The sequence below is a fragment of the Bacteroides caecigallinarum genome, assembly GCF_016901995.1.
In the GTDB taxonomy this organism is placed as follows: Bacteria; Bacteroidota; Bacteroidia; order Bacteroidales; family Bacteroidaceae; genus Phocaeicola; species Phocaeicola cellulolyticus.
The window spans coordinates 1-46,780 of the sequence record NZ_JACJLE010000032.1; the positions used below are offsets into that span (position 1 = coordinate 1).

A 46,780-nucleotide genomic window follows, 5' to 3' on the forward strand; every position below is an offset into this window, starting at 1 on the left:
CAATAAAACTTTAAATTCATAATTTGTATTAATTGCAGCTTCATCTATTTCAAATCCAACTCTACAAGTTCCAGGATTATCTTGATCATAATCATGCAATTCATTAGTATCTGTTTTATTATTTCCCCAAATCATTAACTTATAATCTACTTTAGGAGTGATATTAACTGTTAAAGACATTTCATGACCATTTTTAAACAATACTATACCGTTTCCATCAATCCTAGCATCTGTTTGAGAAACCATTTGCCATCTTATTTTTGCATGCTTGCTATTTGTTAAGACACTATCAATAACAATTAAGTCGTTATTACGATTTAAAATTATTTTTCTAATAGCTTTATTTAAGTTATTTGAGAAAAGAGAAGACAAATCTAATTTTGCACCTTTTTCTTCTGCTGTCTCGAATGTCTGAATTATTTGGGGAGCTCCATTTACATTTGGCTTGTCATCATTTATTATTAAAGTAGAATGTCCTCTATTCCCTAAACGAAATACATCCCAACGCTGCCCTGTTTGTGAATAATTCCACAAATCAACACCTTTGCTCTCTAGAGTTGAATATGATTGAAGCCCTAATTCATGAGCCCACCTAACCTGATTTTTCTCAAATAAAAATGATCCTGCATCCATATGTCCATGTGAAACATTTGCAGCACCGCCTACAATTCCCAAATAAACATCATCTTTACTATTCCATCCACCCCTATATATATAAATAGGTTTAACCCCTTCACTAATCCAATAATTACGTTTAGGACTAGACATATTATTTAGATCTATATTTTTTGAAAGAATCAACACATTTGGCAATAATCTATCTACATCATTTTTCAAATATTTGTCCAGATTCAGCAAATGAGAATATTCATGAAATAATAATGATTCATCTTTTAATTTGGAAGCAAACCAAAACATTGCAGACTCTAAATTAACCCCCGTTCCAGAATCTCCATAATTATAACAAAATCCTGTAGGAGTCATCATAAGTAACATAAAATAGGGTGAATGCATAAAATTAATATTATTACACATTCCATAGTCATTAGATAAAGCAGTTAGAAGCGCCTCTATCATAGTTACTTGGAAACCAGTTCCACCACCCCAATAAGTATATCCTTCAGGATAGGCTCCATCTGGTTCAAAGACTTTCATTCCATAATTATTAATAGATTCCAAACTTTTATTTATTGTTTCCTGGGCCATTTGCGGTTGATCCTCATAAATAGCCAAGGCACCTATTATTAATCCAGAATTACAAAATTGGTTCCAATTTGATTCTGAATTATAAAACCAACTATTCTTTGTATTTCTTGCTGGTAATATACCTTTTTCTATTATAGCGTTTCTAATTTTTTTTCTTATTTCATCTGGTAAATAATCATATAACCAATCATATCCGATTGCAACTCCAGTTATCATTTCCGCAATATCCAAAAAATGTTGAGGATTCCAATCTTTAAAATTACATACAGACAATAACTCTTTTTTTGCACGTTCGGCATATTTTTTATCTTCTGTCATCCTATACGTATATGACAAAAAATAAATACGTCTCAATGCTTCCCTAGAAACCGCTAAAAGCCTTTTACCTTCCAAAACTCTCTCTACAGGCTCTAAATCTAATATTTTATCTGATGAATTCAATATATATTGATGTACATTATTAAATTCTTCAGAATTATTTATTAATTGCTTTATATTTTTCTCTTCCCCTTCTTTTAACAATATTCTTGGATGTGAGACTATTTTAACTGTATCTATATCCTGTTTATCACCATTATTATTAAACGTATCATCATTACATGACATACTTAAAATTATAAAGAAAAAAAGAAAAAAATTAAAAACCTTCATATACATATTACTATAAAAAAACAATTAAAAAGTCCTATAATAAAACAAAGGCTACAAATAAATTATTTATAGCCTTTGTTTTATTATAAAATTTAATAAGCCCACCCTTCTCTTCTTGTAAGATTTGGATTCTTTTGAATTTCAGTCAAAGGAGCGGACCAAGGCCACATATAATCCTCATAATACCAACGTTCTTGAACGATATCACCCCACCAAGATTTACCTCCATTCTCATTCTTTCCTTGAAATTTTGATTCTTTTAACGTACCCCATCTTATTTCATCAAAGAAATTAATAGCCTCAACAGGAAATTCTACCCTTTTCTCATAACGTATCCTTTCAAGCATATCATCCTTACCATTAACTCCATTAGGTCCAGAACCTCCATTAGTCAAAGATGGCATATTAGCACGACTACGAACTTGATTTACCAAATTTATAGCGCCATCAATATCATTCAACTCTGTTAATGCCTCTGCCAATTGTAATAATACATCAGTATATCTAATTAAAGGCCAATCTGTTTCACAATGATCTCTGTCTACTATTGCTCCCTTTTCAAACTCATTATACTTTTTATACATATAAAAAGCAGATGTTCTCTTGTCAAGCCACAAATCACCTCCATCACCACCTTGAGAAATAGCAGGCCATCTTAGCTCTTTACCTTTCTGAACATTATTATTATTATAGTTAGGTCTATAACAATCTATTGGTTCATAAGGAGTTGCAATAGTCTGTTTCAAGCGTGGATCTCTATTATCATATGCTTTTTTAATACGCTCTTCATTACCATCATTCAAATAATACTTATCATATACATCCTGTCCAATTCTATTTATTACTGCTTTTTTCCATTTAGGATCCAAAGTTTCCAGCCCATTTCTACAGAAGAAAACCTCCCTCTGTTTTACTGTTAGTTTATTCCAATCTTCTAACCCTGGAACTTCCTCCCAATTAAATTTACTACCATCACTATTTTGATAATAGTCAACAAAATCAACAGAAGGTTTTATCTCAGTCCAACTATCATAATTATCACGAGCACCTACCATATGTACAATATTATCACAAAATCCAGTCTCAGCATCAAACTGAACGGTAAAGATCATTTCTGGATTTTTTTCATTTTTTTTCGTGAAAAGATCTATATACTTTCCTTGATATAAACTATAACCACAATCTTTCACTTTATTAAAGTCTTTAACTGCTTCGGAATACATTTTTTTCCACATATAAACCATTCCTCTTAAAGCATAAGCAGCACCTTTTGACGGATGACCATAATTTTCTTTTAATGTATTATCTGGGAAATTCTCATTTTCAATACAAAACTTCAGATCATCTAAGACATAGTTCCACACCTCTTCTGCTGAAGATTGTCCTTTTGTACACTCTGCATTAGATATAGGCTCTAAATAAACTGGAACTCCTTGATACAACATATTTAGACGATGATATGACCATGCTCTCAAAAAACGAGCCTCACAATAATATCTTTCAAGCGTATTCTTGTCTAAACCTGCTTTATGAAGATTTGCTATAGCATCATTACATGCATGAATTATGGTATAGCAGAACTGCCATTCCCTTTTAATTTGAAAATCATTAGCACCCTTAGTTGCATTAGTCAACAAAGTTGAAGGACTACTATTTGAATAATAAGCTGTTTGAAAGCTCAAAGATTCTATCCCTTGTCTATTTAAGCCAGATTCTTGACGCCCAAGCTGCGTATTGCCTAAATCCCTACAATAGAATTCATCCATCAAACCATTCATACCTCTTTGGGCTAAATCAGGTGAAGTCCACATCGTTCCACTAGAAATTTGATTATGAGGATTTAAGTCCAAATCTACACACGAACTAAACACACTACAATAAATTGTAGCCATTAATAAATATTTTTTCATATATAACCTCCTAGTTTAATTAAAATGACGCCTGCAGGCCAAAAGTAACTTGAGTCATCAAAGGATATTTAATATCAACACCAGCTTCAGGATCTTGTCCTGGATAATTTGTTATTGTAAGAATATTATCCATTGAAACGAACAAACGAAGTTTACTCAAAAGAATTTTATTTATATACCTTTTAGGTAATGAATAACCCAATTGAATATTTTTCAATTTTAAATAATCTCCACGATACTCATACCAGGTACTTGTAATTGTATTATCATAACCCGTACCAAAAGTATATCTTGGATATTTACCATTAATATTCGTTCTAGGATCATCTGGTTTATCTGGATCATAGAAATAATGATCATCGGCTACATGAAGTGCCAAAGCCTGACCATGTGAAGCTATAGATCTGTTCCATACATTATTCCAATTTAAATGAAAACCTAATGCAGCAACCCATAACATAGAAAAGTCTATACCTTTCCATTCAAATGAAGCATTCAGTCCAGCATTTACAGCAGGAATATTTGAATGACCAGTAAAAGCAAAATCATTTCCATCTCCATAATTACCATCACCGTTTATATCTTGGTAAATTAAATCTCCATACCATAGTTTATCTTTACCAACTGAATTCTTGCCATTAAATTTATAACCAGCATCCATCATTGCTTTAACCCATTCCATATCAGCTTCAGTTCTTATCATTCCATCCTTTGGACCAGCATTAGGATCAACAGTTCCTTCTCCTGAATATCCTGCACCTGTACCATTGTACGGAAATCTCATTGAAGTCTCTCCTAATTCATGGCCTTCACAAATAAGACCACCAAATCCCCCCTGTGTTACTTCACCTTTATTTGTAAAATATTGATCCTTATTACCATCTTTATCATATGTCCAATATTCCTCTAATTTTCCCTTAAATTTCATTACCTTATTTTTATTGAAACCCCAATTAGTTGTAACAGAGAAAGAAAAATCTTCACCAATTTTATCATTATATGTTAAACTAAACTCAATTCCTCTATTTCTTATCTCTGCTAAATTCTGAGTAGATGCTCCAATAGTACCCATAGTTAAATATAAAGAAGGCTTATACAAAATACCATCAGTATATTTATTATAAACATCTAATGATCCAGATAATTTATTTCCCCATAATCCAAAATCTATACCTAAATTTGTAGTAGTTGTTCTTTCCCATTGAAGCAATGAATTCGACAACGTTGTTTGTGCTATACCTTTAACTGGATTACCTCCAATTACAACATTCACAGGAGAATAAAGAGCCTGCCAATCATAATTTCCAGAAGCATTATTACCCATTTGTCCCCACGAAGCACGAATCTTTAAATTGGACAAATTACTAAACTTTTTCATAAATTTCTCTTCAGAAATTCTCCAACCAGCAGATAATGATGGGAAATAACCATATCTGCTTTCTTTTGCAAACCTAGAAGAACCATCTATTCTCAAATTTGCCTCAAATAAATAACGGTCCTTAAATACATAATTAGCACGACCAAAATAAGAACGTAAAGCCCACTCACCAAAACCGCTTCCAGAATTTATCAACAACTCATAAGTTGACAATTCATTAAGAGTCCAATCTGTTGCTCCTTGTTTCTGCACATTAAAATTACTTGACTCATAATGAGTTGTTGTATATCCAAACAAAATTCCTAAATCATGATCTGAATTATTAAAATCAGTATTATATCTAGCCAACAGTTCAGTATTTACTGTTAATGATTTATTAGTAGAATTTGTAATTTTAGCATTTTCCAAAGAAGTAGTAGAATGAGCCTCATTTGTATTATAGTTCCAATCACCATTAGGACGACCATAACTAGATTTATAACCAAAACCAGCTACCATATTTGCTTTAGCTTCAATTGACAATCCCTTAAATGGAGTTATAGCGCCATAAAATGTTCCATTTATATTATAATTCTTATCATAACCATCAGAACCATACATAGAACGCATAATATTATTGGCACCAATAGACTCTTCAGCTTCATTAGCTATCATCCCCCATTTATCAGGTTCTCCAACAAATATTCCAGGAGTTGTAATATATAAATATTTAAAAGCATTGTCAATATTAGCCATTCCTTTATCCTTATATTGTCCAAAAATACGTGTTCCCACTTTTAGCCAATTGAAAGGATCAGCCTCAACATTTGCGCGAAAATTCATTTTTTTAATTCCTGAATTAACACCATAAGCAGAAATCACTCCTCTATTATCTAAATATCCAGCAGACACTAAATATCTTACTTTTTTACTTCCTCCAGAAATAGACAAATTATGCTCTTGTGAGAATCCAGTAGAAAATAATTCATCAAACCAATTGGTGTTAGGGTACACCATATAATTCGGTAATCCATTATCCGCTAATCCATAAGGATTTTGCGCTGCTTCAGCCCATTTTTCTATATTATAATCAGAAAATATTCTATTTGTTCCTATATTATCACAAGCCTCATTTACAAGTGACATATATCTTGAATAATCATTTACAGTTTCAATATTAGTATATGCCTTCTGAACTATACCTGAAAAGCTATAATTTACCGTAGTTTTTTCCTCTGAACCATTTTTTGTTGTTACAAGTATTACACCATTAGCTGCACGAGATCCATAAATAGCTGTTGATCCTGCATCTTTTAATACAGAAATAGAAGCTATATCATTAGGATTTAAAGAGCCTAAATCACATTCCATACCATCAACAATAACCAAAGGAGCGTTGGAATTCAATGACGTATTACCGCGTACACGAATAGTAGCATTATCATCACCCGGTCGTCCTGATCCTTGAGTAACCTGAAGGCCAGCAGACATACCTGCTAGTGATGTACCAACATTAATAATAGGTCGCTTATCTACTTGTGAGGCATAATCTATAGACGATACTGCACCAGTAAGATTTACTTTCTTTTGTACACCGTATCCAACTACAACAACTTCCTCAAGTAATTCTGAATCTTCTTTCATTTTAACAGATAAAAGCTTACCAGAAGTAGCCTTAATGGTTTGTGTCTGGTAACCAACATACGAAATTTCAAGTTCCCCATTACGTGATACATTCAAAGAGAAATTTCCATCAAAATCACTTACCGTACCATTGGTAGTTCCTTTCTCTAATATAGTTGCTCCAATAATTGGTTCTCCGTTATTATCGGTTATTTTTCCAATTACTTTATTATCCTCACTTTTTACCTGTTTAACCACCGGCTGTGCTTTCCTTAAAACAATCTTTTTACCCTGAATTTCATAGTCAAGACCTTGTTGTCCCTTTAATATCTGTTTTATTACTTCCTCAATTGATGCATCACTGACTGATACCGATACACGCTTACTGGTATTTACATCTTTCGATGAAAATACAAATGAATATCCTGTGTCTTTCTTTACGCGCTCCATTGCCTCTTTCACTGTTACATTATTGATTTTCAGTGAAATATCTTGAGAATATGCAGATAAATTTAGGCAAAGCGCTGCCGAGGCTACTAACATAGCCTTACTGAAATATCTCATAATTAAATGGTTTTTGATTTAAACTTCTATAATTTATTTCTGAAAATAATATAGAATTGCTAGATTTGCAATCTATAATTGATGGTGTCTTTCATAAGGTATCTGATTTTATTGAGGAGGATGTGGCCGCATTCTCCTTTATTTTTTACAGACACCCAAATTTGTTAACTGGTAGATGTCGTCATAGGCTATAATATTTTTAGGTTATACATAAAGTTAATAATTCTCCAAATATCAATATACTACATACCTATTGTTTTCGTATTTATATTTCATTCTGTTAGTTGATGATATTGTTTCCAATATTTTCTCAATTGAATTGCCTACAATCCTGAAACTACCATAAAAACGTTGGTTTTTCAACGAATCGGCAACTTCTATTTTTACATTAAAACTTCTGGATAATTGTTTGGCTATATCTTCCAATAACAGTTCATCAAAATACAACTCATCTTTTGTCCATAAATTGGAATTGGATGTATTTATCTTGGTTTTTACCATACGGCCTGTTTCTTTAGAAAGAATTACTTTCTCATTAGGCGACATATATACATCTGCAGAAGCAACCAACTCATTTCTCAACTTCACCTTTCCTTCAAGAAGGTTTACTACGACTTCTTCATCATCTTCATAATTTCTGAAATTAAATTTAGTACCCAAAACTGTCAAATCCAATTCTTTTGTACTTATTTCAAATGGTACTTCTTCATTCCTCTTAACCTCAAAATAACCTTCTCCTTCAAGAGTCAGATCTCTATTATCAACACCAAACCCCTGTGAGTAGGTAATTTTTGAACCGGCGTTAAGCCAAACCAATGTACCGTCAGGAAGATAAAGTTTGGTACGTGCCCCCATTGGCGCTTCTACCACTATATCAGAAAATCCGCTCTTGACAGTTTCCATACCACCCCAATAACCGGCAAGTGGAAGTAATATAATAAGTATTGCTGCTGCCACACGATAGAAGATCTTCAAGCTGCGCGATTTTGTAAAACGTTGCTTCTGTTCTTCTGCTATAGTAGCTTTTTCAATGCGGTTCTTAAATCTTTCGAAAGCTTTTTCCTTATCGAAAGAAGTCATACTGCCTGCCACTCCTGATGAAAACCATATTTCTATCTTGTTTCTTACATAAAGACTGTTCTCTGACGACTCCTTACTCCAGGCAACAAGAGTCTTCAAAGACTGAGTATCTATATTTCCTGTAAGATACATAGATATCAGATTATCTATTTCTTCTTTATGTATTTCTTTTCTTTCCATATATTTTATTGGTGGCTTTATAGGTTAGACAAAATAATAGATTTATAGGGTAGTGGAAAAATGAACTTTTTTTCATTTTTCTATAAAAATATATATCAGAATGAGTTTCAGATATTCCGCAAGATGAGTATTAAGATATGCTAATGCGTTCTTAATGTGATATTTAACCGTATTGACAGAGATATTCAATTCTTTAGCGATTTCTTCATATTTTTTTTGTTCAAAACGGCTTTTCTTGAAAACTTTACGACATTCATCGGGCAATGAATTGATACAATGCATCAACTCTTCTTCCAATTCCTGTTCTATCAGGGTTCCCAAAGGATGATTTTCATCGGCAAAAAGTGTATCGAGAAATTCCAAATTATCATCAGAGAGATAGGTGGAAAAGCTGTGTTCTGTACGGTGTGACAATGAATTCAGTTCGTTAAGACAACGGTTGCGTACAGATCTCATCAAATATGCGCGGATAGTATGTGTGATTTCAATATCCGCACGGTGTTCCCAAAGATAGAAAATGGCATCATCCACTATCTCTTCGGCCAAAGAAGTATCATTTAATATCTGATTTGCAAAGCGACATAGGAGTGTATAATAGCTGTCAAATATATGTTTGAACGCCTTTTCATCTCCTTGTCTAAGTCTTTCCAAAATCAGTTCTTCCATAATATTAAAAATTTTTAATCAGACAAATGTACAAAAAATGTTTTACCATTAACCATCAAAAGAAAAAAATATAAAAAAATTAGGATGTGCACAAATAGCACATCCTAATTTTAAAATCAATATATATCTATATGTTTTTTGAATTAATTATAACTGTCTACCAAAGAAATAACCTTTAACTGATCCTTGAATACAGACAGAGACAAATCTGTCTTAACATTAACAGTTACTTCTTTTCCTGGTAGCAAGTCAAAATAGTTATCTTCGAAGAAATTGTCTATTCCGGACAGTGACATGAATACTCCACGGGCAAAGACATCTGATTTCAAAGTAACATCATATCCGCCTTCTGCCTTCTTTGCATTCCAAGAAATATTAGCTTTCTCATAATTCATATCTTTCTGTTCGGCTGCATAAGCTACATTGGTATAAGTTTTATCTTTAGTCTTGAATTCTGTATAAATTATCACATCGTTCTTTGACTTGCCTCCCAATACATCATTTATTGCAGATTCAAACACAAGTTCCGAACCGTTTACAGGAGTTTTCAATGACATTGACTTATCATAAACCACATTGCCTTTCATATCCATCACCTTGAGAGAGAATTTTCCGCTTACTGCTTTCAGATAATCAGATACAAGATGAACTGTAAGTTTTTCATTCAAAACAACTGGAGAAACAAGTATCATATCGTAAGCTTTCTTTGCAAAATAATGCTGAGCTTTCCAGCGTCCATAATAGTCACGGCTTGCCCATGAAGCTACAGGCCAACAGTCATTGTGCTGCCAGAACAAAGAACCCATGCAGTAAGGCATATCCCTACGGTGTGCTTCCATTGCTGTCTTTATGGCATCGCCCTGAAGAATCATACCTACATACAGGAAGTGTTCAAAATCCTTTGGTTCATTATAGCTCTTGAGCATATATTCCTTTATACGGTTGTTGGCAAATGAACCACCGCGCTGATGCGACATCATTACTTCCGAATTAATATCATGGTCTCGCTTTTCAGGAGCATAAAGCTTCACTGATTCATATTCAGGGAACGACTGGAATCCGTATTCAGAGAAGAAACGGCTGCGCTCTGTATTATATTGTGATATAGGATGATTTCCATGCCATACTCCCCAGTAATGAGAATCACCGTTCACTCCGTCCGATTTTCCTTCAGGATAAGCCATTGGCGATGAGCCTCTGTATCCTGTTCCGCTTCCATACTCTTCTACAACTTCAGGAAGAAGCTTAAAATAAAGTTTGTAGAAATCGTTCCATAACCTGTCGGCATATCCATTGCCCATAGCCTCGTATTTACGCTTCCAACCCCATCCGAACCATGCATCCAGATTTTCATTGTTACCGCACCACAGGGCAATACATGGATGATTTCTCAAACGACGAACGTTATCTATAGCCTCCTGACGTACATTTTCCATAAAAGCGTCATCACCAGGATATAGCGAGCAGGCAAACATAAAGTCCTGCCAAACCAGAATACCGTGTTCGTCGCATAAATCATAGAAGATATCATTTTCATAGATACCTCCTCCCCAAATACGAAGCATGTTCATATTAGCATTCTTGGCATCCAATATTGTACGTTCGTACTTTTCATCAGTCACTCTTGGAAGGAAGTTATCACTAGGAATATAATTAGCACCTTTCATAAAGACCGGCTTTCCATTTAGCTCAAAGTATAGAGTTGTTCCGGCCTCATCTTTATCTTCCACCACTCTCAATGATCTGATACCTATTCTATCATCAACCGAATCCTTAGTTCCGTCACTCATTGCCACTGTAGTGGTAAAATCATACAAGTACGGATCACCCAATCCGTTTGTCCACCAAAGTTTTGGATTCTTTATGGTGTAATCCAAAGTGACCTTATTCATACCCTTTACAAGGTCAACCTTTTTCTGGGATACCACCTTCCCGTCGGCTTTTACAGATACAACAGCTCCGGAAGCATCATCATCGGAAATAATTTCTACTACTGAAGAGAGTCTGGCAGAACCTGAATTTACTTTATTCTGTATAAGCTGTACGTTTTCTATCCTTACATCATTCCATGCTTCAAGATAAATAGGTCTCCATATACCAGAAGTAACCAATCGTGGCCCCCAGTCCCAACCGTAATGATAGCCTGCCTTACGGGCAAAGATACCGATTTTTCTGTCCAGCAGGCCTCCGTTTTCAGACTGGTCATTTCCGGACTCCAACTGATAAGGAAGAGCTTCCCATTTTGGCATATCTATTTTTATAGGTGAATGGAAATAGACTCTTAATTTATTGTCGCCTTTCTTCAGTATTCCTTTTACATCGACGCTCCATTCCCTGAACATATTGTCGGCTTTAAGAATCAATGAGTCGTTTAGATATACATCGGCGTATGTGTCAAGGCCTTTAAACACAAGACACTGATTTGATGAGTTCAAGACCTTATCTTCTCCGATAATAACAGTTTCGTATATCCAGTCTTCCTTATCCACCCATTGGACAGCCCTTTCATTCAATCTGAAAAAAGGATCGTCTATTATTGCATTGTCCATCAAATCGGTATGAACAACTCCTGGCACAGTGGCATCGTACCAGTTATTCAGTCTTGCCTGTCTGAATTTCCAGCCTTCATTAATATTCTGTCGATAAACATCGGCATACAGATTATTACCTGAAACGACAGCCTGAAGTATTAAAGCTGCAACTAGATTATTTTTTAGAAATCCCATAGTATTATATTTTAATGAATGAAAAATTTAAAATTATAACAAGAGTTTACCCTCCCCTCTCCCTATACTTCTGAGGAGACATCCCTACCTGCTTCTTGAAGAATGTTCCGAAACTGGAAGGATTAGGGAAATTAAACTCATCGGATATTTCCTGCACTGTTTTGTTCGTACTGTCAAGCATTGCCATCGATTTACGGATTATAGCTTTGAATACCAATTCCTGAACTGTATATCCACAGACGGCTTTCGAAAGTCCGGAAAGATACTTCGGAGAAAGAAACAGTTTGTCGGCATAGAACTCAACTCCGCGTTCTGACATGAAATAACGGTCGATAAGTTGGATGAGACGGAGAAATATTTCCGTACGTCTTGCTCCTACAGAATTTCCGGAAAGGAATCTCTTCTGAAATACGGAACAAAGACGATATGTAAGAGACAATAAAAGAAGGCGCTTTTCGTAAACAGGGAAAAAGTCATCCTGTTCCGGCTGTTCTGTTCCGATGAGTGATATATATCCTGCCACATCATCTTCATCGCCGGTATTCCATACACAATGTGTTTCCGGCGACATCTGCGAGTAGAGGTGCACGGAATAAACCATATTCCCGAGAACATCACGTATTGGCGACACCTTATATATAATGATACTTATTTCCAGATTTTCAGACTGACCGGTTATTCGAAAAAAAGAACCTTCATGGATGAAAACGGTCTCACCTGTTTGTGCCGCATAACATTTACCGGAAAGATTGAAATCAAACTTACCGGTATGGCATACAATCAGACCTATACCGAAATTGACGAATCCCTTTTTCATACTTTCCGGAAAATCAAAAACCGGTCCGCCCGATGAACATACATCAGACTGACCGGATATTTTTTCTTCCAGCTTTATTAATCTTTCAGAACTGTTTATCATAAGCCTTTTATTAGTTGACAAGGTATCAGTTACGAGTTGACAAGGTTTCCTTTCATATATAAAAACCTTTGTATTAACTTGTCAACTGAAGCCTTGTATCTAAACAACGGCTAAGTTAGTAAAATTACCGGACTTAGCGGAAAAAATTCACGCTAAGCCGATAATTTCCTCTTGCGATATGGATAAACAAGAACGAAAAGCATAGAAATCATACATCCATAGAATGTCCAGCCGGACATTTCCTTCACAGCCGAGAGTGTAGCCTGAACCTGTACCTTACCCTTTGTTGATATGGCAGCCATGTTCTCTGCTTCGGTTTCACTCTTACCCTGATAGAGCATTCCTCGCACTGTCTGGTCGTAAGAAGCTGCATTCTGTGCTTCTACCCTATCTACGTCATGTGCGAAACGTGTGATGTAATGTTGCTGGCGATGCTGAAGCACGTTGGTATAAAGTGAAGTACCAATACATGGTCCAAGAATCATACGTACAGAAAGCATTATGCAAATCCAAGTGGACATATATTTGTATGGCATACGCTGATTGGCATGTACAGCGGCAAGAGAATATAACAGCATCATCCCTGTGGAACGGATTATCACCGGATATTTCATCCTCTCATATAGTCCTGCTGTCTGTACTTCGAAATACATGAACAGTGCCGACATTCCTATCAGAAGAAATCCCATACCGAAAAGGTATTTCAGTTTCACTCCTTTTGAACCCAATACTATGGCTATCACCGCTCCAATAAAATATCCCAATATGCTCCAGTTGCCTAGAGCAGCGTTCTGCCAGTTGTCAATCTTCATGCCTACTCCGGTGAAGACATTGACAAACATGGAACTGGTGTTGAATATCATCAGCAGAAGAAAAAGTACTATACCCATATTGATAGTACGCAAACGGAACACTTCCATCATGAAATACGGCGAACGTCCGGAAGATTCCATATAGAAGAAGGCTGCACCGAACACCACGGCAAGCACAGTGGAACGGACTATTGTAGGATCGGAATACCAGTCGAGAGTCTTGCCGTAAACCAATACATAGACTATACACGTCATCATAGCGCTGAACACTGCTACACTTCCGAACTTGCGGAAATTGATAGGGAAGCGTCGGCTGTTATAGCTATGATAAGGCATTGTCACCATTATAATAAGTATGGCTGCAAGCGTCATCCCCATCATGTAGTAATACACGTCCTGCCACTGATATTCGTATGCCAGCCATGCTGTGAGCGATGTTCCTATCTGTCCGAGTATCATGAAGAAGAGGTAGATAATAGGCATACTCTTGCTTTTCTCTGCGTCAAGGGCATCCCAGCCTTCTTCCGTGGTCGGTTCCATTCCGGGAGTGATATTTCTTGTAGCCTCCATTCCGAAGGCATATTTTATCAGAGTAAAGAGGTTCACCATCATGAGCACCATACGGAGGAAGCCCATAATAAGGCTACACAATGCGAGAAGGAAGATACTGTCGGTGACAGCACACACATAACTGAGGATGTACAAAAGCGAGAAACCCACCACGCACATCATCTTCTCACGGCGGATACATACCAGCTGATAGAAGAATGGAGCGAAGGCTGCCATACCTATTGAAGTGACGAACCCTACGAACTGGATATGTTCCGACTGGATTCCCAGTCCGCTTGTCATCTCACCACTATTGGCTGTATATACTCCGCCCACAGTCAGTATCGGGATGAAAAGCAGTATCAGCAGGATGATACCTACAGGTTTGGGAACCCAATTATAGAATGGATAATTTCTTTGCATATATATAGTTTTTAGGAGACGAGTTGACAAGTTGACGAGTTGACAAGGTTTAGCTTTACTGACCGTCGGTTCCGTCCGGATGGAGAACCTTCTAACAACTTGTAACTAAAGCCTTGTTAACTAAAATCATAATTTTGCTTTCACAATAACCATCATTCCGGCAGCAAGACGTTCATTGTCTTCCTTGCTCAGCCCTTCGAAATCTATTCTTACAGGAACACGCTGACGTATCTTCACAAAGTTTCCGGCTGAATTGTCGGTTGGAACGAGTGAGTATTTTGAACCTGTGGCACCGGATATGGCTGTAATCTTTCCTTTGAATTCCTTGTCGCTGATAGCATCTACCGTAAGTGTAACCTCCTGACCTATATGAAGGTTTTCCACCTGTGTTTCCTTATAGTTGGCTATCACCCATTTCTGTGTATCAGGCAATATATAGGTTATGGTCTGTCCGGCAGAGATGAACTGTCCTTCCTCTATTGCGCGGCGTCCCAACTGTCCGTCGCATGGTGCGGTAACTACTGTGTATGAAAGATTCAATCGTGCCATTTCGAGTGCAGCCTGTGCGCGCTGTATGGCAGCTTCCATGTTCTGACGACGGGTTGATACTTCGTTCACTCCAGACATTGCTGCTTCCTGCTGACGTTTCAAAGCCACGAGTTTTTTCTTAGTTGCCTCATATTCTGTCTCTATCTGCTCGAGCTGGATAGGTGTGGCAGCATTTCTCTGAAGAAGGTTTTCGTAACGTTTGCGATCTTTGTCCAGTTTAGCCAGACGGATTTCCACTTCGGAGATTGAAGCCTCATAAACCGAAGCGGAAGCCTTTGTGGTCTGGAGTGTCTGACCTATAACTGATGCTCCTGCCATGGCATCTTTCAGTGCAGCCTCCGCTTCCATCACACGGATACGGTATTCACGGTCGTCGAGAACCATCAGTGTGTCGCCTTTCTTCACTGTCTGATGTTCTGTGAAATACACCTTCTTTATATATCCCGAAGCACGGAGGTTTACCGGCGAGATGTATTGTTCTATCTGTGCGTCATTACTTGTTTCGTTCAACTTGTAGCTGAAGAACATTACTCCAATCTGATAAAGCCCTATCAGGAGGATTATAATTCCGAATGTACTTGCCAGCATCTGACGACGGCGTTGTTTTCTTAGTTTTGCAGCTTGTTGCTCAAGTGTGTTTTTCTTTATATCAAGTTCTTTTGTTTCCATATCGTTTTTTATTTGAAGTTATTTATATAGGTGACAAGTTAACGAGTTGACAAGTTAACAAGGAGAGAACCTTCTAACAACTTGTAACTGAAACCTTGTTTACTATTATTTTAATAATGTCTCAAGTTTTCCTGTAAGTTTCAGCATCGTAAGATTATTCACGCGGTAGTTGTAATGTGCTGTCACATAGTTGTTCTGTGCCTCACTCATACGCATTTCGTCCTGAAGTACTTCTGTCATTGACGCCACTCCTTCACGATAGCGGTCGGAAGTCACTTCGTAAACATCCTCTGCCAACAGATAGTTGTCTTTCTGCTTGGTGAAATTACGGCGGCTGTTCATAAGATCATTAGTGGCGTTCAAATACTGTGTTCTGAAACTTTTCAGAGCATTGTCATACGACAGTTTCGCATTTTCAATGTCAAGTTTCGCCTTTCTTATCTTCGAACGTTTGTCAAGTCCGTCGAATATCGGCACTCTCAATGTCAGGCCTATACCTGATGAGTTATACCATTTGCTTGACGGTCCGTCATGAAACCAGTTCTTCGCCTTATCGGTGAATGCAGAATACATGAAACTTCCGGTAAGCGACAACGAAGGAATATATCCCTGCGAAATCATCTTTTTCTGTTTCTCAGCCAGCGTACTTTGTTTCTTCAGCAATTCCAGTTCCGGCTGACCTTCGTACAGACCGCTCATTTTTACAGGAATGATGCTTTCAGTATCCACCGGAGTTAGTGTGATGTCTGTTTCCGCAGGATAGTCTATCACATATTTCAGCATGTTGATTTGTTGTGTGAGCATTGCCACGGCATTATCATACTGCACCTGAAGGTTTTCGAGATTGATATTTACACGCTTCACATCCACTTCCATTGCCATACCATTGTCGAAGAAAGCTGTGGTAATATCCCTCAGTTCTTCCAGACGGGTGATGTTTTCTTTCACTATGGAAATCTGCTCGGCTGTACTCTGTCCCAGATAATACATCTTTGTGATTTGCATTATCAGATCCTCGCGTGCCTTGTCGTAAGACAGGGTGTTTATTTCGTCCATCATCTTGGTAACCGACATGGCTGTATAGATGGTCTGGTTGTAGAGAGGCATCTGAAGTTGCAGTCCTGCCGATGCGTTATACTGCAACGTCTTTGTCACGTTGTAAGGATTACCGTATGCCGAGCCGTTGGTAACTGAAACGGGAGGGTTAAAATTGTCGTTGAATGATGCCACAGCATTGATTTGTGGTAGAAGCTTGGAACGGTTCTCCGAAATGCTGTGCTTTCCTTTGATAATTTCGTTGCGCTTGGACTGCAGTGTGAGGTTATTCTCAATACCTATCTGCAGACATTCTTCCAGCGTCAACACCTGCTGCGCTCCAAGAGGAAAAAGCGAACAGGCAAAAGCAAAATTGAGTAATAGTCTTTTCATATCGTTTTTCTTGTTTATCCGGCGCAAAGTTAGGATGTTACGCTCAGATAATCGCTACGATATTTTCGCTTTGACTGTTCATATTTTCCCTTTAAAACGGAACTGTCAGATGGGAATTTAATATCCACTAAAAATCAATTCAATCAAGCCTCAAAAAAAACGTGCGCACATTCGATTCAAAACGGACGCACGTTCGACCCGAAATGGACGCACGTTTTACCTGAAACTTGCGCACGTTTTTTTAATGGTCAAAAATGGTTATAATTTAGCTTTTTTCAATCGCAAACTGTTAGTAACAACACTTACACTGCTCATCGCCATGGCAGCACTGGCTATCATCGGATTTAGAAGAAAACCGTTTATAGGATATAGGACACCTGCCGCTACAGGGACACCTATTAAATTATATATAAACGCCCAGAACAGGTTCTGGCGGATAGTATGCACAGTATGACGCGAAAGGCTTATAGTGTCTGCAATCTTCTCCAGATTAGATGAAATGATAGTCACCTTTGCAACATCCATGGCGATATCGCTACCTTTACCCATGGCAATACTCAAATCAGCCTCAGCAAGGGCGGCACTGTCGTTTATACCGTCGCCTGCCATTGCCACTACCCTGCCCTGAGAACGGAGAGTTTTGATAAACTCAGCCTTTTGCTGTGGAGTGACTTCCGACTTATAGTCGTCCACTCCCGACAATCCTGCCATATAACGTGCAGGAGCATCGGCATCTCCGGTAAGCATTACTACTTTTATACCCATACTCTTCAGTCTGGATATTGCCTCAGCGGACGATTCTTTCATCTTGTCAGTTATGGCACACAAGCACAATACTTTCTCATTATCGGCAAACCATATCACTGTCTTACCCTGCGCGGCAAGTGTTGATGCTTTTTCTTCCATATCAGAAGGAATAACAATTCCGCAGGATGAAATCAAACGTCTGTTTCCTGCAATATATGTTTTCCCGTCGCTAATACCTTTTACTCCCTGACCTGTTATGCTTTCAAAACCTGTAATTTCAGCCGGCTCTGTTCCTATACTTTGAACAACAGCCATAGCCAACGGGTGTTCTGAGTGTTTCTCCAGTCCGCACAATATACTTTTGGCATCATCTGTCCCGTTTACCCACATCCAGTCTGTAACCACCGGTTTGCCTTCGGTGATAGTTCCTGTTTTGTCAAGGACTACAGTATCAACATTGCGGGCTATCTCCAGACTGTCGGCATCCTTAATCAGTATTCCCATCTCGGCTCCCTTTCCTATACCCACCATAATGGCCGTTGGTGTGGCAAGTCCCAAAGCACACGGACAGGCTACAACCAGCACTGTAACAGCAGCTAGAAAACCATGGGTAAGTCCACTTTCGGAATCCAGAGATACCCAAAGAACGAATGAGAGTAAAGCTATTGATATAATAATAGGGACGAATATTCCTGCCACTTTATCTACAAGTTTCTGGACGGGCGCCTTGCTTCCCTGAGCATCCTGAACCATTTTGATAATTTGAGCCAGAACAGTCTCACTACCGACTTTCTCAGCCAAAAATCTGAAACTTCCCTTCTGGTTGATAGTTCCGGCATAAACCTTTGAGCCTTTCTCTTTCAGTACGGCAACAGGTTCTCCGTTCAACATACTTTCGTCAACGTATGACGAACCGAAAACTACAGTACCATCTACTGCTATACGCTCACCTGGCTTCACCACTACAGTATCACCAACCATAAGCATGTCAATATCTGTCTCCATCTCCGTACCGTTCCGCATCACTGTCACCTTTTTAGGCTGAAGTCCCATAAGTTTCTTTATCGCTTCGGCTGTATTTCCCTTTGCCCTATCCTCCAATGTACGTCCCAATAGGATAAAGGCTACTATCATAGATGCCGCTTCGAAATATACATGAGGGGTTATTCCATGACGTAGAAGATAGTCCGGAAAGAACATATTGAACAGACTGAAAAGGAAGGATATACCGGTGCTCAATGCTACGAGTGTATCCATATTTGCGCCACCTTTCGTGAGAAGTTTGAAGGCATTGACGAAAAATCCATTTCCCAGTCCGAAGACAACCACGGCAGAAAGTACTGCCATTATATGTGAGGCATATGGCATATCGTGAAAGAACATTGCTATCACTGATACAGGAATAGCAAGGAGTATGGCCAGAAGAGTCTTTATCTTCAATATCTTGTAATGACTCTTGCGTGCTTCTTCAGCTTCTTTCTGCACCTCTTTCTTTTCTTCAATAATAAGGTCGAAGCCTATTTTACGGACAGCTTCCTTCAATTGTTCCGGAGTACATTCGTCAGGATTGTACTCCACAGTAGCCATTGCAGCCGCAAGATTAACAGATGCGCTTATTATTCCGGGTTGCTTGTTCAATGTCTTGTCAACACGGGCCGAACATCCTGCACAACTCATTCCAACTACAGGAAAACTCTTTTTTACGGTTTTCATTGTTTCTATCATTTTTTATACGGATGCAAAGGTATTGATTTTTAAAGACATTATCAGAACGACAGACAGAGTCATGAAATGAATAGTATTTTTTAACTATTAGCATGACCTATTATCAACGGAATTGCTTAATTTTGAAAATACGAACTTTAAAACTATAGACATTATGAATACTAATCCAGTTTTCAGTCTGAACATTCCTACAAAACTGATGTTCGGATGTGGCGAAATAAAGAATCTCGCCACTGAGCAACTTCCAGGAAAGAAAGCCATGATTGTTATCTCAGCAGGTTCATCAATGCGCAAATACGGTTATTTGGACAAGGTTATAGAACTGCTTAAAGAAAACGATGTGGATTCAATAGTATATGACAAGATACTTCCTAACCCTATAAAAGACCATGTGATGGAAGGGGCAGCCATTTGCCGCGAAATGAAATGTGACATGCTTATCGGACTTGGAGGCGGCAGTTCCATCGATTCTGCCAAAGCCATAGCAGTAATGGCATGCAACGATGGCGATTATTGGGATTACATCCAGAGCGGTTCGGGTAAAGGACGTCCTGTAAAAGGTGCATTGCCTGTCATTGCCATACCTACAACAGCAGGTACAGGTACAGAGGTTGACCCGTGGACTGTAATAACAAATACAGAAAAAACAGAGAAAATAGGTTTCGGATGTCAATACACTTTCCCTAAACTGTCAATAGTGGATCCTGAAATGATGCTTTCTGTTCCACCACAGCTGACTGCTTATCAGGGATTCGACGCTTTCTTCCATGCTTCGGAAGGATTTATTGCAAACTGCGCTACACCTATCAGCGACCTTTATGCACTGGAAGCCGTGAGACTTCTCTATAAATATCTGCCTGTTGCAGTAAAAGACGGACGCAATCTTAAGGCAAGAGCCAAAGTGGCTTGGGGTAGCACTCTAGCCGGACTGGTGGAAGCTACATCAAGATGTGTATCGCAACATGCATTGGAACATGCCATGAGTGCAAAATATCCTGAACTTCCACACGGTGCAGGACTTATCGCACTGAGTGATGCTTATTTCGAGACATTCAAGAATGACTGCATGAAACGCTATATGAAAATGGCGGAAGTAATGACTCAGAAAAAGAGTAACAGACCGAGCGACTTCCTAGAAGCACTTGCTCTGATGAAAAAAGAATGCGGAATGGACAACCTGAAGCTTAGCGACTGTGGCATGAAACCGGAAGATCTGCCTGACATGGTTACCAACGCAAGAGACATAGCCGGAGGATTCTACCGCTTCGATGTCCGCCCACTTACAGACGAGGAAGTTCTGGAAATATATAAGAAATCGTACAAATAAAAAAAACTTTCACAATATCTCCAATACCGATTATGGGATTGGAGATATTTTCATTATTGAGGAAAAGATATATCATAACATAAAACAATGGACTCACTAAAAATCAACAAAGTACAGATCAGAAATCTACAAATCGAAGATTATGACCAGCTGGCACAATCGTTCACACGTGTTTACTCAGACGGAAGCGACGTTTTCTGGACACACAAACAAATAGAAAAACTTATAAAGATTTTCCCGGAAGGACAGATAGTAACAGTGGTAGATGAAAAGATTGTGGGTTGCGCCCTGTCAATAATAGTAAACTATGACGACGTAAAAAACGACCACACTTACGCTCAGGTGACAGGTAAGGAGACATTCAACACTCACAATCCGAAAGGAAACATCCTTTACGGTATAGAGGTGTTCATTCATCCGCAATACAGAGGACTGCGACTGGCACGACGTATGTACGAATATCGCAAGGAATTGTGCGAGGAACTGAACCTGAAAGCCATCATGTTTGGCGGTAGAATACCGAACTATCACAAATATGCCGACAAGATGCGTCCTAAGGAATACATAGACAAGGTAAGACAAAAAGAAATCTATGACCCTGTACTGACATTCCAGTTATCAAACGATTTCCACGTACGCAAGGTTATGCGTAACTATCTTCCAAACGATGAGGAATCAAGACACTATGCATGTCTGCTGCAATGGGACAATATCTATTATCAGCCGCCTACACAGGAATATATCAGTCCAAAGACTTCAGTGCGTGTAGGACTGGTGCAATGGCAGATGCGTTCATACAATACACTTGACGATTTGTTCGAACAAGTAGAATTCTTTGTTGACGCTGTATCCGACTACAAGAGTGACTTCATTCTTTTCCCTGAATACTTCAACGCCCCATTGATGGCACATTTCAACAATGAGGCCGAATCGGAAGCAATACGTGGTCTTGCCGCCTATACCGACGAAATACGCGAACGCTTTACAAAACTGGCTATCAGCTATAATATCAATATCATCACAGGAAGTATGCCTCAGATAAAAGAGGACGGACGACTGTATAATGTAGGTTTTCTGTGCCGACGTGACGGTACGACAGAAATGTACGAAAAAATCCACGTCACTCCGGATGAGACAAAGAGCTGGGGACTTACCGGAGGACGTTCCATCAAGACATTTGAAACCGACTGTGCGAAAATCGGTGTACTGATATGTTACGATGTGGAATTCCCTGAACTATCGCGTATTATGGCAGATCAGGGTATGCAGATTCTATTCGTTCCTTTCATGACCGACACACAGAACGCATATAGCCGAGTTAAAGTATGCGCTCATGCCAGAGCAATAGAAAACGAATGTTTCGTCGTAATAGCGGGAAGTGTAGGTAACCTGCCACGTGTACATAACATGGACATACAGTATGCACAATCAGGAGTATTCACTCCTTGCGACTTCACATTCCCTACCGACGGCAAACGTGCCGAGGCTACTCCGAACACAGAAATGATTCTCGTATCTGATGTAGATCTTGACCTATTGAATGAGCTACACACCTACGGTAGTGTAAGAAACCTGAAAGACAGACGAAATGATTTGTATGAGGTGAAGGTTAAGAAATGAAATTTTAAAAAGCCAATCAACCTTTTTTAAAGGACTGATTGGCTTATTTCATGTAACAGATTCACATATCATTGACAAGGGATAATTCCAAGTATTCTACAATATCCAATAAGTTTCTTTTGTTATTTAAACCTTATGTCAAATTAATTAAGGTTCATACTTTTTCATTCTTATTTTTGTAAGATTTCGTCTTTCTTCAATACTTAGTCCATCATACTTCTTTACCATTTCATTGAGTTGTATATGAAGTTTTGAAATTATATCTTTATATTCTGAATCATTATAAGAATTTACCAACTCTTTCGGATCCTTCAATAAATCATAGAACTCCCATACATCAATATCATAATAAAAATGTATTAGTTTATATCGTTCTGTCCTGATACCATAATGAGGCTGAACTCTGTGCCATTTAGGATACTCAAAATACTGATAATACATTGCCTTACGCCAGTTTTTAGCGCTATTCTCATGATCTAGCAACAAACCTTTAAAACTCTCTCCCTGCATATCTTCAGGAACTCTAAGCCCTGCAAAATCAAGCAGAGTCGGAGCCATATCTATATTTAGGGTTATCTCGTCAATCTTTGTACCAGCTTTAATTTTAGCAGGATATGAAATCAGACATGGCATTTGAAGTGAAGTTTCGTACATCCATCTTTTATCATACAATCCATTTTCACCCAAATAAAAACCTTGATCACCCATATAAATTATGATCGTATTATCCAATAGATTATTCTCCCTCAAATAAGATATAACATTTCCCACTTGATCATCAACAGACTTAATGCATCGGAAATAGTCCTTTATGTATCTTTGGAATTTCCATTTTTTCAGTTCAGTTTCACTCATATTCGGATCAGGTGTCCAGTATTGATTTTCACCACTTCCTCCATACCATAGCCACTCATCTTCAGCTTCTTCAGTAAGCCCCTCAGGTACCTTCATTTTCAAATCGCCACGTGAAAGATGTTCAGAAATCTTGGCCATACTTTTACCCATGGTCTGTTCTCGAGTAGAATAGTCATCATCAAATGTATCTGGATATGGAAATTCCACTTCATCATACAAATTCAGATAACAAGAATCCGGTTCCCATGACCTGTGCGGGGCCTTAAAATTAAGCATCATGCAAAAAGGCTTAGACTTGTCCCTCTGTTTATCTAGCCAATGTAAAGCAGCATTAGCTGTAAGTGTTGTACAATATCCTTCAACTATTTCTTTCTTGCCATTTATATTATATATTGGATTCCAATAAAGTCCCTGCTGCCCCTTATTATCATGAATCATGAAATAATCAAACCCCTGAGGTGTGGAATACAAATGCCATTTACCAAACAAAGAAGTAGTATAACCATTTTCTTTCAGAATTTTTTGTACCTGTTGCTGGTCACCATCGAATACCATGCCACCTTCATTCTGATAAAAACCATTTTCTGTACTGTACTTTCCTGTCAATATACATGCCCTACTTGGACCTGAAATAGAGTTAGTGCACATCATATTATTAAATATGGCACCATTCTGAGCTATATAATCAATATTCGGAGTCGGAACAATATCTGCATTTATTCCTCCGTATGCACTTATCGCAGTCCTGGCATGATCGTCAGAAAGAATAAACAAAATATTGGGTTTTTCCTGTTCTTTATTGTCAGCTTCCGAACAAGATGACATCAATGGAATAAGTCCCAGCAAAATCAAATTATCGTTTATTTTCATAAGTAAGTAATTCTAACTATTTATATATTCAGTACAAAATATCAAAAAAAGTCAAAGAAGCATTTCTTCATCGTAACGATAAACTTACATGAAGGAGGTTCTCACCTCCTTCCAATACCTAAATACTAAAAGAACATTTTTTAGCTTTAATCAACATTCAATCCTTCAACAACAACCAATTGATTTTTTTCAAGTTTTTTATCCAATTTCAACATCCTTCTTTCACCTGGTAATAAATTAAAATATCCTTCTGAGAATATTACAGGCAATATATATTCATCTTTAGCAATATCCTTTAATGACAATTTGATGCCAACAGCGAGTCTATTACTTTTATTTACAACTTCAATAATTGTATTATCATTATTTATTTTCTTAATCAATACAGCAACATTAGCACTTCCAATAGAAAACAAACTATTCCTACATATTTCACCAGATGTATTTATCCAATAATCATTTATTGAAACATCATTCTTATTTTTTCCAATAGTCAATCTAAGTAAATATAAACCTTTCTTTATATCCAAGCCACTGATATCAAACTGTTCATTGACAGTATCACTTTCGATATCGATTTTTTTATCATCACTCATAACCAACTTTCCATCCAAATTGAATATTTCATATTTCAAAATGACATTTCGATGGTAAGAAGACATATTAATGCTTTCTATCTTCTTTGTAACCGGATTATATTGCAAATGCAGTGATTCACAAGCTTTTTTACATCCGTAAAATGCACCTGTAGTTTCTCCGTCCCATGTATATGTCTGCCATATCGTACTTGGCCATGCCGGATGGCTCATCCATAGCAATACACCAGTAGTATTTTTCCACATTTTACTATTCCATCCCTCAAATATCGCTCGATAACTATCATATCCCTGTATCTGTGAAATATTACAAAACATTTTTGCATCCAAAGACTTGGTATATACACTATCTATGTATGCCTGATATTCAGAGAAATTTGGCCACTCAGTAGTATGCCAGTCGTGATAACACCATACATCACCAATTAGCCACAAGTCTTCTTTTGACATAAACTTATTCAAAGAACGATATGTAGGTACAGAGAATGTACCTACTTCACTGGCAAAGCCATCGGATTTTTTAAAGTAATAGTCATCAGTCTTAAAATCCCATGGTCCACTATTCACTGAGTTAATCAAACGAGAATTCCCGATATAATATCTAGTTCCATCGTATTTAACTAACATATCTGTAATCTCCTTCTCCAATTCAAGCGGAGCAAATCCTTCATTCCTAGGACACCAAACAGCTATTGATGGATGATTTCGATACCTAATAATTACTTCTCTAACATTTTCAAGGAATAATTTATTATCAAGAGGAGCTAGATTATATCCTTCCGTTGACATCCAGAAATCATTAAAAACCAACATTCCATACTCATCGCATAACTCATAAAAAGAGGATTGGGTACTTTCTCCTGTCCAGTTCCTTATCATATTAAAATTTTGAGCTTTATGCAGTTCAAAATATTTACGTAGATCTTCCTTCCTTGCTCTTTTCATTGCATCATCCATTCCCCAATTTCCTCCTCGACAAAAAATCTTTCTTCCATTAACTTTAAATACGATATATGGATGATTGCCTTCGGAAAGACTTACACCTGAAGAATTAACATCACAAAGAAGTTGTGGAACAAACATACCACCACTAATGCTTTTTCTGTTTATCCTATCTATAATTTCACGATTTGACTGATATGCATCCAATGGATTCAAGTTAATTCTTTGAATTTCATTTTCTAATGTATTTACAGCTAATTCATATTCTAATTCACGAATACCAAATCTTACTGTTTTATAATCGTCCCAACCATTCTTATCAGAAGTCTTTACTTCAAGAGTATATAAATTCTGTTTGCCATAACCATTCGGCCACCATAAACGAGGATTCTTTATAATCAACTTCTCAACCTCATCACCACTCAAATGAATTTTCTTTTTACCATTAGCTTCTACAAAAAACTTCTTCTCAAAATTAATATCATCAATTTTGAAATTAACAGTTGCTTCCTGTGACTCAGAAGAATGGTTTAATAAATCCATTTCAATAATAATTTCAGCCTTTGTTGTATCAGGCAATGCAATGTCAGTCTTAACATATATATTTTCAGATGAAACATCACCAAATGAACTTAATACAATATCCTGCCATATACCAATATTACGATCTTTCATTGCTGGCATCCAATCCCAACCTTCTGATGAAATAAATGTAGGACCATCAAGACATAATGCACCACCATTAGGACCCTTTATTGCTCTTGTAGACTGTTCATGCGGTATTCCTGGGTTATGTGGAGGTATAATTTTTACGGCAAGAATATTTTTACCATCATAATTTAAAAATTGGATTACATTAAAAATACCTCTTGAGAAAGCCCCGTTTATATTACCCAACAAATGATTGTTCAACCAAACCTGAGCCTTATAATTTATACCATTAAAAGTAATAACGTGATTAGTTGTTCTCCGTATATTGTCAGGCAATACAAACTCTGTCCTATACCACCAATTCATTCTACAAATAGAATCTGGAATTAAAACATTGTTTATACCCCAATATGGGTCCGGATATACACCATTATCTACCAATGTAGTTAAAACAGTACCTGGAACTGTAGCTTTATACCAATCGGATAAATCCAAATCACTATTCAAAGGTGATACATTATTTTTTAATATATCAGTTTCATTTGACATAATACCAACTACTGTTTATGACATAGTTGCAATTATCAAGCTTCGAAATATTGTTATTAGCAACATTTTCATCTACAGTTTTTAATCGCAGATCTTTTTTTTGACACCTTGAAATTGGCAAATCAGAAGAAATCTGTTTTTGAGACAAGCCAAAATTCAACTGTGCATAGATATTAGAATAAATAAAAAGCTCCAACAATATACAAAACAAGTATTTAGTTCTCATAAAATCAATATAATTATAAATTTTTCCTTACAACTTTCCAATCTACAACTTGGTCATTTTCTAACAATCTACTTTTTAGTTCTCCGTAAGGTACATTTTGTACCTTTGTACAAAAATCAATTGCCAACACAGCAGCAATAGCTGCTGACTGCCCTAAAACCATATAAACAGGTTCCATCCGTATTGATCCATAAGCTGCATGAGATGAGGAAATGCAAACCGGAACAAGTAAATTGTCGCACTGATCAACCTTTGGACACAAAGATCTATAACTTATAGGATAAATATTTTCCAAACTCCAGAATGTTCCTTCATCACATAAAGTTCCATTATCATCTACATATCTGCTTACTACATGTGAATCAAACCAATACGTAGCTAATCCCACAGATTCAGGAGCTATTTCCTTTCCCAATACATTGTTTTCAGTCATTACATATTCACCAATCATCCTTCTTGCTTCCCTCACATATATTTGATATGGAAAATTATCATTATCTGTAAACTCATCTTTAGCCAGTCCCCATTGACGCATTTCATTCCTGATGTTAATAGGAATCCGATTATCATTTGCCAAAAACCATATTTCACCTAAAACATAATCTTTGTGCATCTGTGCTATTGAATCTCTAACTTTATAATTTGCTTCAGGCCAATAATAATTTGCCCCTACGAAATCAGCATGATTAGTATCTGTTTTATCATTAGGCAATGGAGTCAGTGTCAGAATATCACCTAATTTTATATCAGGATTAACTTTTATCAATCGATAAATATGTTCATACCACAATGGATTGTAATTATCAGGTTTTTCTATATTCCTTTTATTATTTTTATCTTTTGATAAAGTAAAACGATAGCAATATGCTTGCAAACGACTATCACCTTTACCAGGTTTATCTGATAACTTAGCATCAACAAACGGCAACAAACCTGAACTGGGATTACCTTCTTTTATATATGGATCTATCTTATTTTTGCTTTTATGTGCAAAACCTGAAGGTATTACACCGTTCATTGTCTCATTATATCTACTATTATCCTCCCTTCCAACAATATAATCGACTCCTGCTTGTGCCATTAAATCTCCTTCATATGTAGCATCTATAAAAACACCTGCTTCATATTCGGACCCGTTTTCCATCTTTATACAATTTATGGAATTTTGTTCTTTTACAACGCCGTTTTCTAAATCTAATCTTTCATCAAAAACAACTTTTACACCAGATTCCATAATCATCTCATCAAAAACTTTTCTTGCCACATGCGGTTCAAACATCCATTGCATTTTTAAATTGTCATCTTTACCATTCCAAAACTGATTTCCCAATTGTTCTGCATAATAATCCCACCCAGAGTTATTTTTCCACACTTTAGGATTTTCATAGTACGAATATATTCTTTGGTAAAACTCACGAGATAATCCCCCTATAGGCAAACGTTGATTGATATCAGTAGCTCCTAATCCAGAGCTGGTTACTCCGCCAATATGTTTAGATTGCGATATTAACAAGACTTTTTTATCCATACGTGCTGCTTGTACTGCTGCAGTTACCCCAGCACTAGTAGAACCATAGACTACTATATCGTATCGTTCACGAGCAAATATTGTAATAGGGAAAAAAATTAGCACTAAAATAAAAATATTCTTCATATCCTATAAATGTTCATTTTAAAGACTATAAAACAAAAATAACATGTAAATAATATTTTACAATAAAAGCCATTTCCAATTATAAATATCAGAAATGGCTTTATAGGAAATCTTTAAATTATAATTATTCTAATGTAATTTTTACATAAGGAGCATAATTATGTCTTATTGTTCCAACATTATCAATATTAGCCAACGCACCTATTCTAAAGAAATAATTTCTTCCGCTCTTAAATAAAGAAGTATTCTTATCCAAGTCTATAGACAATTCATACTGATAAGAAGGATCAACAACAGTGTTTATGCCTTCAATTTTATCAGTACTATTTTTAACATCAAATTTTACAGCTTCACCTACATGCATATCAGAAAATGCATACAGGCGTACATTTTTAACCTTCTCATCACCATTACCACCTTCAAGTTTAAACTTAGCAATAATTCTCTTTGCTGTCTTATCATAGGTAATGCTTTCATCTAAAATTCTGAGATATGGTTTTACTATAAAATTATGTTCGTTTTCTCCTTTTTTTATTTTAAAAGACTTAAATTCCTGTGGATAAAAATTTCCATTGCGCAGATACAAATCATAATCATTGGCAAAAACAAGATTATTCCTGAATTCACCATTATTCTTAATTACCCATTTTTGTGCAACAGGATCTTCATACCCCAATTCATATGCTTCGATAGTTGAACCATTCTGTAAATCTGTTTCAACATATTCATTAGTCTTTTCGTCAATAATGGCACCAAAAAAACTTGCATTAGGACCTTCAAAGTTATCTTTCATACAAGATGTCAATAAAAAAGTGCCTAAAAATAATGTTATAAGTATATTTTTCATTTTTATTTAGTATTGAGGGTTTTGTATCAAATGATTGCTTTCTACTCCAGGTATAGCCAGATAATATGTTTTTTCATTAAATCTACGTCCATTATCACGGTTATCATAATAAGTATTTGCACGTACAAATATATATTTTGGAGTATCTTCTCTCAAATCAAGGATTGGAACTAAAGCTTTACGTACTGTAGAACCATTGAATACTAGATGAGAATCTCTACGTCTTACCAAATCCCAATATCTCTGGCCTTCAAATGCTAATTCTACACGACGTTCCTTCAAAACATTTTCCAATGTCAAAGGAATTTCATCCATATGAGCAGCTCTTCGTCTTATATCATTCAAATACTTCTTTGCCAAATCAGCATCTCCTAAACCAGACTCTACAACAGCTTCTGCGTAATTCAAATAAACTTCTGGTAAACGCATATCTATAAAGTCTGTAGTTGATGCATGCAATACACCTGCAACAGACTTACTTTCTTGTAAAAACTTCTTCAAAGAGAATCCTGTTATAGAATAATTAGCATAATCAAAAACTCCAAAACTACCAAATCCAGAATATTCAGTTGAAGTTTCAGCACCATAACTATAGTAGGTTACTCCATCCTTTTCAATAACTTTATTTTCATAAATATATTGGTCACCATTCTGATCAATTATTCCTCCCTGCATAATTATTTTTTTACTTTTCCATAAACTACCAGGCAAAATAACAGAAGCAGAAAGTCTAGCATCCTTATTTAGGAAAATATCACCTACATTATCATATTTCTTATATGGTAAACTTAAATCAATACCTTCACCAGGATTAGCAACATAATAATCTTCATTACCATCAGTACGAGTTATCAGTTTTGCATCCTCACGAATACCATTTTCATCATATCCTTCATATATATCTACTAAATCAAGCACTGGACTAAATCTTCCATAAGCCCAAAATCCAGGATTTGTCTGTGCAGGATTAAAAAAGACATCAGTATTATGTCCCTGTTTTTTAGTTTGGGAACCATCAATATATCCTTTAGCAAAAATCACCTCATTCAAGACTTCAGAATTTGTTGGTTCCTCAAATATCTTCTGATAATTGGCTGCAGCTTCTTCAGCAGAAGATGGCAAAGGTTTATATAATGATTTTCCTGAATTCTTAATTAATTCTTCCGATGCTTCAATACATTGCTTATAATAGTTATTCACATCTTCCTGAGAAAAGCCGCCTACTAATTTTTGATCAACAGCTTCACCTATCAACGGAGCTTTATCCCAATATTTGGCTACAGAAGCTGCATGTAAGGCTACACGTGATTTTAGAGCAAGAGCAGCCCATTTTGTAGCACGTTTTGTACCTTCGATAGCTTCAACTTTATCAGGTAAATTAGCAATTGCATTATCCAATTCACTCAAAATAAAATCCCAAGTCTCTTTTTCTGTACTTCTTGGTACATACATTTTATCACCATCTTCAATCTGCTGCACTTTTGTTATCAAAGGAAGTCCACCGTATCTTTTTGCCATCGCAAAATAAGTATATGCTCTAACAAAATAAGCTTCACTGAGCAAACGATCTTTTTCTTCTTGTGATATACTGACTGTCGGTACAGATTCTATAAACTGATTTATCTGACGAACAGCTCCATAGTCCCAATATCCATTAGTTATTTCTACTCCTGTACCGGCTGAATTTGTACTTTCGTCTGTATAGAAAGACACACTCCATCCTAAATCTGTCCAGTTGTTTGACTCTGTTCGATAATTAAATCCCTTTGCCGGATTATATGTAAAATCCTCTACAGGCATTTTATTATATAATGTTGCCAAAACAGCTTTTACTCCATTTACATCTTGAAAAACTTGATCTGGAGAAACCCTATCCAAAGGCTTGATATCCAAAAAATCACTACATGATGATGACAACAACATTATAGCACCACAATATATAAAAAATTTATTCTTCATATTTTTAGAAATTTATATTAAGACCAAAATTAAATGAGCGCATCAATGGATATGTCAAATCTGCTGCATATGAACCTTCTTCACGTTCTGGGTCCATATCCTTAACATCCTCACCACAGAAAGTAAACAAGTTAAATGCATTTACATATACCCTTATACCTTCAATACCCCACTTAGATGTAAAAGATTTAGGTAAAGTATATCCAAGTTCTACACTTTTTATACGTAAATATGATGCATTCAAACGCCACATATCAGTAACTAAATTATCTGTTGTTCCAGAAGTATTAGTACGCAATGCAGGCCATTTACCAGCTATCCATTCTGTGTTAGGATCGTACGGATCAGCTTTCGGATCAGCTGTATGCCATCTATCCATATACTTTTCCCAAAGAGTCGGATTACGTCCATATCCCCAAACATCATCAACCTTTGTGAACACAGTAAACAATGCAGAGCCCTGTAATAATATGTTCAAGTCAAAGCCTTTCCATGCACCATCTAAAGTCAAACCATATTGCAATGGAGGGTTTGTAGCGTATCCTTGATACTGACCTGCCCAGAATATAGGTAACTGGTCATTACCATTTATCACACCATCACCATTAGCATCTATAATCTTATAACTACCAGGCAAACATTTAGAGTTTCCAGAAGTACCACCCAACAATGGAGCTGTCTGATATTCAGTTATATCTGTATATTGACCATCATATTCATATCCCCATTCTCTTCCCTGGTATCTATCACTACCCCATGCATCTTTCCATGCTTCCATAGAACTTCTGTATGGTGCACGCTCTGTATGAAGAAGTTTCTTTCTTGAATAAACCATATTCGCACTGATTCCATAAGAGAAATCATTTATCTTATTTCTATGAGATACTACAAGCTCTATACCTCTAACCAAATCACTATTCAAGTTTTCCTGAGGGAACGAAGCGCCAAATGTGTTTGGAACAGAAGCATTTCTATAAGCCAACAATCCATCTCTATTTTTCTGGAAAATATCTACAGATGTTGATAAAAGTCCATTCCATAAATCCAAATCCAAACCAATATTTGCTGTTCTTGTTTTTATCCAAGACAAATTATTATTTATAACACCTGGAGCAACCAGACCTGATGTAAGCAAACCATCATTAAATACATATCCACCATCTATTCCTGACAATGTGTATCCAGAATAGAACTGGAACGGATTTCCCGCGTCTGCACCCATCCAACCATAAGAAGCTCGTAATTTCAGATTTGAAATTGAAGAGAAATTATCTTTTATGAATTTTTCTTCAGACATTCTCCATCCTGCAGAAAGTGAAGGGAAAAATGCCCATCTTTTACCTGGAGCATATTTATATGATCCGTCATATCTGAAAGCAAACTCAAGCAAATATTTACTCTTATAATCATAATTGAAACGACCAAGCAATGACAAAAATGCTTCTTCAACACGCTTACCACTATTAGTAAGATTTGTCAAGCTACCTTGATCCAAAATATCATTTGTATATATTTCATCATATTGACGCTTTCCTGATATAATATCCTGATTTATTTTCTTTGCTTCCCAAACCATTGTAGCTCCAACAGTATGATCACCAAATGAATTATTATAATTCAATTGTGCCTGAAAATCTTTACGAGCATACAAAGTCTGTGTAGTACTATAATTTGACAATACAGGATTTACAGCCGGAGCATCTGTTTTGTAGTCATACAAATAATAACCTTTCTGAAGAACAGAACTTACATTAACATTACCATCATAGGCTCCCAACACTTTTGCCTGCAAACCTTTAACCCATGGGAAATCATATGTCAAACTTAAAGTTGTCTGATATTGTGTATTATTCCATTTCTGATAACCATCTACATCTTCATACATCATCGCCATTGGATTATTTGATGAATGAGGCAGATTTGAATAATGTTCAGAATTAGCCAAAGTTGTAGGACCAATACCCCTATCAGCTGTTATTATAGGTTTAAAAAGCCATATATAACCAATTCTAGGAGAAGTATTATTGTCATATTTACCTGAGAAAGTAAAATCTGCAGTTAAATTCTTTGTCAACTGAGCAGTCATGTTAACCCTTGCATTATATTTTTTGTATTGTTGAATATTACTTCTCAACAATCCATTATCTTCCATATAACCCAAGCTTATATAATATTTCATTTTTTCAGAGCCACCACTGGCAGATACAGAGTGTTGTTGCTGTGTAGTGACATTCTTCAACATTAAATCCAACCAATCGTGATCTTGATAACCAGGTTCTGTACCAGCCTGCCATTTTGCCAATTCTTCATCAGAGAAAGATGGATTTACACCTGTGTTTCTATCCATTTCATTTTTCATATACCTATAAGTATATGCATCAACAGATTCACGCATAGATGTAGGACTCTTTATGCCAAAAAATCCATTATATGTAAATTTGGTTTTACCTTCTTTACCTTTCTTAGTCGTAACGATAATAACACCATTATCTGCATTCATACCATAAATAGCAGCTGATGCATCTTTCAATACAGAAATACTTTCAACATCATCAGGACTCAAGCGTTCAAAATCCGACATACCATCACGAGCAACTCCATCAATTACCACCAATGGTGAACCGAATCCTCTAATACTAACCAAACTATTATATGAACCTGGTTCAGCTGTTTGCTGACGAATCTGGATACCAGGAACTTTACCTTGCAAACTGCTAGCCAAGCTAGTAGATTTTGTTGTTAAAATATCCTCAGATTTAATTTGGGCAACCGAACCGGTAAGAGTTTCTTTTTTCTGAACTCCATAACCAACAACTACAACTTCATCCAAAAGTTCGGTATCGGTTTCCAATGTAACTTTGAAATCTGTTTTATTAGCCACAGATAATTCTACAGGTTTAAAACCTACATAAGTAATATTTAATTTTGCATTTTCATTTACTGTTAATACAAAATCACCATCAAATCCTGTAACAGTTCCATTAGTAGTTCCAACTTCCAAAACATTAACACCAATCAAAGGTTCGCCGGAAGTATCAACGACTATTCCTCGCACACTTTTCGTTTGAGCAGCAACAGATAGTGGCACTATCAAACAAAAAAACAAAAACAATAAATTAATAAAACTCTTTCGTTTCATATTAAATTAGATTTAATAAAAAATTATTATATATATTATTGCAATAATCCATTAAAATATTTTGCTGCATAACTTAATGTTCCATCTGGTCTTATCAACCAAAATCCACGCATTTCATCAGTCTTGCGCACATCATTCAAAGAACGTAAAGCTTCATCCTTAGGTTCATTACAATATAATTCCCAATGTATAAGATATGGAACATCCTGAGCTAAACATACTGCGACATAAGTATCCCAATTCTTTACAATTTTATCTTCTTCCATCAAACCTGGATATCTCTGTTCGGGAATACCTATTTCACCTAAAAATACTTTTTTCTGACCTTTCATATATTCTGTAGGATTCATATTTTCTTTAATATAGCTTATACCCTTATATAGCATCAGACCATTATCAATACCTGTTGTACTAAGAGCATCATAACATGACCAGGAAACCATATCAACTTTAATACCTGGCAAAACATAATTTACTATACCTGGAATTCCATTCATACTGTCCATTACTTTATTAGCTTCAACAGCATGATATACTTTACACTTTGAGTTTGGATTTTCCATACGAGCTTTTTCAACACCATTTTGTCTCGCAGTAAACCACTTCTGCATATTATTTATACGCTGTAAAGAATCGGAAGGAACCAATACAGTACGTCTATCTCCGTCAACAGCCTGTACTAATTCTCCTGATTTACGTGACCAACGAGCATTATCCCCTGTTCCTCCTCGCATAATCCAGTCGCCTTCCCAGTTTGCCAAAACAAATTCCATTTCACGGTCTTTGTATTCATCAAGCAAATATTTTGTCAACTCATATATTTCTTGTTCTTCCTTAGTAGCTGTCTCATCAGTAGTATTTACACCTGCTCCACCTACATTCAACACAAATGTCTTAAAATCCATATCAAAACAAGCCTTATAATAAGGATGAGAAGCTAATTCCTTTAGAGTAATATCCTTTGATAAATTCCATTCTGAATTATATGGGTAACCACCTACATCTTTATAGAACCATAATTTGGCTACACCATAACCCATGTCATGTAATTTTTTGCAACCTTCTATTATATAAGGTTCCTCTGTAAAATAATATTTACCTCCAACATGAGTAGCACCTATTCTGTTCTTAAAATCACCAGGAAGAACAGCACCTTTACTAGGACGATGTGACTCAATAATTTCCAATATCTCGTTATCAGACAATTCTTTTTTATTGTCATTGCCTGAGTTACAAGAACTAAAAACAAAAATACAAGCTAGAAGATTGATTAAAATTTTGTAAGTACTTTTCATAATCTTAAAAGATTTGGTTTAACTTTATTGAACAATGCAAAGTTAGGCGTTTAATAGTTGTCTAAATTGACATATTATGCTTAAAGTATATACTATATTGCTTTATCAAAACATACTTGAATATTAGTTTTTTCAATATCAGTCAAATGAATACACAACTTCTTAAATTCATTATTAACTGTATTTTTAGTATATGGTAAATCATTCTTAAACAAAGATTCTGCACTCATTATAGAAAATACAGCCTCCGTTGGAGACAAAATTTCTACAGACAATTTCTTTCCTTTAATATTCAAAACTGCAGATTTTTTACTGTCTGAAAGGCGTATATCTGCCTTTGTATGCATAAACCAATATATTTCAGAACTTTTATTGTTACACACTACAGTATCAACAACATTTATTTTTCTTTCTGGCCTATTCATTGTAATTGTACGTGTATAATATAAGGCATCACGCAAATAACAATCAGATAAATCAACAGTATAACCAGATTTCAATCCGTCTTTAAATGCTCTTTTAAGAACCGCTTTCCCATTTTCATTTTGTTCAGGTCTAATATCCGGATTTATGACCATACAATTTTTACCTTCTGCTCTTAATCTGTAGAAATGCCATCTCCCCGGTTCTTTTTGTTTCGATAATTTATCCCAATAGTCAGGAATCGTTTTTTTGCTAAAATATCCAGGAAAAGTATAATCATCTCGTCCTAAATCACCATCGGCAAAAACTTCACCCAAAGCCTGAAGATAAAATGACCCAGCATCAAGATGACCATGATTTGCATTATTTGCTCCGCCATGCATAGCTATATACATTGCTTCATCTGAATTCCAGTTTTCCCGAATGGAGAAAAGTTCTATGCCATGTAAGTAATTATCCAATGACATTGAAACTGGAACATCATCTTTTCTCATTGCAGGTTTATAAAAGTAAACATCTTCCCAATGAGAACTTTTTTTCTTTAAACATAAATCAATATGTTTTTTAGCCAATGAATAATCATTGTAATAATCAGCAAACCATAATAATGATGCGTCTCTTCCTTTTCTTAAAGGATCATCACCGATATTGATACTAACGACAGGACCTGACATCAAAAAAGGAAACCATCCTGCTTTCTTTATACCAGGAAATGAAGTCATACCATATGTAGTACCGAGCGTGTTTTCCATTGACTGAAAAGCAAGCACTGTGTACATCAACCCATAAGACCAATACATTAATCCTTCTTCACTCTGACCATCCGGCTCAAATTCACGCAAATACAATGGTAGATTATTAACAGCTCCGCTTATTAACTCTGAACAGAATTCAGGATTTGATTCAAATATAGCCAAAGCTGCAGTAATCAGACCTCCATTACATATACCATTCCAATTATTATTAGCCTTATACCATTTCCAAACCTTTTCATTTCCTTCTATCTGACTTTTTCCCGGAGACAATGCTTTTTCAATTAAGGCTTTACGAATCATACTTTTCTCATCGTCAGACAAGTAATCATACAATCCATCATACACAAAAGCAAATGCATATGCTCCAATGCCGGTGTCAAGAAAATGTCTCTCAGCCCCCCAATCAGGGTAATCAGCAATAATCTTACATTGCTCAACAGCACGTTTAGCATATTTTGTATCACCTGTCATCTGATACATAAATATCAGATTTGGAACTTGTACAGCAAACTTATGAATAGAAGGAATTCGTAATCCAGCTTCATCCAAATGATAATTTAAGAATGGTGAAGATAGAATTTCATCTGCTTCCTTTTTTGAGTTATTATAATTCATCAAAATAAATTCATCACCTTTTTCTCTTAATATTCGAAGTTCATTTAAAGTCTTATCTGTATAAAAAAGACGGGGATGAGATTCTTTTACAGATTTTGTTTTAAAATCAGACAATATTTTGTCAGGTAATACTACTGAAACTGTATTTGAATAACAAATACTTATAGATAATATGTGTATATAAGTTATACACAGTATTATATTAAACACTCTTTTCATATATTGATTTTTACATTTTTATTTTTTCCCATTTCATACATCTCTTACCAGGTAAGACAGGAGGCAGCATGTCATCTAAACAAACAATATCACTATTGGCTATCCTTACTTCATCCAAATAATGTACAAACTTGTCCTTAAATTTCTCAGAAGATGAATCCCAATACACATATCCACCACCTTGAAAACGAATTCTTTTTTCATTCACAGAATAACGCATTGTTTTTCCACTATATGTATGATTTCCTTTATGGTCAGGTAAATTAGGAGCCTTTACTCCGTTTATAAAAAGATCTATATATCCGTCATTATTACATGACAGCTTTACTACAAACGTAAAAATATTCCATTCATTCAATCTACATCCGGAAAGTCCATAAGTATTTTGCTCATAAAAATTCTTATTGAAATTAATCAATAACTCATCTTTTCCTGGAACCGGACTTGCTATTAGCATAAAATGAGGATTCCAGGTTCCATCAGGATTAGGGTCCATCCATTGTGATATAATCCTTGTACAATTATTCTTACTTCCAGACATATACAATGCATAACTAGCCCAAACAACATCTCCTTCTCTAGCTACATTCCTTAAAGCAACTTCGCTATGATGACGACCTAAAGCTCCATCATCAAGTTTTTCATTATAATACTTATCATTATATCCATATGTTCCCTGACATATAATACTGGTTTTATCCAAATATCCGAATGTATCGCATTCTAAATTACGACAGTCACTCTCATTATGGGGCTTTACTTTATAAGATTCAATTTCATCCCAACAAGAAAATGTACCTGAATTATAAAATATATGAACATCTGAATATTCGCTATTTTTACAAGAAGATAAAAACAGTAAAAACAGTAACAATAACAAACGCATAATATTTAATTTTTGGTTATACCTTCCCAATCATCTGTTCTAAAAGGAATTGCCGGTAAATTATCCACATTATATAAATTTGTATCTGGATTATCAGCCCAAGCATAGCGTAATGCAACCGGATTACTAACCTTAGGACTAGAGACAACTATACAATTGCCACAGATCACAGCATCTGCATTATAGAACTTTTTATCATCACCTGATATTGTAAATCCTAAGACCTTTGAACCTTTTGCATGCAATCCTTTTGCATGTTTAAAATAAACTTTAATAACAGAATCCTCTACCTCATAATAATCAAACTCAGGACCGGAATACTCTATATTGCCTCCATAGGCCAGATATTTTGCTTGCTTTAATAATCTACGCCCTACATCCAACTTATTTTGAGGATGAATATTGTTTTCTTCACCTATATCAATAGTTACAACCAATCCACATTTTGGTAATTTCAAAGACATAGCTTGCGCTTCTCTTAATTCAGCCCAAGCAGATTCTGTAGGTTGATTATTCTTTTTCATATAATTAGCCAATTGGACAGTTATAAACGGTAAATATCCCTGCGAAAATCCGACCCTCCAATCTTGTATCATCATTGGCAACAAATCTTTATACCTTTTTGCATATCCTGCATTATTTTCTCCCTGATACCATATAACACCTTGCATTGTAAAAGGCATCAACGGATAAATCATAGCGTTATACAACACAGTATGAGTATTATAGTAATTTTGCCATCCAGGAAGTTTTGGCTCCATGGTAGAATTAAATTTCCATTTATTATCTAACGGTATAATAATGCTATTATCTTTATTTACAAGTTTCATAGGCTCTGCTTCAGTTCCCAAATAAGCACTTCCCCAATGAATTACCACCCTTAAAGCCAGTGTGTTATTTTTCTTAAGAGAACTTGAAGATAACAAAAACCTACCTTCTTTTTTTATTAGTTTTTTACCATTAAGCCAAACATCAAGATTTTGTACATTTATATCTCCATCCAAATACAAATCCTCTTTTATCTTTTTATCTAAATTAAAATCAGTCCTCAACCAAGTAATTCCCCAATAATCATTTAATTTCATATTTGAGGTATTGATCGGATTATTTACAATACTCCAATCACTATCATCATAATTTGATTTATAGACTCTTTTATCGTATCCAATCTTGGCATTTTTTGTTATTACATCGCGCATTTTATCATTATTGATGCTCTCTTCTACCTTTTTTTGCCACTTAACACTATCAGTATCAAGTTCATCAAACCATTTAGAATACTTATCATACCCTTTAAGTATTTCAGGATTCATCCATGCCTCAATACTTGTAGCCCCCCAAGATGCTGAAATAACACCGACCGGAACTTTTAAATCCTTATATAATTCACGAGCAAAAAAATAAGCAACTGCAGAAAATTCCCCTACTGTTTCTGGTGAACATATATCCCAACTATGTCTTTCCCACTTCTTTATAGGGGAGATATGTGTTTCATGTTTTGAATTATAAAATCTGATTAAAGGATATTTGGCACCTGATTTTACGATTTCAGTAGAATCACCTACTCCATTTGATATTTTCCAAGCCATGTTTGACTGCCCACTAGCCAACCAAACCTCACCAACATATACATCTTTTAGTTCTATCTTTTCATCTCCGGAAAAAACTGAAAAAATAAAAGGTCCTCCAGCCTCAAATGATGGAAGATAAGTTTTCCAGTTTCCTTCAGAATCAGCTGTACAATTAACTTCCTTATTTTCCAATAAAATTCTTACATTGTCATGTGGTTTACAAGTTCCCCATACGCATATAGGTTTATTCCTCTGTAATACCATATTATCAGAAAATATAGATGGTAATCGTAAATATTGTGCAAATATGACATTACACAACAATATAAAATATGTAAATATTATAATTCTTGATTTCATATCCTTAAATGTTTAAATTACTCCAATCATTTGAATAGTATGCAAAATCCAAATTATGAACCATCTCTGTATCATCGGCAATCAAAGCCTTATGTCTCATATCCTTATATAAGTAAAAAGCTAACCAATACCCATGCGAATATTTCTCGAAGTCAGAACGTGGATGCATATAAAAACTGTACCATTCTGTAGTTATCTGATACAGTTTTGCCTTTTCCACAACGTTCATTGCCTTATTCCACATGTCATCAGCAACCTTTTTAAATAACCTATTCATTTCTGAATAATCTTGTTTATTCAATTCTATGATATTACAAGTGTCATCTATTCCTAAATCTATCAAAGATACTTTCTCTTCAAAATCTTGGTTTCCATCCAAATCATATTCTATCAGATCAATAAAACCATTTTTATCTGTATCTGTATATTTGACTAGCCCAAATATTTCAGGTTCTTCAGTCATCCTATGAAAAGCCCATTTATCGTAAAGTCCACCAAAACCTTGATAACAATATGCTGTTTGATCAATGCGCCAACATCCCCATTCTGCTCCATAAAGGTGAAGCCGGCCATCAAACTTTGAAACATATAAATTACCATTTCCAGAATTATCAAGATCCCATTCTCCTCTGTCTCCTATTGCATCAGACTGTGCATTATTATCTATTCCTCCTTTTCTAAGACCAATCGTGTACAAATCCTTAGGTTCATAAAATTCAACTCTTTCCCATCTATTACAATCATCATCTTCATCAAATACAAACCAACATTCATTATATTTATTATTACCCCTATCGAAAACTAAATCAAAAGCTGCATTTTGGTCAGCATAAATTAACTCTACATTTTTTCTCCAAGAATCATCCCACAAAAGTTTATTAGCACTCTCCAATCCCTTTAAGCTATTAAACGTATGTTTCTGATCAGAATAATCAAATCCTTCCCCTCTGAAATGAACACTCATATCAAAATCAAATTCCTTTCCATAAGTATTATCATTATCCAAATCCCAAGAGAAAGCTACCCAATCGATTTTCTTTGTGAATGAGATTTCATATTGATCATCAATATCATCAAATATATCTGAAGAACCATTCTTTGGTCTAAAATTAGGAGTGTCAACCAATCGTATTGTAAACTCTGTCAACCCGTCATTATCATAATCATAAAAAATAAATGGATTTTCCCAATTATAACTTATGTTATCAATATGGTAAGGAGAACCATGCATTTTAAGAAACAGATTATTTCCATGATAATCAGAGAAAAAATTAGCATGACCAATGTGTGACCAACACATTAGACGAATGGTATTCCAATCTATGTAATTAAATATACCATCCTTTTCTCCAAAATCAATCATATACATAAAATCTGCGTCCCAATCAAAATAACCTAATTTCTTTTCTGTACCATTAGATACCACCAATTGTATATCAGGAAGCATATCACCATTTTCATCTCCCCATTTTATACATAAATCCCTAGGACCAGCCCATTTCCCATCCTTGTTTCTATCAATAACAAGACAATCACCATACATATCACCTTGAGTGTCACCATAACGCATATTATCGTTATCATCAATCCACATAACAGGTATATCTCCAAAAATTGTAGTAAAAAGTACATCCGGATCTCCATCGTTGTCCAAATCTAAATAAGAGATATCATCATTATCTCCTGACATCGGTAATCTCCATGGAACAAGATTTGTATTACTATTCCAATAAGGAATAGAATCATTATTTATTGCTTGTAAATTCCAAACAATAAATACTAATAATAAAAATGTCAAACCTCTATACATAACTATTTATTTTTATATTTTTTCTCCCAAACTGGAACTTGCTTACGTAACCAAAAGTCTCTGTCTAGATTAAATTCTGTTTGTTTCATCAAATCCTTCAACTCTTTCCTTAGTTGTTTCTGTATAATTTTATAATCAGGATTATTAATAAGATTAATCATTTCTCCAGGATCTTTTCTTAAATCATAAAGCTCATCAATGTCATCATCAAGAAAACAATCCACCAATTTATATTCCTCTGTTCTTATAGCTACTTGCGTAGGACCTGCATATGGATAAGCATCATCAACAAAATACTCAAATAAGAAAGACTTTCTCCAATCTATATCCTCAGGATTATCTGATAATAATGGTAACATAGACTTTCCTTGCATGTAACCAGGTACGTCAGCTCCCGCTATATCAATCATAGTTGGAGCTATATCAATATTAAGACACATTTCCTCTACATGTTTTCCAGCCCCCAGTTTATTGGGGAAACGTATAATCAAAGGTATTCTCATGCATTCTTCATATGATATACGCTTATCCCAAAATCCATGCTCTCCCATAAAATATCCATTATCACTGGAAAATACTACAACAGTATTATCAAGCTCTCCAATTTTCTCTAAAGTACCTAACACACTACCTATAGATTCATCAACAGCAAGTAATGTTTCCAATATTTTTTTAGGAGTTTCATATTCAGGATTCCATTCAGGATCATTTTTTCCAATCTTATAGAAAGTTTTCTTATACTTTTGCCATTCTGGTTTTCCTTCAAATGTTTCCACTCCATTACCTTTAGGAGGAAGAGGCAATAACTCTTCTTTATAGCATCCTATATGTCTTGGTGCTGCTATATATGGTTCATGTACAGCCTTATGCCACAGACACAAAGAAAATGGTTTATTTTTATCTCTTTTTTTTGTCATCCAATCAATTGCATAATCTGTCAAAACATCTGTAATATATCCTTCTTTATAAAACTCTTTACCATTTTCATTTAGAGTATTTTTATAATAATCACCTTGATGCCTAAAACCTAGCCAATAGTCAAATCCAGGACGTACCTGATCTTTTCCCCACAATGCAGCTTGATGCATTTTCCCGATAAAAGCAGTTTCATAACCTGCAGATTGAAGGTAAGAAGTATAAGGTGGATATTTCTCCCAATCAGCATCAACCCTATCATCATTTTGCGTTACACCATGTTTATGAGGATACATACCTGTCAACATACAAGCCCTAGAAGGTGAACTCAAAGCCATCGTACAAAAGAAATTATCAAACGTAACTCCTTCAGACTGCAATCTGGTTATATTGGGAGTTTTAAGGAAAGGATATCTATTTGTCGATTCAATAGCATCATAAGCCAAATCATCCAATAACACATAAACAATATTATATTTGTGCTCAACTTGATTCTGTGCTACAACGGGGGTTAGCAAAGAACATCCAATAGGTAATAATACTAATAGTTTATTTTCCATAATATAAAATTTAAAGTCCAAACAAGTTTTTCATTCTTAAAAGAGCTTCAACATAATAATAATCAGCATAAGTGAGCGGCACATCTATTTCCGAATTGCCAGGATGATTACCTACACTATGTTTTAATATAAATCCACAATTCTCACCTGGTTCAGACAAATATACAGGAGAAGACAAAGCTTTTATCTGTTTCAATGCAACTTCAAGATAAATATTATGTTTCTTTTTATCAGAAACATAATTACATAACTCAAACAAAGCTGAAGACATTATAGCAGCAGCAGACGCATCTCTTTCAGCCAATGGAATTTTGGGATCATTAAAATCCCAATAAGGAATTCCATCTATAGGAAAAGAAGGATGATTAATAATATAATCAGCTGTTCTCGTTGCTTGTTTTAGATATTCTTCATTCTTCGTTTCACGATACATCATTGTATAACCATAAATAGCCCAAGCTTGCCCTCTTGCCCACACAGATTCATCTGAATATCCTTGATGTGTACCTTTATAATGAGGCAAACCATATATTGTATCATAAGATACTACATGATAACAGCTGGAATTGTCTCTAAATTGATTTTTCAATGTAATATCAGCATGCGAACATGCTATATTTTTATATATAGCATTTCCACTATTTTTATAAGCCCACATTAAAAGCTCAAGATTCATCATATTATCTATAATTACCGGGCATTGCCATCCACGATTTTTATTCCAATCCTCAATATTCCACGACTGAATACAACCATTTAGTTTACGATAACGTGTAGATAACGACTTAGCTGCATTCATTAAAATATCTCGTTTATTTTTATCCGGAACCAACCTTTCTGAATTTCCGACGCTACAATATATCATAAAACCAACATCATGATTACTTGTAGTATATTGTTCCACTTCTACTCGCTTTGTATATTCTTCTGCATATTTTCTTATTTCTTCATCACCTGTAGCTTCATACAAAAGCCATAACGTCCCAGGGAAAAAGCCAGATGTCCACCAAGATGATTTTGAAGACAACAGCTTTCCATCATGATCTATACTTTTAGGCAACTGATCAAGCTTATTTAAAAGTTTTTCAGACATCATTTTACACTGATATTCAGCTACATCAATACTGCGAGAATATAACTTTTTCAAATTATTTGTGGAATATGCACTCTGAAAAAACGACAGTATTAAAAAGAAGAGAATTTGTTTATTCATATCAAGATAATGTTTAAATAATAAAGGTCTATTTCATTAATGCAAAGATATGAACCGATTAAATTATAATAATACACTTTACTGCAAAAGGATGATATTATTTTGCTCATATATTGTTTTATTAAAGTTTTTACACTAATATTGCACAATAATCAAAAAACAATGACCATGAAACAAATAATACGTGAAATAACACCGATTAATAACGATGATTTTTTTATCATATTAAATCATCCTAATGCATCATTTGATTTTCCTACGCACTATCATTATGAGTATGAAATTAATTTAGTCATAGATTTTAAAGGGAAAAGAATTGTCGGAGATTCTATAGAGAATGTCTCAGGCACAGATTTAGTTTTAATTGGTCCAAATACGTTTCATTCATGGGAAAGTACCATGGATTTTCATACACATGTAATTACAATACAATTTAGCCACGAATTGTTCAGCAATTCATTTCTAAACAAGAACTTATTCAGACCTATAAAAGAACTACTTTCTGCATCAGACAAAGGAATTGTATTCTCTGAAGAAGACAAAAGGAACGTAATACCGTTACTACTTTCTTTGGCTGATAAAAAGGGATTTGATACTATTCTAGATTTTATGAATATATTGTACCAACTTTCAAAATCAACAAACAAAAGATTATTGTGCAGCCCTAACTTTACACAAAACCATTATGAAATAAAAAGTCGGAGAATAAAAATTGTTCACCAATATATTCAAAAGAACTACGGAAAGAAAATAACAATAACAGAAGTTGCGAATCTAATAAACATGACAGAATCAGGCTTCTGCCATTTTTTCAAAAAAAGAACGCAAAAAAGCTTTATCGACTTTCTAAATGATCTAAGGGTTGGAGAAGCTGCCAGAATGTTATTGGAAACTACTAATACAATTTCAGAAATATCATACGATTGCGGATTCAATAATATCTCAAATTTCAACAGAATATTTAAAAAAAGGAAAGGTGTGACACCTAGCGAATTTAGAGATGAAAATATAAACAAACTGACCATATATTAAAAGAGGGTGTGTCAAAACTAAAATGACTACTCCCTAAAGTTACAGATTATAACTATAATATTTAAAAGGGGCCGTATCAAACTCTGTATTGAGTAATGATGCGGCCC

At 35.5% G+C, this 46,780-nt stretch carries 27 protein-coding genes; 3 read left to right on the forward strand and 24 right to left on the reverse strand.

Annotated elements, in window-relative coordinates:
* The 11 genes from H6A61_RS09305 to H6A61_RS09355 all read right to left on the reverse strand — a co-directional run.
* Positions 1–1,857, reverse strand: a 1,857-nt coding sequence (locus tag H6A61_RS09305; RefSeq protein ID WP_204393088.1) for a heparinase II/III domain-containing protein, incomplete at its 3' end; no start/stop codon positions are given.
* Between the two features lie 92 nt (positions 1,858–1,949).
* Positions 1,950–3,767, reverse strand: a complete 1,818-nt coding sequence (locus H6A61_RS09310) for a RagB/SusD family nutrient uptake outer membrane protein (RefSeq protein ID WP_204393090.1) — start codon at positions 3,765–3,767, stop codon at positions 1,950–1,952.
* Between the two features lie 19 nt (positions 3,768–3,786).
* Complete coding sequence (locus tag H6A61_RS09315) at positions 3,787–7,311, reverse strand: TonB-dependent receptor (protein ID WP_204393092.1); 3,525 nt, start codon at positions 7,309–7,311, stop codon at positions 3,787–3,789.
* A gap of 234 nt (positions 7,312–7,545) precedes the next feature.
* The gene (locus tag H6A61_RS09320; RefSeq protein WP_204393094.1) at positions 7,546–8,571 is read right to left on the reverse strand and encodes a FecR family protein; all 1,026 of its coding nucleotides are present in this window, start codon (positions 8,569–8,571) and stop codon (positions 7,546–7,548) included.
* Positions 8,572–8,643: 72 nt separating this feature from the next.
* On the reverse strand, positions 8,644–9,237 hold the full coding sequence (locus H6A61_RS09325; protein WP_204393096.1) for an RNA polymerase sigma-70 factor: 594 nt from the start codon (positions 9,235–9,237) through the stop codon (positions 8,644–8,646).
* A 143-nt stretch (positions 9,238–9,380) separates the two neighbouring features.
* Positions 9,381–11,963 carry a beta-mannosidase gene (locus tag H6A61_RS09330; RefSeq protein ID WP_204393098.1) on the reverse strand — a complete coding sequence of 861 codons (2,583 nt, stop codon included), beginning with the start codon at positions 11,961–11,963 and terminating at the stop codon, positions 9,381–9,383.
* A 46-nt stretch (positions 11,964–12,009) separates the two neighbouring features.
* Positions 12,010–12,882 carry a helix-turn-helix domain-containing protein gene (locus H6A61_RS09335; RefSeq protein ID WP_204393100.1) on the reverse strand — a complete coding sequence of 291 codons (873 nt, stop codon included), beginning with the start codon at positions 12,880–12,882 and terminating at the stop codon, positions 12,010–12,012.
* Positions 12,883–13,034: 152 nt separating this feature from the next.
* Positions 13,035–14,666 (reverse strand): MFS transporter, encoded by a 1,632-nt coding sequence (locus tag H6A61_RS09340; RefSeq protein WP_204393102.1) that lies wholly within the window; start codon positions 14,664–14,666, stop codon positions 13,035–13,037.
* Positions 14,667–14,792: 126 nt separating this feature from the next.
* A complete protein-coding gene (locus H6A61_RS09345) occupies positions 14,793–15,884 on the reverse strand; it encodes an HlyD family secretion protein (RefSeq protein ID WP_154043326.1) in 1,092 nt (363 codons plus the stop codon).
* Positions 15,885–15,989: 105 nt separating this feature from the next.
* Positions 15,990–17,312: a TolC family protein gene (locus H6A61_RS09350; RefSeq protein WP_204393104.1), complete on the reverse strand. Its 1,323-nt coding sequence runs from the start codon at positions 17,310–17,312 to the stop codon at positions 15,990–15,992.
* A 258-nt stretch (positions 17,313–17,570) separates the two neighbouring features.
* Positions 17,571–19,772: a heavy metal translocating P-type ATPase gene (locus H6A61_RS09355; protein WP_204393106.1), complete on the reverse strand. Its 2,202-nt coding sequence runs from the start codon at positions 19,770–19,772 to the stop codon at positions 17,571–17,573.
* Between the two features lie 166 nt (positions 19,773–19,938).
* Here H6A61_RS09355 and H6A61_RS09360 point away from each other — a divergent pair, with 166 nt between their 5' ends.
* Positions 19,939–21,111 (forward strand): iron-containing alcohol dehydrogenase, encoded by a 1,173-nt coding sequence (locus tag H6A61_RS09360; protein WP_204393108.1) that lies wholly within the window; start codon positions 19,939–19,941, stop codon positions 21,109–21,111.
* 87 nt (positions 21,112–21,198) lie between these two features.
* Positions 21,199–22,731 carry a carbon-nitrogen hydrolase family protein gene (locus H6A61_RS09365; RefSeq protein WP_204393110.1) on the forward strand — a complete coding sequence of 511 codons (1,533 nt, stop codon included), beginning with the start codon at positions 21,199–21,201 and terminating at the stop codon, positions 22,729–22,731.
* A 147-nt stretch (positions 22,732–22,878) separates the two neighbouring features.
* Here the strand turns inward: H6A61_RS09365 and H6A61_RS09370 are convergent, their stop codons facing one another.
* From H6A61_RS09370 to H6A61_RS09430, 13 genes are all read right to left on the reverse strand, one after another.
* Positions 22,879–24,456 carry a sulfatase family protein gene (locus tag H6A61_RS09370; protein WP_204393112.1) on the reverse strand — a complete coding sequence of 526 codons (1,578 nt, stop codon included), beginning with the start codon at positions 24,454–24,456 and terminating at the stop codon, positions 22,879–22,881.
* 146 nt (positions 24,457–24,602) lie between these two features.
* Positions 24,603–27,194 carry a glycosyl hydrolase 2 galactose-binding domain-containing protein gene (locus H6A61_RS09375; RefSeq protein ID WP_204393114.1) on the reverse strand — a complete coding sequence of 864 codons (2,592 nt, stop codon included), beginning with the start codon at positions 27,192–27,194 and terminating at the stop codon, positions 24,603–24,605.
* Positions 27,195–27,433: 239 nt separating this feature from the next.
* The gene (locus tag H6A61_RS09380; RefSeq protein WP_204393116.1) at positions 27,434–29,074 is read right to left on the reverse strand and encodes an FAD-dependent oxidoreductase; all 1,641 of its coding nucleotides are present in this window, start codon (positions 29,072–29,074) and stop codon (positions 27,434–27,436) included.
* A gap of 124 nt (positions 29,075–29,198) precedes the next feature.
* Positions 29,199–29,921: a DUF3823 domain-containing protein gene (locus tag H6A61_RS09385; protein ID WP_204393119.1), complete on the reverse strand. Its 723-nt coding sequence runs from the start codon at positions 29,919–29,921 to the stop codon at positions 29,199–29,201.
* Between the two features lie 6 nt (positions 29,922–29,927).
* Positions 29,928–31,880, reverse strand: a complete 1,953-nt coding sequence (locus H6A61_RS09390) for a RagB/SusD family nutrient uptake outer membrane protein (protein ID WP_204393122.1) — start codon at positions 31,878–31,880, stop codon at positions 29,928–29,930.
* A gap of 4 nt (positions 31,881–31,884) precedes the next feature.
* On the reverse strand, positions 31,885–35,019 hold the full coding sequence (locus H6A61_RS09395) for a SusC/RagA family TonB-linked outer membrane protein (RefSeq protein ID WP_204393124.1): 3,135 nt from the start codon (positions 35,017–35,019) through the stop codon (positions 31,885–31,887).
* A 35-nt stretch (positions 35,020–35,054) separates the two neighbouring features.
* Positions 35,055–36,314, reverse strand: coding sequence for a hypothetical protein (locus H6A61_RS09400; protein WP_204393126.1), 1,260 nt, complete (start codon positions 36,312–36,314; stop codon positions 35,055–35,057).
* Between the two features lie 92 nt (positions 36,315–36,406).
* The gene (locus H6A61_RS09405; RefSeq protein ID WP_204393128.1) at positions 36,407–38,326 is read right to left on the reverse strand and encodes a DUF4962 domain-containing protein; all 1,920 of its coding nucleotides are present in this window, start codon (positions 38,324–38,326) and stop codon (positions 36,407–36,409) included.
* A 10-nt stretch (positions 38,327–38,336) separates the two neighbouring features.
* On the reverse strand, positions 38,337–39,212 hold the full coding sequence (locus H6A61_RS09410) for a heparin lyase I family protein (protein ID WP_204393130.1): 876 nt from the start codon (positions 39,210–39,212) through the stop codon (positions 38,337–38,339).
* Between the two features lie 5 nt (positions 39,213–39,217).
* The gene (locus H6A61_RS09415; protein WP_204393132.1) at positions 39,218–41,143 is read right to left on the reverse strand and encodes a sialate O-acetylesterase; all 1,926 of its coding nucleotides are present in this window, start codon (positions 41,141–41,143) and stop codon (positions 39,218–39,220) included.
* Positions 41,144–41,147: 4 nt separating this feature from the next.
* On the reverse strand, positions 41,148–42,953 hold the full coding sequence (locus tag H6A61_RS09420) for a hypothetical protein (RefSeq protein WP_204393134.1): 1,806 nt from the start codon (positions 42,951–42,953) through the stop codon (positions 41,148–41,150).
* A gap of 2 nt (positions 42,954–42,955) precedes the next feature.
* Positions 42,956–44,428, reverse strand: a complete 1,473-nt coding sequence (locus H6A61_RS09425) for a sulfatase family protein (RefSeq protein WP_204393137.1) — start codon at positions 44,426–44,428, stop codon at positions 42,956–42,958.
* Positions 44,429–44,438: 10 nt separating this feature from the next.
* Positions 44,439–45,641, reverse strand: coding sequence for a glycoside hydrolase family 88 protein (locus H6A61_RS09430; RefSeq protein ID WP_204393138.1), 1,203 nt, complete (start codon positions 45,639–45,641; stop codon positions 44,439–44,441).
* A gap of 168 nt (positions 45,642–45,809) precedes the next feature.
* Between H6A61_RS09430 and H6A61_RS09435 the strand changes: the two genes are divergently transcribed.
* On the forward strand, positions 45,810–46,673 hold the full coding sequence (locus H6A61_RS09435) for an AraC family transcriptional regulator (RefSeq protein ID WP_204393140.1): 864 nt from the start codon (positions 45,810–45,812) through the stop codon (positions 46,671–46,673).
* Positions 46,674–46,780 lie beyond the last annotated feature (107 nt).

Bases quoted from the DNA above. Each gene is read 5' to 3' on its own strand.
- H6A61_RS09360 (WP_204393108.1), top strand. From the start codon at position 19,939: ATGAATACTAATCCAGTTTTCAGTCTGAACATTCCTACAAAACTGATG.
- H6A61_RS09425 (WP_204393137.1), bottom strand. From the start codon at position 44,428: ATGGAAAATAAACTATTAGTATTATTACCTATTGGATGTTCTTTGCTA.
- H6A61_RS09370 (WP_204393112.1), bottom strand. From the start codon at position 24,456: ATGAAAATAAACGATAATTTGATTTTGCTGGGACTTATTCCATTGATG.
- H6A61_RS09340 (WP_204393102.1), bottom strand. From the start codon at position 14,666: ATGCAAAGAAATTATCCATTCTATAATTGGGTTCCCAAACCTGTAGGT.
- H6A61_RS09315 (WP_204393092.1), bottom strand. From the start codon at position 7,311: ATGAGATATTTCAGTAAGGCTATGTTAGTAGCCTCGGCAGCGCTTTGC.
- H6A61_RS09355 (WP_204393106.1), bottom strand. From the start codon at position 19,772: ATGAAAACCGTAAAAAAGAGTTTTCCTGTAGTTGGAATGAGTTGTGCA.
- H6A61_RS09380 (WP_204393116.1), bottom strand. From the start codon at position 29,074: ATGAAGAATATTTTTATTTTAGTGCTAATTTTTTTCCCTATTACAATA.
- H6A61_RS09415 (WP_204393132.1), bottom strand. From the start codon at position 41,143: ATGAAATCAAGAATTATAATATTTACATATTTTATATTGTTGTGTAAT.
- H6A61_RS09405 (WP_204393128.1), bottom strand. From the start codon at position 38,326: ATGAAAAGAGTGTTTAATATAATACTGTGTATAACTTATATACACATA.
- H6A61_RS09320 (WP_204393094.1), bottom strand. From the start codon at position 8,571: ATGGAAAGAAAAGAAATACATAAAGAAGAAATAGATAATCTGATATCT.
- H6A61_RS09310 (WP_204393090.1), bottom strand. From the start codon at position 3,767: ATGAAAAAATATTTATTAATGGCTACAATTTATTGTAGTGTGTTTAGT.
- H6A61_RS09400 (WP_204393126.1), bottom strand. From the start codon at position 36,314: ATGAAAAGTACTTACAAAATTTTAATCAATCTTCTAGCTTGTATTTTT.
- H6A61_RS09335 (WP_204393100.1), bottom strand. From the start codon at position 12,882: ATGATAAACAGTTCTGAAAGATTAATAAAGCTGGAAGAAAAAATATCC.
- H6A61_RS09375 (WP_204393114.1), bottom strand. From the start codon at position 27,194: ATGTCAAATGAAACTGATATATTAAAAAATAATGTATCACCTTTGAAT.
- H6A61_RS09430 (WP_204393138.1), bottom strand. From the start codon at position 45,641: ATGAATAAACAAATTCTCTTCTTTTTAATACTGTCGTTTTTTCAGAGT.
- H6A61_RS09420 (WP_204393134.1), bottom strand. From the start codon at position 42,953: ATGTATAGAGGTTTGACATTTTTATTATTAGTATTTATTGTTTGGAAT.
- H6A61_RS09395 (WP_204393124.1), bottom strand. From the start codon at position 35,019: ATGAAACGAAAGAGTTTTATTAATTTATTGTTTTTGTTTTTTTGTTTG.
- H6A61_RS09435 (WP_204393140.1), top strand. From the start codon at position 45,810: ATGAAACAAATAATACGTGAAATAACACCGATTAATAACGATGATTTT.
- H6A61_RS09325 (WP_204393096.1), bottom strand. From the start codon at position 9,237: ATGGAAGAACTGATTTTGGAAAGACTTAGACAAGGAGATGAAAAGGCG.
- H6A61_RS09365 (WP_204393110.1), top strand. From the start codon at position 21,199: ATGGACTCACTAAAAATCAACAAAGTACAGATCAGAAATCTACAAATC.
- H6A61_RS09410 (WP_204393130.1), bottom strand. From the start codon at position 39,212: ATGCGTTTGTTATTGTTACTGTTTTTACTGTTTTTATCTTCTTGTAAA.
- H6A61_RS09385 (WP_204393119.1), bottom strand. From the start codon at position 29,921: ATGAAAAATATACTTATAACATTATTTTTAGGCACTTTTTTATTGACA.
- H6A61_RS09390 (WP_204393122.1), bottom strand. From the start codon at position 31,880: ATGAAGAATAAATTTTTTATATATTGTGGTGCTATAATGTTGTTGTCA.
- H6A61_RS09350 (WP_204393104.1), bottom strand. From the start codon at position 17,312: ATGAAAAGACTATTACTCAATTTTGCTTTTGCCTGTTCGCTTTTTCCT.
- H6A61_RS09330 (WP_204393098.1), bottom strand. From the start codon at position 11,963: ATGGGATTTCTAAAAAATAATCTAGTTGCAGCTTTAATACTTCAGGCT.
- H6A61_RS09345 (WP_154043326.1), bottom strand. From the start codon at position 15,884: ATGGAAACAAAAGAACTTGATATAAAGAAAAACACACTTGAGCAACAA.